Below are 55,680 nucleotides of genomic sequence, written 5' to 3' on the forward strand. Positions count from 1 at the left end.
GTCCTGGCCGACCACACGCTTGTGCAGCTCGTCTTCCATCTTCAGCAGGCGCGAGGACTCCTCCTCGGTCAGCTTGAAGACCGGGATGCCGGTGGAATTCGCCAGCACCTCGGCGATGAGATCCTCATCAACCTCGGAGATGTCGTCCATGCCGCCGGTCTTCCACTGGCGTTCCTTCTCGGCGCGTTCGGCAATGAGCTTCTGCTCCTTGTCACGCAGCGACGCGGCACCTTCGAAGTCTTGCGCGTCAATCGCGGATTCCTTCTCCAGCTTCATGGCGGCGATCTTCTCGTCCATGACCTTGAGCTCCGGCGGAGCGGTCATGCGGCGGATGCGCAGCCGCGCACCGGCCTCGTCGATCAGGTCGATCGCCTTGTCCGGCAGGAAGCGGTCCGAGATGTAGCGCTCGGACAGGGCCGCGGCCGAGGCGAGGGCGCCGTCGGTAATGGTGACGCGGTGGTGCGCCTCGTACCGGTCGCGGAGGCCCTTGAGGATCTCGATCGCGTGTGCAACGGAGGGTTCCTTGACCTGGATCGGCTGGAAGCGGCGCTCCAGCGCTGCATCCTTTTCGATGTGCTTGCGGTATTCGTCCAGCGTGGTGGCACCGATGGTCTGGAGCTCGCCGCGGGCCAGCATGGGCTTCAGGATCGAGGCCGCGTCGATGGCGCCTTCGGCGGCACCGGCACCCACCAGGGTGTGGATCTCATCGATGAACAGGATGATGTCGCCGCGGGTGCGGATCTCCTTGAGAACCTTCTTGAGGCGCTCTTCGAAGTCACCGCGGTAGCGGGAGCCGGCCACGAGGGACCCGAGGTCCAGGGTGTACAGCTGCTTGTCCTTGATGGTCTCCGGGACATCGCCACGGACGATGGCCTGGGCGAGGCCTTCGACGACGGCGGTCTTGCCGACGCCGGGTTCGCCGATCAGCACCGGGTTGTTCTTGGTGCGGCGGGAAAGGACCTGCATGACGCGTTCCATTTCCTGCTCGCGGCCGATCACCGGGTCCAGCTTGTTCTCGCGCGCCGCCTGGGTCAGGTTGCGGCCGAACTGGTCCAGGACGACGGAGCCCGCGGGGGTGCCCTCGGCCTGGCTGGAACCGACACCGGCTCCGGTGGACTCCTTGCCCTGGTAGCCGGACAGCAGCTGGATGACCTGCTGGCGGACCCGGTTGAGGTCGGCGCCGAGCTTGACGAGCACCTGGGCGGCCACACCTTCACCCTCGCGGATGAGGCCGAGGAGGATGTGCTCGGTTCCGATGTAGTTATGGCCCAGCTGCAGGGCCTCGCGCAGCGAGAGCTCCAGGACCTTCTTGGCGCGCGGGGTGAAGGGGATGTGTCCGGACGGGGCCTGCTGGCCCTGGCCGATGATCTCCTGCACCTGCTCGCGGACACCGTCGAGCGAAATGCTCAAGGATTCAAGGGCTTTGGCAGCAACACCTTCACCCTCATGGATCAGACCCAAGAGGATGTGTTCGGTACCAATGTAATTGTGGTTCAGCATGCGTGCCTCTTCTTGGGCAAGCACAACTACGCGACGGGCACGGTCCGTAAATCGCTCAAACATTTCGCCACACTCCTAGCTACGACGTACTTTGATGCTACGTGCCCGGGTTCCAGATTTGGGGCTTGTTCGCCACAGGGGAAACCGAAGGGTTGCGCTCCCGGGCGCGGACGCTGTCCGGATGCCGCACGGATCCCGCCTGCGGCCGGCCGGGGGAGCGCAGACGCGGGCCCCTGGGGACGGTCCGGCGGCACCCCCGCAGCGGCGTCGTCGGCGCCGGCCGCCCCGCCGGGAGTGCCCGGGCCGCCGTTCCGCACATACCGCCGTCGGCATAGCAATGCCCCCGTCAGATAACGGGGGCATTAGCATTTGATGCGCAGACTTGATAGGGCCATTGATACTGGCCCTGACGCGGGGGTCCGGACTAGGAATTAGCCTTTTGGTAGGCTTCCTGAATTTCAGCCTGGATACGTCCGCGGCTGTTTACCGCATAGCCGTTGTCCCGTGCCCACTGACGGATCTGGGCAGAGTCCTGATTCCGCCCGCTTGAAATTTTGGTGCGCGTGGCGCGGCCGCTTGATGTCTTGCGTGCGTGCCCCACAAACCGCTCCAACGCGGAACGCAGGTCTGACGCATTGCCGGACGACAGGTCTATTTCATAGCTCACGCCGTCCAGGCCAAACCGGACAGTTTCGTCCGCGGATCCCCCATCCAGATCATCAACGAGGATGATTTTCACTTTCTGTGCCATAAATGACTCTCTTTCCAAAAGGACGAGCGTTTAGAAAAGCAGGATGTATCTGTAAAAAGTATCCTCCGGGTTACAGCAGAGAGTCAAAGCGTATAACTCCGGTCAAAGGAAACCCGCTCACAGCAATAGGGGCTATTGCTCCATTCAGGGGAATTAGCCCCTGGCGGGCCCGGAATCCCGTCCCGGGTTTTGAGCTTCCGCTCGAGCGTCCGCTTCGGCCTGAGCGCGGGCTTCTGCCTGGCGCTCCGATTTATCGGCATTGAATATGGATTTCATGGCAAACCAGAAAAGCAGGCCCACCACGATGGGGGGCACCAATACGGCGATGTAGTCCATGCTCAGTGTCCTTCAGGCTTCAACAGGGGGAAGAGGATGGTCTCGCGGATGCCGGCCCCGGTGAAGAGCATGACGAGGCGGTCGATGCCCAGGCCGATCCCGCCCATGGGCGGCGCGCCGTACTCGAGCGCGCGGAGGAAGTCTTCATCCAGCTGCATGGCCTCGACATCGCCCGCGGCGGAGCGGCGGGACTGTTCGGTGAGGCGTTCTCGCTGGATCACAGGGTCGATCAGTTCGGAGAAGGCCGTGCCGCGCTCCATGCCGCCGATGATGAGGTCCCAGGCCTCGATCAGGCGGCCGTCCTCGCGGTGGTGGCGGGCCAGAGGCTGGGCGGACGGCGGATAGTCGTAGACGAACGTGGGGTTGAGCAGAGTGGGCTCCACCAGCTCGCCGAAGAGCTCGACGACGAGTTTCTCGGCGTCCCAGGCGGCGTCGACCTTGACCTCGTGCTTGGCGGCCAGTTCCAGCAGTTCGGAGACCGTGGTGTCGGGGGTGATTTCCTGGCCGACGAATTCGGAGAGCCCCGGGTAAACCGCCATCCAGGCCCAGTCGCCGTCGAGGTTGATCTCCCCCGCCTCTGTCTGCAGGACCCGGCCCACGCCGGCGGCGTCGGCGGCGTCCAGGATGATCTCCTTGATCCGGTCCGCCATGACGAACTGGTCGGCCCAGGCCTCGTAGGACTCCAAGGTGGTGAACTCGGGGCTGTGGGTGGAGTCCACGCCCTCGTTGCGGAAGACCCGGCCCATGTCATAGACGCGGTCGATCCCGCCGACCACCGTGCGCTTGAGGTAGAGCTCGGTGGCGATGCGCAGGGTCATCTTCTGGTCAAAGGCGTTCATGTGCGTCTCGAAGGGACGGGCCGTGGCGCCGCCGTGAACCAGTTGCAGCATGGGGGTTTCCACCTCGACGTAGCCCTGGCGGTGCAGGGTTTCGCGGATGGAGCGGGTGATCGCGGCGCGGGTGTAAACCATCTCGCGGGCTTCGTCACGGACAATGAGGTCCACGTAGCGCTGGCGGACCCGGGTTTCCTCGTTCAGCCCGGCGTGCAGCACGGGCAGCGGGCGCAGCGCCTTCGAGGCCATGGTCCAGGAGTCCGCCATGACGGACAGCTCGCCGCGGCGTGAGGAGATGACCTCGCCGGTGATGAAGACGTGGTCGCCGAGGTCCACGAGGGACTTCCAGTCCGCGAGCGCCTCCTCGCCGATGTTGGCCAGGCTCAGCATGACCTGCAGCCGGACCGCCTTGCCGTCCAGGCCGCCCTCCTGGAGGGTGGCGAAGCAGAGCTTGCCCGTGTTGCGGACGAAGACAATGCGGCCGGTCACGCCGACGACGTCGCCGGTGGTTTCGTCGGCCTGCAGGTGGGCGTATTTCTCGCGGATTTCCGTGAGCGAGTGCGTACGCTCGACACCCACCGGATAAGCCTCGACGCCGCGTTCGATCAGCTTTGCGCGCTTCTCCATGCGGATGCGCGTCTGTTCGCTGGCATCGTGCGGCTCGGCGGCGTTGTGCGGGGCAGGGGTGTTTTGGGAAGTCACAATCCCCAAGTTTACCGTCGATTTCCGTCCGGTCAGGTCCCGGCCAGGTGCCGGCAGCTTCGGCCGGGCGGTGACTGCGCAGTCCGGGTGCGGGAATAGACTCAGGGCTGTGGAGACGTGGACCGTGAAGACCGACGACGGCGAGGGGCACCTCGAGCTGCATACGTTCCGTCCGGAGGCGCCCGGGCCAGGCGGATCGGCCGCCGCGGTCGCCGCACCCGGCGCTGGATCCGGCGTCGTCGTCGTGCACGGGACGCTGGTGACCGATGCGCTCTACCGGCCCTTTGCCCGAAAGCTCAGCCGGCTGCTGGGCCGGCCGGTGCACTGCTATAACCGGCGGGGGCGCGCCGGTTCCTCCCCCCAGCCGGCAGACTATTCGGCGGCCACGGAGGTGGCCGACCTGGCGGCGGTGCTGCGCGAGACCGGCGCCAGCGACGTCGTGGCCCACAGCTACGGCGGGTTTGTGGCCCTCCAGGCCGCCCGGAGCGTGCCGATCCGCAGGATGGTGACCTATGACGCGGCCGTCAGCCTTTCGGGGAACCTCAACCGGCGCTGGCGGCCCGAGCTTGAGCGGTCGGTGGCCGCCGGCAAGCTTGACGAGGCCTGGGCGCATTTGGTGCAGGGCCTGGAGACGGCCGGTCCGGTGTCCCGGCTGCCGCTGGGCGCGCTGCGCATGCTGAGCATCCTCTCGGCGAGGACCAGCCTGGGCGCCGAAATGCGGGAACTCCTGCCCACGGCCGTCGCCGAGATGCGGGCCGTGCTGGACGCCGACGCCGAGGTCGCCGATTTCACCTCCATCACCACCCCCACGCTGATGCTCAGCGGCGGCTGGAGCCCGGCGTACTTCGCCGAAACCGGCCGCCAACTCGCCGCCGCCGTCCCGGCGCTGACCTTCGCCGTCGTTCCCGGGCAACTCCACGAAGGCCCCATCCGGCCCGGCAACAGGCTGGCCCTGCGGGCAGCGCGGTTCCTCCTCGGCGGTCCCGGTGCTGCGCCCACGGCGACCGGCCGAGGGATGGGCAGCATTCCCGGAACAATGGCTGGCGGCATGCCCGGCATCTACGGGCGCATCCCCGGGCGGATCCCCGGCCGCACGCGGCGGCCCGGGCCGGGCCGCTGACGGGCCCCTAGCGCGGCCTGCCGTTAGAATCGGGGGCGACCCTTTCGAAAGGACCCCCTTGGCCAAGCTCTATTTCCGCTACGGAGCCATGAACTCCGGCAAATCCACGGGGCTGCTGCAGGCGGCGTTCAACTATGAAGAACGCGGGCAGCGGGTGCTTCTGGCCAAGCCGGACGTGGACACCAAGGGCGACGCCGACGTCGTGTCCCGCCTCGGCATGACCCGTTCGGTGGACTTCCTGATCCCCGCCGGAGCGTCAGCCCGCGAGCTCTTCACGGCCCAGGCCCATGGGGACGATCCCGATGCCCTGTTGCAGCACGTGGAGACCTCGCCCGTGGCCTGCCTGCTGGTGGACGAGGCGCAGTTCCTGGAACCCGCGCAGGTGGACGACCTCTTCCGCATTGCGGTCCTGGACAGTGTCCCCGTGCTGGCGTACGGCATCCGCACCGACTTCCGGACCCGGGCCTTCCCCGGTTCGCTGCGGCTGCTGGAAATTGCGCACACCCTCGAAGAGCTCAAGACCATCTGCCGCTGCGGACGGAAGGCCATCTTCAACACCCGCCGGATCGGGGATCATGTGGTTTTCGACGGTGACCAGGTGGCAATCGACGGCCAGGACGTCTGGTACGAGTCGCTCTGCGGCGCCTGCTACCTCGAGGTCTCCGGCGGCCGTCTGGGCAACTAGCACCGGGACTTAGTGCACCGTCTACTGCATGGCGGCGCGTGCTCGGCTAGGCTCGGAGCATGACCCGCGAGAACATCAGAACCCCCGACGGCGGAACGATCGAGCTTTTCAGCACGGGCGCCGAGCTCGCCTCGGCGGGCTCGGGCATCGTCGTCGTGCCGGCCTCGATGGTGACGGCCGCCGATTACACGCGTTTCGCGCAGAAGCTCAGCGCGTCGCTGGGCCGGCCGGTGCACACCTTCAACCGGCGCGGACGCGGCTCGTCCTCCCCGCAGCCGGAGGACTACACCCTGGACGTGGACATCCACGACCTCGACGCCGTCATGAAGCACACCTCCAGCACGGACGTCTTCGGCCACAGCTTCGGCGGCGCGGTGGCCCTGCACGCGGCCCGCACCCTGCCGGTGGAACGCCTGGCGGTCTACGACCCCGCCGTGTCGGTCAACCACAGCGTCACGGCGGACTGGACGCCCGAATACGAGCGGGCGACGGCGGCCGGCGACGACGACCGCGCCCTCGCCGTCCTGCTCAAGGGCCTGGAGACCGGGAGCGCCCTGTCCCGGATGCCGTTGTCTATGCTGACGCTGGCGAACAAGCTCTCGGCGGGCACCCCGATCGGCAAGCAGCTGCGCGACCTTATGCAGACCGGTGTGCGGGAGATCAAGGCGATCATCGCGGCGGACATGCCGGCGGAGCCGTTCCTGGAACTGCCGCTGGAGACGCTGATCATCGTGGGCGAAAAGAGCCCTGCCTACTTCGGCGTGGCCTGCGCCCAGATCCACGACGTCCTCTCCGGATCCAGCTACACGATCCTGCCGGGCATGGGCCACGACGGCGTCAACAAGGCACCGGACAAGCTCATCGCCGAACTCAGCGCGTTCTACGCCGGCTGATTCCCGGCCACCAACACCCACCAAGCAACGCGGGGATCCTTCGCGCCCGGCCCGGACGTCCGGACATGGCCGCGAGGTGACCCCGCGTTGCTTGTTAATTGCGGCTAGTGGGCGACGGGCTGTGCCGCGCCTGCGGTCTTGCGCATCATGGCGGACAGCACGACGGCGCCGAGCGCTATGACGGCCGCCGTCAGGAACGCCGCATGCATGCCGGCCACCATGCCCGAGGCTGCGGCCACGAACGCATAGATCGAGACCAGGAGCGCGGTGCCGGCGGCGCCGGCCACCTGCTGCAGGGTGCTCATGATGGCCGAGCCGTGAGAGTACAGGTGCGGGGGCAACGGGTTCAGTCCGGTCGTGAAGGCCGGGGTGAATACGAGCGCGAGGCCCAGGCTCAGGGTCACATGCAGGGCAATGATCCACCCCAGCGGTGACGCGGCGTCCAGCATGGAGAACTGCCACAGGGACAGCACCATCATGACCGAGCCCGTCACCGTCAGTGGCAGAGGGCCGACCTTGTCGAAAACGCGGCCGATGAAGGGCCCCAGCAGGCCCATGGCGAGGCCGCCCGGAAGGAGCACCAGGCCGGTCTCGAGTGACTTCAGGCCGCGGATTTCCTGCAGGTACAACGGCAGCAGGATTACCGCGCCGAACAACGCGACCATGGCCACGACCAGCAGGAGTACCGACACCGTGAACATCCGGAAGGTAAACGCGCGCAGGTCCAGCAGGGGCCGTTCGCTCTTCTGCAGCTTCAGCTGGCGCAGGACGAACGCCGCCAGGGCCAGCACTCCGACGGCCAGCGCCAGCACGGCGGGAGTGCGGGATCCGGCGTCGCCGCCGATCTGGCTGAGGCCGTACACGAGGCCGCCGAACGCCGGGACTGTCAGCACCACCGAGAGGGCATCAAGCCGGGTTTTCTCCGTCTCGCCGATGTTGGTCAGGTACCTGGCCCCGATGGCCAGTGCGGCGAGCGCGATCGGCAGCACGAAGACGAACATGAACCGCCAGGAAAAGTGCTGGAGGATCAGGCCGGAAACTGTGGGGCCGAGCGCCGGCGCCACCGAGATGGCGATGCTGACGTTGCCCATGACGGCGCCGCGGCGTTCCAGCGGCACGAGCGTGAGGATGGTGGTCATGAGCAGCGGCAGCATGATGGCCGTGCCGCCGGCCTGGACGATGCGGGCCAGCAACAGGACTTCGAAGCCCGGGGCGACGGCGGCCAGCAGTGTGCCACCAGAGAACAGCCCCATGGCCAGCAGGAACACGGCACGGGTGGACAGCCGCTGCAGGATGAACCCGGTGGTGGGAATCACGACCGCCATCGTGAGCATAAAACCGGTCGACAGCCACTGCACGGTGGGTGCGGTGACGCCGAGGTCCACCATCAGCCGCTGCAGCGCGACGTTCATGATGGTTTCGTTCAGGATGACCACGAAGGTGGCCACCAGCAACGTCACGATGATGGTGACGGACTCCCGCGACATCTTGGCCGGCCCGGGGGCTGAGGCGGGCGCGGCCGGCGTCGGTCCCGGGCTGGCGGGACCAGCGCCCGGCGCGGGGGCGCCGGCGGTGTTGGAAGAGACGTCTGTTGACATGGGAATTCCCTCAGGGAGTTGGGTGTGGGTCCGGCGAGCGTCGGCGCTGCTGCAGGTTGCAACAGTCTAAGCCCTGGGCGCATTCCCGTCACCGGGAGCAGAATTCCGCCGCCGGAAAAGCAACGCGGGGTCACATCCTGCCCATCGGCACGGACGTGTCTGACCCCACGTTGCTGTTTGCTGGTCCGGCTGGTGTCAGGCGTTCAGCGGCACGTTGTCGATCAGCCGCACCGGGCCGACCTTGGCCGCGAGGATTGCCAGCGCTTCGCCGCGGAACGGGGTTTCCCTGCAGTTCTCCGCGAGGGGTTCGAGGGTGCGCGGATCCACGACCTCGAAATAGTCCAGTTCCACGAGCGGCTGGGACCGGACCAGTGCCTGCGCGGACTCGACGTCGAGGGGCTGATGGGCGTTGGCGCGCTTCTCGATGAGCCGCAGCGCCCGGGAGAGGACGAGGGCGGCCCCGCGCTCGTCCTCGGTGAGGAAGCGGTTGCGGCTGGACAGCGCTAGCCCATCCGGTGACCGCACGATCGGCACGGGTACGATTTCCACCGGGAAATTCAGGTCCGCCACCATGCGCTGGACCAGGGCCAGCTGCTGGGCATCCTTCTGGCCAAAGTAGGCGCGGTAGGCCGGCTGGCCTCCGCCGGGAAGCCCGGCACCCGGCAGGCCGTAGTGGAGCAGTTTGGCGACGACGGTCAGGGCGCCGTCGAAGTGTCCGGGCCGGGACGCACCCTCCCACTTTTCGCCCAGGGGCCCCGCCGTGATCCGCACGAGGGGCTCCCCGCCGGGGTAGACCTCCTCCACGGCCGGCGCGAACGCCAGGTCAACGCCTTCGGCGTCAAGCAGGGCGAGGTCGGCCTCCAGCGTCCGGGGGTACCGGTCCAGGTCCGCGGCCTCGCCGAACTGCAGGGGGTTGACGAAGATGCTGGCCACGACGACGTCGTTCTGGACGACGGCGGTGCGGGCCAGCTGGGCATGCCCCTCGTGCAGGGCGCCCATCGTGGGCACCAGCCCCTGGGATGTGCCGCCCTTCTGCGCCAGCAGCCGGGCGCTTGCGGCGCGGAGCTGGGCAGCGGTGGTGACGAGTTGGATTGCCATGTCAGGGTCCTTCCGGGGCGCGCGTCCCGTTCTGGCCGGGGCCGCGGAGCGCCTGTTCGATGCCATCAAGTTGGTCCGGCTTCAAGAGCCCGCGGCTTCCTGCCCGGCGGGCTGTCGCCCGGGCCATGGCCAGGTACGCCTCCAGAATATCGCCGCCCGAGCCGCCGTCGTACTCGCGGAGGGCACCGGCGTGGGCGGCGACCGTGCCGGCGTCGCCGCGGGCCACGGGCCCGGTCAGGGCCGATTCGCCGGAGGCGAGCGCGTTCTCCAGCGTGGCGCGCAGCAGCGGGCCCAGCATCCGATCCGGGGCTTCGACGCCGACGTCGCGGAGCAGCTGCGAGGCCTGCGCCACGAGCGTGACCAGATGGTTCGAGCCATGCGCCAGGGCAGCGTGGTAGAGGACGCGGTCGGCTTCTGCAATAGCGACGGGTTCGGCACCCATTTCGACGACAAGTGCCTGGGCGATCGGCAGCATCGCGGCGTCGGCCGTGACGCCGAAGGTGCAGTCCAGGAGCCGGGTGAGGTCCAGGCTCATGCCCGTGAACGTCATGGCCGGGTGCAGGGCGAGCGGCACGGCGCCGGCGGCGCGGACCGGGTGCAGGATCCCGACGCCGAATCGCCCGGAGGTGTGCGCTACGAGCTGGCCGGGCTGCCAGGCGCCCAGCTTGGCAAGGCCGTCCACGAGGGGGCCGAGGGCGTCATCCGGCACGGCGAGCAGGACCAGTTCGGCGCGCTCCACGATGTCCTGCACTTCCAGGATGGGCACGCCCGGCAAGAGTGTTTCGGCGCGTTCGAGGCTGGCGTCCGACACGGCGGACACCCCAATGACGGCGTGCTCGGCTCCGCGCAGCGCCGCACCCAGGACGGCACCGACCTTCCCTGCGCCGATGATTCCGACGCCGAGGCGTCCTGGTTTAGCCATGATGCGGGCCTTCCTGAGTGTCTGGTGCGGGTGTTTGCGCGGGCTGCGTGGTTGGTTCCATCCAGTGTTCGCTCGTCTGGCGCTTGCGTGCGGCGCGGGCGCGGGCGGCCTGGGCATCCAGGAGGGCCCGGGCCTCGTCGAGGCCGGCCTGAATGAGCCGCGGGGCGACCGGGCCCGCGGTGGTGTGCAGGACCAGGTCCGCCACCCGGAACCTGCGGGCGAGCGGCCCCTGCTGCAGCGCCATCGACTGGGTGCGCTGGTGCGGCACCACAACGAGGTTCCGCCACCACCGCCCGGACCTCAGGAGCAGTGCGGTCTCCGTTGCGGTGAAGCCGTTCCGCCGCCAGCCCAGCGGTGCCAGAAGCCGGGCCCGGCGCGGCGTGGTGACGAAGCCGCCGTCGGCGTCCTGCCGGGCCCCCGCTTCCCGTGTTCCGGTGTCCGGCGTTCCGGCGTCCGGTGTTCCGGTCGGGCCCGCGAGTCCGTTGATCCCTGCCGTGAAGACGCCCGCCGGATCCGCGGTTCCGGGGTCCGGGAGCACCAGGGAGAGGACTTTCAGGACGTCGGTGAGGGATCCCACCGGCAGCAGGGTGGTCCGGTGGGATCCCTCCCGGGCGCTTCCGGCCAGGCCGTAGCCGGCCACATTGATCTGGATCCGGTACCAGCCGAATAACCGCCACAGCGGCGGCTGGGTGATCTTCAAGGCCTGGATCCTGCCCGGAGGCACGGTCTGCGCCTGGGTGTCCAGCAGGCCGTAGCGCAGCCGGATGCCGTCCGGGGAAACGGCGGCGGTGAAGTTGTAGCCCTTGTTGAACGAGGACCAGTAGGCGGCGGCGAGCCCGATCACTGCGGGGATCAGGAAGACCGTGAAGCTGCGGTTTTCGGTGACGGCGGACAGCACCACGGAGGCGACGCCGCCGGCCACGATGGCGAGGCCCTGTTCACTCAGAAGCACTGAGCCCATCAGGCGCGACGGCGGCACGGTCAGGACGGTCCGTTCCGGAGCCTCCACAGCGGCTGCCTCCCGTTGCCCCGCTTCCGCCGCCTCCGACAGCGACAGCGTCCCCCCGGAGGCACCGGAGGCCCCGGCGAGAATTGTCGCGCGGAGCTGGCGGGCCTCGTCCGCACGCAGGTAGGCCAGGTGCACAGCGGATTCTCCGGCGTCGGCGACTTCGAACCTGAGTTCCGCCAGACCGAAAATCCTGGCCAGCAGGGGCTGGACGACGTCGATTGCCTGCACCCGGTCCAGCCGGGCCTGGCGCTGCTGCCTGAACAGGAACCCGGTGTTGACCCGGACGTACCCGTCCGCCACCTGGTAGCGGGTGAAGTACCAGCTCAGGACGAAGCCGAGCACGGTCAGAAGCAGGAGCGTCCCGCCGCCAAGCAGCAACCATGGCGCGCGGCCGGCGAACCGCTCGTCAAAGACCGGGCCGCCCTGGAGCAGCCGTTCGAAGGAGTCCCGTCCGAAAAAGAAGAACAGCGCGGCCACTGCCACCCAGCCGCGGACGAACGGCGATCCCGGGTGGACGCGCAGCCAGCCGGCGTCGGCGGTACGGGTGTTTCCCGCACCGGGGCCGGTTCCACCGGCGGTACCGGTCTCTCCCGCACCGGGGCCGGTTCCCGGCTCCCGCGCCGCCGGGAGACCCTCCGGTGTCAGCGCCATGCCGTCATGGCCTTCCCGTCACAGCCCGGCCAGCCGGGCTTCGCCGCGGGCGGACAGCTGTTCGCGGAGCCGGGCTCCCTCGCCGGCGGGCAGGCCGGGGATCTCGGCGTTGGTCCCGGCGGACGCCGTGTGAAGCTTCAGGGTGCACAGGCCCAAGGGGCGTTCGACGGGTCCCACCGCGATGTCCACGTACTGCATCCGCCCGTAGGGGACCACGAGGGTGCGCTGGAAGAAGATCCCGCGGCGGATCAGAAGGTCATCGTCACGCTCGGCATAGCCGATCGAACGCACCTGCCGGGGAATCAGGACGAGCCGCCAGACGGCCAGCAGCAGCCAGACGGCGGGAACGGCAACGGCCAGCCAAAGCGGCGGCCACGTCCAGGCGCCGTTCAGCACCAGCACCAGGGGAAGCGACAGCAGGACCACTGCGATCAGGTTGCCCAGCGCCCACTCCGCGAGGCGCACGGTGACGTACTTCGGTGACACCCTGAGCCATTCGATGCCCGGCGGGTCAATCGCTTCGGTAGGCATATTCGCCTTCTGCAGAGGGCTTGCTGCGCTTTCCCTGCACCTCGCGCCCGGATTCGGTGTCGCCGTCCTCGGGCGGAATCCGGCAGAACCGCTCGACGACCAGTCCGACGACCACCATGATCAGCCCGCCGCCGGCCATCGCAAGGGCCTGCCAGGTGATGTCCTGGTTGCTGCGCAGGTTCCACAGCCGCAGCTGCTCGATCACGATTCCCGCGTGCCAGCCCAGCAGGACCGTGCCGGTGTAGGCGCAGGCCTGGGCCAGGACTAGGGTCCACGCCGCGAGGATGGGGTTGAGGATCTTCTTCTTCTTGCCGTTGCGCCACCGCAGGACGCGGATGCCCAGCACGAGGGTGAGCACCACGATCACGCCCATAGTCAGCAGCCCGGTGAGCGGCAGGACGGGGGTGGCCAGGCTGTAGCGGCCGGCCATCACGGTGGCGAACCAGCCCGCCACGGCCAGGACCACAGCAATTGCCAGCAGGAGCAGGGGGTTGGTCAGCTTCACGGCCGGTCCACCGTATCGGGGACGCCGGCGGCGTCCGCGCCTGTGACGTCCGCGGGGGCCGGGGGCCGGAAGCCGTCAAACGGTGCGAGGTCGGCGAAATCGTCGGCTTTGGCGGCGAGCTCGCCCACGCGTTGGCCGTTGAGCTCCGCCGCGGGATCGATCAGTGACCACGGGTAGAGCACGAACGCCCGTTTCGCGGCCCGGGGGTGCGGCAGGGTGAGTTCGGGGTCGGAACTCACCACGTCGCCGTAGGTGATGATGTCCACGTCCAGGGTCCGCGGTCCCCACCGGACCTCACGCACCCGCAGGTGCTTCTGTTCCACGTCGTGGCAGTGCCGCAGCAGTTCGCGCGGCGGCAGGGACGTCTCGACCGCAATCACCATGTTGAGGAAGTCGGGCTGGTCCGCCGGGCCGCCCACGGCCTTCGTCTGGACGATCGGCGAGATGGCCAGGAGGCGCACTTCCGGCGGGTCGACGAGATCGGCGACGGCGGCGGACAGCGTGTCGCTGCGCTCCCCCAGGTTGCTGCCGAGCGCGATCACCGCGCGGGTGTAGAGCGGGCTCATGTCCGTCTCCTATGCACGCTGACGGAGACATCGCCGAACTCTACCTCGATCGGGGCCTTCGGCTTGTGCACGGTGATATCCACGGCGGCCACGGGGAATTTCTGCAGGACATCGTCGGCAATCCGCACGGCCAGTGCCTCGATCAGGTTCAGCGGCTCTCCCGTGATCCAGTCCCGGATGCAGCCGGCGACTTCGCCGTAATGTGCGGTGTCCAGGACGTCGTCCGACGCTGCAGCCTTGCTGAAGTCAAGGTGCAGCACCGCGTCGACGACGAACGGCTGGCCGTCGCGGCGCTCGAAGTCGAACACTCCATGATGGCCGACGGCGGTGACGCCGCGCAGCGTGATCTGGTCCATGACGCCGGCCGGATCAGTTGGTGCCGGCGGCGGCCGGTGCCGGGGGTGCCATGCGGGCGGCGACCTTGACGGCGTCCAGGCTCGGGCCGACGTCGTGCACCCGCACCGCCCAGGCGCCGCGGAAGGCGCTGATGGCGGTCATGGCGGCGGTGGCGGCATCGCGTTCAACCGGCTGGGCGGCCTTGCCGGCCACGGTCAGGAGGCTGCCGAGGAAGCGCTTGCGGGAGCCGGCCACGAGGACCTTGTGGCCCATGGCCTGCAGGACGTCCAGGCGCTGCAGGAGTTCCCAGTTCTGGACGTCGTTCTTGGCGAAGCCCAGCCCCGGGTCCACGATGATCTGTTCCGGGCTGACGCCTGCGGCGTAGAGCTTGTCGCGGACGCCGGCGAGTTCGGCGACGACGTCCCGGGCGACGTCATCGTAGTCGGTGAGGTCATTCATGGTGCTGGCGTCGCCGCGGCGGTGCGTCAGGATATAGGGCGCCTTGGTCCGGGCGGCCAGTTCAGCCATTTCCGGTTCGATAGTCAGGCCGGAGACGTCGTTGATGATCGCGGCGCCGGCTTTCAGGGCGGCGGCCGCCGTCGCGGCGTGGGTGGTGTCGATGCTGACCAGGGCGCCGGCCTTGACCAGGGCCTCGATAACCGGCAGCACGCGGCGTTGTTCCTCGTCCACGCCGACCGCCGTGGCGCCCGGACGGGTTGATTCGCCGCCGACGTCGATGATGTCCGCCCCGGCGTAGAACATCCGCAGGCCCGCCGCGATCGCGGTGTCCGGCGTCGCGTAGTCGCCGCCGTCGCTGAAGGAATCGGGGGTGACGTTCAGGATTCCCATGACGAGTGTCCGGTCCGCGGGCAGGTCCTGGAACTTCGCTGCCGGGCGCGGTTTGCGCAGGATGGGCAGGGGCGAGGTTGCGGGGCCGGTCCCTGGGGCTGCAGCTAGGGAGTCCATAGTCTGTTTACTTACCTTCCGAGTATGAGGCTCATGGCTTCGGCGCGGGTGGCCGGGTCGTGCAGTTGCCCGCGCACTGCGCTGGTGACGGTCTTGGCGCCGGGCTTGCGGATGCCCCGCATGGACATGCACAGGTGCTCGCATTCGACGACGACGATCGCGCCGCGCGGTTTGAGGTGGGTGACGAGGGCTTCGACGATCTGGGTGGTCAGGCGTTCCTGGACCTGCGGGCGCCGGGCGAACATGTCCACCACGCGGGCCAGCTTGCTCAGTCCCGTGACCTTGCCGTCGTGCGAGGGGATGTAGCCCACATGCGCCACCCCGTGGAACGGCACCAGGTGGTGCTCGCAGGTGGAGTAGAACGGGATGTCCTTGACCAGTACGAGTTCCTCGTGGTCGAGGTCGAACGTGGTGGCCAGGATCTCCGCGGGGTCGTGGTGCAGGCCGGCGAACATTTCGGCATAGGCCTTGGCCACCCGCTTCGGGGTGTCCAGGAGTCCCCCGCGGTCCGGGTCCTCGCCGATGGCCAGCAGGATTTCCCGCACGGCCGCCTCGATCCGGGGGCGGTCCACTTGGGTGCTTGGATGCTGGGCTTCCCCGTCCCCCGCCGAAGGGGCAGCGGGGGCGGGAACGTCGTCGTCGAAGTTAGAAGTCACAGAAGAAGCCTAGCTGGGAAGGCCGTCAGTCCCGATATCGGTAACGCCGCCGGCTCCTCCTTCGAAGGACTCCTGTCCGGGGACACCCTGGGCGTGCGGCGGCCGGGCGTCCAGCGGCTCTTCGAGCCGTGCCTGGGTCGCTTCCTCCTGCGCTTCGCGTTCGGCCTTCTCCCGGCGGGATTCCACCGGGCCGGCGGACAGGATCGGGCGGGTCTCCTTGGAGAGCCAGACCTCGCGGAAATCACGCTTGCGGATGTTGGTGAAGACCTGGGCGATTTCGGCCTGGTTCAAGGTTTCGCGTTCCAGCAGTTCCAGCGCCAGCTGGTCCAGGACGTCCCGGTTTTCGGTCAGGATGGCGTAGGCCTCGTCATGGGCGCCCTCGATGAGGCGCCGGACCTCCTCGTCGACGATGTAGGCGATCTGGTCGGAGTAGTTGCGCTCGTGGCCGGCGTCGCGGCCCAGGAAGGGCTCGCCGCCGCCCTGGCCGAGGCGCACCGCGCCGACGCGTTCGCTCATGCCGAACTCGGTGACCATCTTGCGGGCGATCCCGGTGGCCTTCTCGATGTCGTTGGACGCGCCGGTGGACGGGTCGTGGAAGACGAGTTCCTCGGCCACCCGGCCGCCCATGGCGTAGGCCATCTGGTCGAGCAGCTCATTGCGGGTGATGGAATACTTGTCGTTTTCCGGGACCACCATGGTGTAGCCCAGGGCCCGGCCGCGGGGCAGGATGGTGATCTTGGTGACCGGGGCGGAGTTCCGCAGGGCCGCCGCGACGAGGGCGTGGCCGCCTTCGTGGTAGGCGGTGACTTTGCGCTCGTGTTCCTTCATGACCCGGCTGCGCTTCTGCGGGCCTGCCATGACGCGGTCGATCGCCTCGTCCAGCGCGCGGTCATCGATCAGGTTGGCGTTGGAGCGCGCCGTCAGCAGCGCGGCCTCGTTCAGGACGTTGGCGAGGTCCGCGCCCGTGTAACCCGGGGTCTTCTTGGCGACGGCCTTGAGGTCGACGCCGGGCGCCATCGGCTTGCCCTTGGCGTGCACCTGCAGGATCTGGTCGCGGCCGATCAGGTCGGGGGCCTCGACGGAGATCTGCCGGTCGAAGCGGCCCGGCCGCAGCAGGGCGGGGTCCAGGACGTCGGGCCGGTTGGTGGCGGCAATCAGGATGACGTTGGTCTTGACGTCGAAGCCGTCCATTTCAACCAGCAGTTGGTTGAGGGTCTGCTCGCGCTCGTCGTTGCCGCCGCCGATTCCGGCACCGCGGTGCCGGCCGACGGCGTCGATCTCATCGACGAAGATGATGGCCGGTGCGTTGGACTTGGCCTGTTCGAACAGGTCGCGGACACGGGAGGCGCCCACACCGACGAACATTTCCACGAAATCGGACCCGGAGATGGAGAAGAAGGGCACGCCGGCCTCGCCGGCGACGGCGCGGGCCAGGAGGGTCTTGCCGGTGCCCGGAGGGCCGTAGAGCAGCACGCCCTTGGGGATCTTGGCGCCCACGGCCTGGAACTTGGCCGGCTCCTGCAGGAATTCCTTGATCTCCTCAAGTTCCTCGACTGCCTCATCGGCGCCGGCGACATCGCTGAAGGTCACCTGGGGCATGTCCTTGTTGACGAGCTTCGCCTTGGACTTGCCGAACTGCATGACCTTGGACCCGCCGCCCTGCATCCGGGAAAGCAGGAACCAGAACAGGACACCAAGGAGCAGCACGGGCACCAGCAGGGAGAAGAGCCCCGAGAACCAGTTGTTCTCGATCGGCTGGTCCGTGAAACCGCCCGACGGCTTGGCATCCGTGACCGCCTTGACGACGTCCTGGGCACGGGCGTTGACGAAGTAGAACTGGACGTTCTTGCCCTTGTCCTGCCCGTCGACCTGCAGGTTGTCCTTCAGGACCAGGTCCACGCGGTTCTCGGCGTCGAAAATCTTGGCCTGTTCAACCTTGCCGGCGGAATTCAGCAGTTCAAGGCCTTTGTCGGTGTCAATCCGGCTTGCGCCGCCCGGCGCCAGAGTGGCGAAGGCAAGCAGCAGCATGGCCACCACGACGACAATCCAGATGCCCGGGCCCTTGAAGAAACTCTTAGCTTTCATCTGTTCGGGGCTGGCCCCGTCCCTCCTGGTAGTGCTGCACGGCGACCGTTCTGCGCGCGTGTGGTGCTGCATCAGGTTCTAGCTATACACCGTCGCACTAACTCACGCACGGTGAAGTGCAAAAGTTCCCTGTGGGCGTAGCGGGACGCGGCGCCCCGCCGCCCGGTCCCGGGCGGGGGCGTCTCCGCGTGAACGATCTATTCGTATACGTGCGGCGCCAGGGTGCCGACGAAGTCCAGATTGCGGTACTTCTCGGCGTAGTCCAGGCCGTAGCCGACGACGAACTCGTTGGGAATGTCATAGCCGACGTACTTGACGTCGATCTTGACCTTCGCGGCCGTCGGCTTGCGGAACGCGGTGCAGATTTCCACCGAAGCGGTGCCGCGGGATTCCAGGTTGGTCTTGAGCCAGGAGAGCGTGAGGCCGGAGTCGATGATGTCCTCGACAATCAGGACGTCTTTGCCCATGAGGTCGGTGTCGAGGTCCTTCAGGATGCGGACCACACCGGAGGACTGGGTGCCGGAGCCGTACGAGGACACGGCCATCCAGTCCATGGAGACGTGGCTGTGCAGTGCGCGGGCGAGGTCTGCCATGACCATCACGGCGCCCTTGAGCACGCCGACGATCAGCAGATCGCGGCCCTCGTAGTCCTTGTCGATCTGCGCCGCGAGTTCGGTGATCCGTTGCTGGATCTGTTCCTTGGTGTAGAGAACGTGCTTGAGGTCTGCCTGGACGTCGTTTGAATCCACCAATGGCTCCTGTGTAGATGCGGGGTGCGACTATTTTCGGGGCGGCTGTTGAGGCCGGAATACAAGCTTCCCACAGCGGGCGGGTTCCCGGGGAACGCCGCCGGCGGCGGACGGCTGCTCCGCCAGGAGCTGCGAGAGCGAGAGCCGATAGACGCTGACCGAGCCGGGAAGCTCCACCGGGCCGGCCGATCCCCGCCGGCGCAGCAGCGCTTCGGCGGCAAGCAGGCGCTGGTAGCTGGGCTGTTGACCGCCGACGGCGGCGGCGGCCTTGGCGATCACCCGGAACCTCACGGCCGGGGCCAGGTCCCGCAGCGCCGCCTCCGGAAGGCTGATTTCCTCCCCGTCCTGCTCCTGCAGCCGGTCAAAGGTGTCGTTTGCCACGTCCTCCAGGTAGTCGGCGTCGAGCTGCAGGATCGCGGCCGTGCGGGCGAGGGATTCGGCGACGCCGGGGCCGAGCTTGTCTTCCAGCAGGGGCAGCACCTCAACCCGGGTCCGGGAGCGGGCGTAGGCGGGATCCGTGTTGGACGGGTCGTGCCAGGGTTCCAAGCCCTCCGCCTGGCAGATCTCCAGGGTGTCCGCGCGCCGCAGGCCCAGGAAGGGGCGCAGGAGCCGGCCCCGGGAGGGCCGCATCCCGGCGAGGGACCGGGTGCCGGAGCCCCGCGCCAGGCCAAGCAGCACTTGCTCGGCTTGGTCATCGAGGGTGTGGCCGAGCAGGATCACGCCGGCGCCGGCCTCGTCCGCGGCGGCGTCGAGGGCCGCGTGGCGGGCGTCCCGGGCGGCCGCCTCCGGGCCCATGCCGGTGGCGGAGACGTCGACTGTGCGGATCTGCACGGGAGAGAGCCCGAGGTCCTCGAGGGTCCGGGCGGTGGTTGCGGCGACCGCGGCCGAGCCGGGCTGGAGCTGGTGGTCCACCACGACGGCGCCCACGGACACGGGGTGGCCGTCGACATGGCCCCGGCGGCCGAAGTGGGCGGCGACGGCCGCGAGGGCCAGCGAGTCAGGGCCTCCGCTGCAGGCGACCAGGACACGTTCCGGGTAGCCGGCGGCGCCAAGCGCGTCCTGCAGCATTTTCCGCGCGGTGCCGACCACGGGCGCCAGGCGGCGGGGCCGGCGTCGGCCGCTGGACACCGACGACGAACCGGCGGGGTTACGGGCTGTCATGGCCGCTAGAGGCCCATCCGGTCGAGCCAGAGCTTGGAGTCGTGGATCTCGGCTTCGGTGGGGAGCCGGTCAGCGGACTCCCAGACTTTGTTGAAACCTTCCATGCCGACGGCGTCCACTACTTCCCGGACGAATTTGGAGCCGTCACTGTACTGGCGCATCTTCGCGTCGAGGCCGAGCAGGCTGCGGACGAATTTTTCGATCATGCCGCGATCCTTGCCGCGGGCGTTGAAGCGCTGCCGGATGGTCTTCACCGAGGGAACGATGCTGGCGTCCACGGCGTCCATGACCACGTTGGCATGGCCCTCGAGCAGGCTCATGAGCGCGGTCAGGCGGGACAGGGCGGCCTGTTCCTCCGGGTTCTGGAGCAGGTCCAGGATGGCGCCCCTGCCGGGGGCGGCGCCGGGTGCGGCGCGGTCCTTCAATGACTTCGCGGCCGCGGAGGCCCGTTCCATCAGGGAATCGACGTTGCCGAGCAGCTGGCCGCTGAGGTTTTCGATCTCGTCCAGCATGTGGTGCCGGAGCCACGGGGCGGCGGCGAACTGCACCCGGTGGGTCTGTTCGTGGAGGCAGACCCAGAGCCGGAAGTCGGCAGGGGTGACGTTCAGTTCACGTTCCACGGAGATGATGTTCGGCGCCACGAGCAGCAGGCGGCCGGCAGCGGGGGCCGTGGAGTTCTCGGCGAGCGCGGAGAAGGGATCGTACTGGCCCAGGACCTTGCTGGAGAGAAACGCAAGGATGGCGCCGAGCTGGCTGCCGGTGATGGCACCGCTGACGCTCGCGGCTCCGGGGTTGAGGGTGCCGCGGCCCTCGAGCATCTTTTCCATGGCGGGCCCGAGCATGACGGCGAAGCTCTGCGTGTTGGCCTTGGCCCAGGAGGCGCGGTCCACCACCAGGACCTCGGAATCGCGCAGGTCCCGGGCGGCGTCGAGGCCGGTGATGTCGTGGACGTGCGGCACGGAAATGTCCGCCATGAGCCGCAGGTTCTCAACGGCGGCGCCGATCTCGGCAGCGCTCAGGACGGGACCGGCCGGTGTCAGGCGCGCGGCCGTCGAGGCGGCAAGCTCCCAGTTGATCAGATCCTGGGCCTGGACCGGCGTGCCGCCTGAGGTCGTGCCGTACGGCTTGCTGTCTGTCTTGCCTGTGTTTGTCTTGCCCGTGTTTGTCTTGCCTGAGTATGTCTTGCCTGATGTCTCGCTCGCAGAGGACTCCATGGGGTCCATCAGATCACAGGGCCCCGACAATCCGCCTTAATTTTCGCTGACCGGCGAACCGGCCGGCGAACCCGAGAGTTGAATCGGCCGGGCGCAGGTTCAGGGCGGCACTCCGCCGGTCAGCGGCAGCCGCAGCCGGCCAGGACGGAGGCGGAGCGGTCCGGGGCGGCCTTGTTCGCGGCGCCGGGGGTCAGCCCGTTGCCCACGAAGGAGAAGACCAGCAGCCGGCCGTCGGCGTCCACGACGTACCCGCTGAGCGCTATGACCGTGTTCAACGTGCCTGTTTTGGCGCGCACCAGCCCCGCCCCGGCGGCCGTCGCGGCGTCCGTGTACCGGTCCCCCAGGGTGCCGGTGAGCCCGGCGACCGGGAAACCGGCGAGGGCGGCGCGCAGCCTGGTGTCCGAGCCGGAGGTCATGGCCCGGACCACGTCCGTGAGTTGCCGGGCCGAGACCTGGTCGGCCGGGGCCAGGCCGGAGACATCCGCGGCCCGGAGGGCATCCGTGGAAACGCCCAGGTCCTTGACCTGCTGCAGCACAGCGGCGATGGCGTCGTCGCCGCTGCCGGGCCGGCCGGCGCCGAGGGCGGTCATCCGTCCCATCACCTCGGCGAGGTAGTTATCCGAAGTCTGCAGCATGAGGTCCACCTGCTGCCCCACCGTGGCGGACTGGACCTCGGCCAGGACTTTCGCGTGGGCACTGTCCGGCGTGGCACCGGCCTGAACGCGGGCGACGCCCGGTGCCACGGTCAGCCCCGCGGACGCGGCAGCCGCCGTGAGCCGGGCGGCGAAGGCCTCGGCGGCGGTCATGGCGGCGTCCTGCGGGCGGGGTCCGGTGGTTTTGGCCGGATCGAACCGGGCCGAGTTCAGTGCCAGCGGATACACCGGGGCCATTTCGCCGGCGGCGACGTCCTCGGGACTCCAGGCCTGTCGGAGCGGCGGTCCGGTGAAGAGGGAGTCATCGAGCAGGACGCGCACGGTGCCCGTGGCTGCGCTGCCAGCGGCACCGTCCTGGAGTGCCCGGACGGTGGCCTGGGCGAGCGTGGCCAGCCCGGCACGGCCCAGGACCGCCCCGGGATCGGATTCGCCCGTACCCAGGAGCACGTCTCCGCCGCCGGTTAGCACCACCGACCCGGGCGTGGGTCCCGCCAAGACCCGCGTGCTGAAGCGGTGGTCGGGGCCCATGACGCGCAGGGCCGCGCCGGCTGTGAGGAGCTTCATATTCGACGCCGGAATGCGGGCCTCGTCGGCGGACCGGTCAAAGAGCACCTGCCCCGTGGTGGCGTCCTGGACGATCCCGGTGAAGGTGCCGCCGCCGTCGGTCTTCAGGGTCTCGTTGAGCCTGTCCGCGAGGGCGGCGCCGGCGGGAACGGGTGCGGTATCAGTGAGGGGACCGATCCCGTCTGATCCGTTGGGATCGCTCAGTGTGGCGGGAACCTGCTGCCAGGGCGGGGCTGCCCGGGATGCGCCCGGGGACCGGTCCGGGCCGAGGAAAGCCGGGGCGACGGCGATGCCGGCCGGCAGTGCCACGGCCGTTACCAGGAGGGTCTGGAGCAGCAGTACGAGGATCCCCCGACGCCTGCCGGGCACCGGCCTGGTGCCCTCGGGGCTGGTTCTCGGTTTCATGCTTCTGCTGGTCCTTATAGTCCTGAAATGTCCCCACTAGTTCCTGAAACCAGCGCCTCTCGCTATATCCTCAATAGTAGTCGGCGGCACCGACAGCCTTTATGCACGTGCCGCGCACCCCCTGAAGTCGTCAAGGAGCATTCCATGAAGCATGACGTGACTATCGAGATCCCCAAGGGATCGCGCGTCAAGTACGAAGTCGACCACGAGACCGGCCGCGTCCGCCTGGACCGCGTCCTTTTCACGTCGATGCAGTACCCCACCCACTACGGTTTCTTCGAGAACACCCTGGGCGAGGACGGAGATCCGCTGGATGCGCTGGTGCTCCTGCAGGACTTCGACCTCTACCCCGGCGTAATCGTCGAGTCCCGCCCGATCGGCGTCTTCAACATGACCGACGACGGCGGCGGCGACGCCAAGGTCCTCTGCGTGCCGACCGATGCGCGCTTTGACCACATCAAGGAAATCAGCGACGTCAGCGAGTTCCTGATCAGGGAAATCGAGCACTTCTTCACCCGCTACAAGGACCTGGAGCCGGGCAAGTGGGTCAAGGCCGAGGGCTGGGGCGACCGCGCCGCCGCCGAGGCCGAGCTCGAGGCCTCCATCAAGCGCTACGTTCCGGCTGCCGGACACTAGTCGTTTCCGCCCTGCAACGCGGGGTCACGTACTGCCGTTCCGGAGCTCCGGAACGGGCGGTGCGTGACCCCGCGTTCTTTCATGGCGTGCGGGCACACCGGTGAGGACCCTCGGCGTCGACCTCGCTGCGGCCGCGAAGAAGACGGCCGTGGCCGTCATCGAATGGGCCGACGGCGCGGCACACCTGGCGCATCTGTCCCTGGACGTCGGCGACGAAGAGATCGTCGGGCTCTTCGGCAGCAGCGATATGACCGGGATTGACTGCCCCCTGGGCTGGCCCGACGCCTTTCTTCCCTTCCTTGCGGGGCACCTGACTTTCGACGCCGGGCCGGTGCTCGGCTACGACGGGATCGAGGGCCGTCGTCTGCTCGCCTACCGGGACACCGACCGGTTCGTCACGGCCAGAACCGGTCTGATTCCGCTCAGCGTGTCCGCCGACCGATTGGCCCACCCGGCCATGCGGTGCGCCGTGATCCAGGCCAAGATCGCCCGGGACGCGGGGCCGCAGGCCCGGGACGGCTCCGGTCGCCTCGCCGAGGTTTACCCCGCGGCATCCCTGAAACTCTGGGGGATCCAGGCCCGCGGTTACAAGGGACGCGGGGCCCCGGAAGCGGAAAAGCTGTCCTCGGCGCTGGCGGACCTGGCCCTGAAAGCCCCGTGGCTGGACCTGGCGGGGTACAGGGATGACGTTGCCGCCTCCGATGACATGTTTGATGCCGTCATCGCCTCGCTGACGGCACGGGCCGTCAGCCTGGGGCAAACACTGCGCCCCGGGTCCGGCGATGCCGCGCCAGCCGTCAGCGAGGGGTGGATCCACCTGCCGTCCGGGCAGCTTTCCGGGCTCGCGGGCGGCTAGCCGCCTCCGTTACGGCCCCGGCACGGCGGCCCTGCCGCCAACTTGCCCCCGAACTGCCACCGGGTAGTGTGTGATCCAGAATGTTCACGCTGACCATCAATCAAACCGACAGCCGGCGCGACGGCGACCGCGTGCCGCAGCTCCTGAAGGACCTGCGGCACATCCCGGCGCGCCTTGATTTCGACCGCTCCGTGGAGGACGAGGTCCAGGGCATCGTGGACTGTCCGCATCAGGCGGTGGAGGCGGCCATGATCGCCCTGCGCAGCGGCAGCTGGTATGTGGGCATCGGGGTGGGCCCGGTGAACGAACCCCTGCCGAACCAGATCAAGGACGCCTCCGGCCACGGGCTGATCTATGCCCGGCGCGCCGTGGACCGCCTGCGGAACGGCAAGGACCGCATCCGGGTGGCCGTGGAGGGCCCGCTGGCGGACGTCGCAGCGGAGGCCGAAGCCGTGCTGCGCCTCCTGGGCCACATTGTGCACGACCGCAGCCACGCTGAATGGCGGGTCCTGGATCTGCTCACTCCCGGAGTCCGCGGCCAGCAGAAGGCCGTCGCCGAGGAACTCGGGATCACCACGCAGGCCGTCAGCAAGGCCGTGGCCCGGTCCCAGTGGAACGAAGAACACGCGGCACGTCCCGCGGCGGCCCGGCTCCTGGGCCTCATCCTCGACGTCCGCTAGCCCGACATCCGCAGGCCGGCACAGGCCGGGCTTCCGGACCGCCCGGCCGGGCGTCTAAAGGAGGCTGCGCAGCACGTGCGCGGCGCCGTCGTCGTAAACCGACTTCGTCACCTCATCGGCCGCGGCAATCACTTCCACCGGGGCCTGCCCCATGGCCACGCCGCGGCGCGCCCAGGTCAGCATCTCGATGTCGTTGCGGCCGTCGCCGACGGCGATTGTGCGGTGTGCTTCAATGCTGAGCCGGCCGCGGAGGTGCTCCAGCGCGCTGGCCTTCGTGACGCCGGCGGCGGCAATGTCCAGCCACGCCGTCCAGCCCACCGAATAGGTCACGCCCGCAAGCCCGATGTGGCGGATCGCGGCGTTGAACTCCTCCGGGGTGTTCTCCGAGCTGAAGACCACCACGCGGACGGCGGTTGCCTCCAGCATGGTCTGGAAGTCGACGCCGACCGCCTCGACGCCGAAGCTGGCATCCTGGAAGCGTTCGGTGGACAGGAAGTTGCCGGACTCGTCCTCAAGGGCGTACTTGGCCGAGGGCAGCCGCTTGCGCAGGGCGCGGAGGGCCGGACCGGGGTCGAAGGTTGCCTTGTGGATGACCTCGTAGCCGTCGGATAGTCCGGAGTCGACGCGCAGGATCACGCCGCCGTTGGAGCAGACCGCGTAACCGTCCTCGATCCCGATGTGCTCGATGACCGGCAGCGTGGCGTTGAGGGAGCGGCCCGTGGCGATCGTGACGTGGTGGCCTGCGGCCACGACGGCCTGGGCGGCCTCGCGGACCGGGACCGACATGTGGCCGTCGTGGTCCACCAGGGTGCCGTCGACGTCCAGGGCGACCATCATCTTGTCGCCGGGGCTCTTCGGGGCCGTGTTGTTCCGGGCCCCGGTGTTCTGCATGTTGTTCTCGTGTGTGGTGCGCCGGTCATCGTTGCCGGCGACTGAGGATTCAGTCATGGTTGTCATCTCATAAGTAGAGCAGAGACCCCCGACTGCCGCTAGGACTCAGGCCACAGCAGGGCGTGAATTTGCGGTAAACACCCACAGCCTGTCCACAGTGTGAATGTTTACCCGGCGGCGGGCGGGGGCCCGGCTGGTAGTTAGGGGTCGGTGGTTAGAGAACGGGGAAGACCGTCATGCCGCCGAGGTACTTCTGCAGGGCGGCGGGGACGTTGACGGAGCCGTCAGGGTTCTGGTGGTGTTCCAGGATGGCGACGATCCAGCGCGTGGTGGCCAGGGTTCCGTTGAGCGTGGCCACGGCCCGGGTGCCCTTGGGCGCACCGTCCTCGTTCAGGACACGCTCGCGGATATTCAGTCGGCGGGCCTGGAAGGTGGTGCAGTTGGACGTCGAGGTCAGTTCCCGGTACGCGCCCTGGGTGGGGACCCAGGCTTCGCAGTCGTACTTCCGCGCCGCGGAATTGCCCAGGTCCCCGGCAGCGGTGTCAATCACGCGGTACGGGAGCTCGCACTTGGCCAGCATTTCCTCTTCCCACGCCAGAAGGCGGGCGTGCTCGGCAGCGGCCTCTTCGACCGTGGTGTAGATGAACATTTCCACCTTGTTGAACTGGTGGACCCGGATAATGCCGCGGGTGTCTTTGCCGTGCGAGCCGGCCTCGCGGCGGTAGCAGGAGCTCTGGCCCGCGTACCGGATGGGACCGTCCGACAGGTCCAGGATCTCGTCGGCGTGGTAGCCGGCGAGGGCCACTTCGGAGGTGCCCACAAGGTAGAGGTCGTCTTCGGCGAGACGGTAGATCTCGGCGTCGTGCTTGACGTCAAAGCCGGTGCCCTGCATGGTTTCCGGGCGGACCAGGGTGGGCGTGATCATGGGGATGAACCCGGCCTCGATCGCCTGGTCCATGGCCATCTGGAGCAGCGCCATTTCAAGCCGGGCGCCGACGCCGCGCAGGAAGTAGAAGCGTGAACCGGACACCTTCGCCCCGCGCTCCATGTCGATGGCCCCGATCAGCTCGCCGATCTCCAGGTGGTCCCGGGGCTCGAAGTCGGGGAATTCGCGCGGCGTGCCGACGGTCTTGACAACGATGTAGTCGTCCTCGCCGCCGGCCGGGACGCCGTCCTCGATGAGGTTGGGGATGGTGCGGAGCAGTTCCTCCTGGGCGGCCTGGGCGACATCGGCCTCGGCCGATGCGGCCTTGACGGAGGCGGCAAGGACCTTGACCTCGGCGAGGAGGGCCTGCTTTTCCTCGCCCTTGGCCTGCGCAACCTTCTTGCCGAACACATTCTGTTCGGCCCGCAGGTTTTCGAACCGGATCAGCGCCGCGCGCCTGGCCGAATCCGCGGCGATGATCGCGTCCACCGCGGATTCGTCGGCGCCGCGGGCGCGCTGGCTGGCACGGAACTTGTCCGGGTTGTCGCTGAGGTCTTTTACGTCGATCACCAGACAAGAGTATCCAATCCGGTCGGCGTTACCGGGCAGGCAGGTCACGGGGCGCTGGCGGGATACTGTTGGATCACAATGCGCGACTGGCTGTTCTACCTCGTCATCGCTGGGGTCGTGGCGTTTGCCGCCTCCAGTTGGTGGGGGGTGCGTCGGCTGAGGGCCAAGCACACCCGCAGTGCCGTGTGGGAGCAAACCCACAGCCCGGACCTTGGGCGGCAGAAGGTTGCCGTGGTCCTGAATCCCATCAAGGCGAGGTCGGCAGAGGCGCGGGCACTCATTGAGGCGGCGTGCGCCGAGGCCGGCTGGGAGCCGCCCGGCATCTTTGAAACCACCGCCGAGGACCCTGGATTCTCGCAGGCCCGGGCGGCGGTGGCCAGCGGGGCCGACGTCGTCCTCGCCTGCGGCGGGGACGGGACCGTGCGCGTCGTGGCCGAGGTCCTTGCCGGGACAGACACCGCCATGGGCCTGATTCCGCTCGGCACCGGGAACCTCCTGGCCCGAAACGTGCATCTGGAGGTCAACGACCTCCAGGGCAACGTGGCGGCGGCCCTGTTCGGTCACCAGCGGTTCATCGATACGGCGCGGATGACCGTGGAGAATGTGCGGACCGGGGAGTCAGCGGAGCACACTTTCCTGGTGATCGCGGGCATGGGCATGGACGCCGAAGTGGTCAGTGATACCAATGACGGCTTGAAGAAGGCCGTGGGCTGGCTGGCGTATACGGAAGCCGGGGTGCGGCACCTCCCGGGGCGCCGCAAGAAGGTCTCGATTGCGCTGGATGACCAGCCTGAGCAGTCGCGGAAGATCCGCAGCGTGTTGTTCGCGAACTGCGGCCTGATTCCCGGGGGAATCGATTTTATCCCGCAGGCCATGATCGATGACGGGATGCTCGACGTCGTGGTGATGAGCCCGCGCAGTGCAATCGGCTGGCTGGCGATGTACACAAAGATCGTGCTGAAGCACAAGAAGGATCTGCCGGTCATGACGTATTACCGTTCCGGCAAGATCACCATCCGGTGCTCCGAACCCATGCCTACCCAGATCGACGGCGATCCTTCCGGCGAGGCCACGACGGTCACCGTCCAGGTGGCCCCCGGATCCCTGCTGGTCCGGGTCAAGGACGGGGCGGGAGGCGACTAGGCCCCCGCCGGTTAGTCTGACGGCGGCTACTCTGAGGGGGACTAGGCGCTGGCGGCCTTCTTGGCGTCTGCGGCTTTCTTCGCATCTGCTGCAGCTTTGGCGGCCCTGGCCTCGGACTGCTCGCGGATCATTGCCTGCTCCTCTTCAAAGCGCAGACGGTCCGCGCGGTCGGCGTCGTCGCCGTCCCAGTCCTGGTTGTCAGCTGTCGGCTTGGGATTAACAATCATTCCCTGGCCGTCATTGTCTGTGCTGGTTCCTGACATGACCCGCTCCCTCCGGTAGAGGACTTCCCCAATATGGATCAGGCAAGCATACGCACAGTTGGGAAGCGGTGGAAGTGCACCAGAAGGCATTTGCCTACGCTCTGGGCGAAGCCCCCGGCGTATATTCCGTCACGGCAGATGCGCCACTCAGTATGTCTCCGACCCACGCATGCGCGGCCCGGAATGCTTGATCCGAGGTATGCGGCGCCACGATGCTGCGGTGGCCGTCCGCACGCTGGTAGGAACCGAGGAAGCGAGTGGCCGGGCTGATGCGGTGGAGACCCGCGAGCGCGTCCGCTACCCGGGCATCGGCCACGTGGCCGTCGGCATCAATGCTGAAGAAGTAATGGCCCAGATACTGCCCGGTGGGGCGGGATTCGATCCGGCTCAGGTTGACACCGCGGGTGGCGAACTGGTCCAGGATCTCCATCAGCGCACCGGGCCGGTCCTCGGGCAGCGGGACCACCACCGTGGTCTTGTCCGCTCCGGTGCGGGCGGGCAGTTCGCCCGGGCGGCCCACCAGCACGAACCGGGTGACGGCGCCGGGGTTGTCGCCGATGTTTTCGGCAAGAACGGACAGGCCCGGCTGCTCGTGGGCCACGATCGGGGCGCAGATCGCGGCGTCGTAGTGGGCGCCGTCCGCGTCCAGCAGGCCCATGGCGGCCGCGGCGGTGGAAGAGCCGGGGATGTATTCCGCATTGGGAATATTGGCGTCCACCCAGAGCCGGCACTGGGCCCAGGCATGGCCGTGGGTGGAGACGCGCCGGATGTCCCCGATCTCCACGCCCGGCCTGGCCACGAGGACGAAGCTGATGGGCACCAGGGCCTCCCGGAGGATCCTGAGTTCCTTGCCGGTGGCGATGGCGTCGAGGGTCGCAGTGACGCCGCCCTCGACGGAGTTTTCGATCGGCACCATGGCCGCATCGGCAGAGCCATCCCGCACTTTGTCCAGCGCCGTGTTCACATTCGAGGACGGAATGCGGATGGCGTGCGCCGCGTCCGGAACCTGCATCAAGGCCGCCTCGGTGAAGGTGCCCTCGGGGCCGAGGAATGTGTACGTGACGGTTGGTGCGGGCATCGGCTTTTCCTTCTTCGGTTACAGGATGACTGGCTTGAGGCCGTTGTCGGACACGAGCGGCATGCCGGTCTCAACCCACTGGTCCATGCCACCGGCCACGTTCAGCGCGGAATACCCCATGCCGACGAGCCACTGGGCGGCCCGGTGGGAGCGGCCGCCCGTACGGCAAATGACATAGACGTCCTCGTCCGGGTCGAGCTCCTCGAGCCGGGCCGGCAGCTGGTCCAGGGGAATGTGCAGGGCGCCCTCGGCGTGGCCCGCGACCCATTCATAGTCCTCGCGGACATCAAGGATCTTGGCATCATCGGGGATGCCAGACACGCTGACGGTGTGGAAGTCGCTCATGTTCGCCCTTTCCGCAGATTTCAAGGTCCGTTCCCAGCGTATCCCCCGCCGCTGGAAGAGCGCCCCCGCAGGCGGCAGGTTACGCTTCTGGAGAGCGCAAAGGAGACCTCATGGCTGCCAAACACCCCGCGGAGCGGTCTGTCCGCGGTTCCCGCCGCGGGACATGCCCTCCCCTCGCTGCCAGGGTTGGGCATAATGCCACAGTGCCCGCCCGCAGTCCCCAGCAATGGACATGTCCTCCCCTCGCCATGACGGCGGGCCATGTTCCCAGTCCCGCCCTCCCCTTCCAATGGACATGTCCTCCCCTCACCGGGGCCTCCGCAGGGCACACCATGCCTGCCGAACGATTCCGGGACGGCCTGGAGCCCCGTTTCCTTGGCTGAAATCCACGAGCTCTCTGCTGTTCAACTCCGGGATGCACTCCGTTCCGGGGAACTCTCCGCCCGCCAGGCCACCGATCATTTCCTGGACCGAATCGAAGCCCAAAACGCGCGCCTCGGGGCTTTCATCACCGTCACCGCCGACCAGGCCCGGAAGGATGCCGCAGCCGCAGACCAGGTCCATGCCCTCCGAAGCCATGACCCGAGCGACGGCGGCCTGCCGCCGCTGCACGGCATGCCGCTCGCATTCAAGGACCTGACAGATGTGGCAGGGGTGATCACCACGCATGGGAGCGCCGCTCTGGAGCACAAACCGGCGCTGACGGACGGCGCCCTCCCCGCAGTGCTCAAGACCGCGGGGGTGGTGTCGCTGGGCAAGACGCAGGTCCCGGAATTCGGCCTGACAGCCTACAGCGAGAACCGGATCGCCCCGCCGTCGCGCAATCCGTATGCCCTCAGCCGCAGTTCAGGCGGATCCTCGGGCGGCAGCGCTGCCGCTGTGGCCGCGGGGCTGCTGCCGTTCGCCCCTGGATCCGACGGCGGCGGCTCAGTGCGGATTCCGGCCGCTGCCTGCGGACTCATCGGGTTGAAGCCCGGCCGCGGACTCGTGCCGGCCGGGGAAAGCTCAGGCGATCCGGCCCAGCTTGTGGTTGCCGGCCCGCTCGCCCGCTCCGCCGCCGACGCCGCCCTGATGCTCGATGCCCTTGTGCCCGGCCCGGCGGATGCCAGCTACCTCGAATTGACCGCCAGGGAGCCGGACCGGCTGCGGATCGGCGTCAGCCTGGACAGCCCGTGGCAGACGATTTTCCCTTTCACCCCGGACCGCGAGGCGCTCGATGCACTGGCCGACGGCGTCGCGCGGCTGGAGGCGTCCGGCCACGAGACCTCGGAGGCGGCGATCCGCTATGACAACCGCTACCCGGATGCCTTCACCACTGCCTGGACCGCCGGCGTCGGCAGCGCGCGAATAGCACCCCAGCGCGAGGCGCTCCTGACCCCACTCACCAGGACGTTCCGGCGGCGCGCGCAGCAGCGCAGTACGTCCAAGCTCAATGAATCCCTAGGGTTCCTGCGGCAGTTCCAGCGGGACACGATCGCCCAGTATGCCCCCTGGGACCTCATCGTGACCCCGGCCCTGGCGCAGACGCCCCGGCCGGTGGGCTGGTTCACCGGCGCGGCCCACGGCGTCGGCTACTGGCCGGCCGCTGAATGGGCGGGCGACGCCGACGGCGACTACCGCAAGCAATGCGAATACGCGCCGTGGTCCTCCATGGTGAACGTCTGCGGCCTGCCGGCCATCACGATCCCGGTGCACTGGACCGGCGGCGCCCCGGGTTCAGGCCTGCCGATGGGCATTCAGCTGATCGGGCCGATGGGCTCCGAGGGGCTGCTCCTGCAGGTGGCCGCCCAGCTGGGATTCTAGGCCGGGGTTATTCGTGTCCGTGCGAGGACGCTGACCGCGCCAGATCCCCGCCGTCGTGTACTGACCCGGTGGTGGTCCGGATCGCGATGCCGTCCAGGTTCGGCAGAGCGTGGCCGAGGCGGTGCCTGGCATCCGCGGCGATCTGTTCGGCTGCGGAGACCGGCATGTCTGCGACCTGGATGCTGGCGTTGCCCTGGAGGCGGTGGCCGATCCAACGCAGCTGCAGGGCCGGGACGGCGTCCACGCCGGGGGTGGAGGCTAGGGCCGACCGTGCCCGGTCAAGAAGGTCCGGTTCGATGCCGTCCATCAGGCGCCGGCCGATGCTGCGGACCGTTCCCCACAACAGGATGACGATGGCGGCCGCGATCAGCAGCCCCACGATCGGGTCGGCCAGCGGGAACCCGGCCCACACCCCGATCACGCCCAGCACCACGGCAAGTGATGTGAATCCGTCCATCCGGGCGTGGACACCGTCGGCCACCAGTGCGGCGGAGCCGATCTTCCGGCCGATCCGGATCCGGTAGATGGCCACGGCTTCGTTGCCGGCAAAGCCCACCAGGCCCGCTGCCGCAACCCACCACAGGTTCTGCAGCGGCTGGGGATTCAACAGCCGGTCGATCGACTGCCATCCGGCCACGACGGCGGAGAGCGCGACGACCACGACGATGAAGAGTCCGGCCAGGTCCTCGGCCCGCCCGAAGCCGTAGGTATAACGGCGCGTCGCGGGCCGGCGGGCCAGCAGGAACGCGATCCACAGCGGCACAGCCGTCATGGCGTCGGAGAAGTTATGGATCGTGTCAGCGAGCAGTGCCACCGAACCGCTCATCAGCACCACGACGAATTGAAGGACAGTGGTGCCAAGAAGCATGAAGAGGCTGATCTTCACCGCCCTGACCCCCTGTTCACTCGCCTCAAGGGCGTCGTCGACAGAGTCCGCGGCGTCGTGGGTGTGCGGGACGAACAATCCGTACAGGAAGCCCTTGATCCCCGTCGGATGCTCATGGGAATGGCCGTGGTCGTGGTCATGGCCGTCGTGCCCGTGGCCATGGTGGCCGTGCCCGTGGCCATGGTGGCCGTGATCGTGGTCATGATCATCGTGGCCATGGCCGTGGTCCTCGGACCCGTGATCATGACTGCCAGCGTCCGGGTGTGCGTGCACGGGCTCTGTCGCCCCGGGACGGTGGAGATCTTGGGGTTCGGTCACGATAGGTCCGCGCTTTCGGGGTGGTGGTGGCGGGGGGTTCCCCCCAATGAGTGTTCGGCCTGGAAGATGGCGTCGGTCACGAGCTGGCGGGCGTGCTCATTCTCCAGGCGGTAGAAGACGCGTGTTCCGTCTTGCCTGGTGGTCACCAGGCGCGCGAGGCGCATCTTTGCCAGATGCTGGGAAACGGCCGCCGGAGATTTGTGGACGATCTCCGCCAGCTGGTTGACCGGCAGTTCGCCCTCGCGCAGGGCAAGAATAATCCGGACACGCGTGGCGTCGGCGAGCATGGCAAAAATCTCAACGGCCAGTTCGACATACTGGCTGTCCGGCTCGCGCCCGCATATCTGCTTATCTGCATCCATACGCAGATTATTTCACACTTGTTGCCCCCGGGCAGCGACCAGCCGGGCCCTGGTCGATGGGCCTGAGGAGTTCGCCGGCAGCACACGGGCAGCACGGCGGCGTCCGGCACTTCTCCAGGCGCCCATGGACATGTCCGGCCGTGGTGAGGGGCGCTGGATCTGTCCCGGTGCCGGCCCGGGGACATGCTCCTCGTTCACGCCACGCGTTGGACATGTCCGGCGCCTGCCCGGGGACATGCTCCTCCATCGCGGCGAGACTTGGGCACAATGCCATCATGTCCACGCGCCGGTGCCAGGAATGGGCATGTCCCCCCGCGGGCCGCTCAACAGATCCGCGGTTCTCCAAATGGACGCTGGCTCCGGCCGGCGGCTATCGTTCACTCAAAACCGACGAGGCCGCGAAAGAGGATCGATGAAGATCACCGGTGCAGTACTTGAGGAAATCGGCCGCCCGCGCCCGTTCGCGGAATCCAGGCCGATCAGCATCTGCGAGCTGGATCTGGCCGCTCCCGGGCCCACCGAGATCCTCGTACGGCTGGAGGCCGCCGGGATTTGCCACTCGGACCTGAGCGTTGTCGACGGCAACCGGGTCCGTCCGGTGCCCATGCTGCTGGGCCACGAGGCGGCGGGCCGGATCGTCGAGGTGGGGTCCGGCGTCGGAGATCTGCAGCCCGGACAGCGCGTGGTCATGTCCTTCCTGCCCCGGTGCGAGAGCTGCGCGAATTGTGCCGAGGACGGCCGGCTGCCCTGCACGGCCGGCTCGAAGAGCAACAACGACGGAACCCTGCTGCACGGGTCCCGGCACTTGAGCCGTGGCGGGGAGCCCGTCCACCACCACCTGGGGGTCTCGGGATTCGCCACACACGCCGTGGTGGACCGCGCCTCGGCCGTGCCGGTGGACGACGACATCCCGGCAGACATTGCGGCGGTTCTGGGCTGCGCCGTGCTGACCGGCGGCGGCGCCGTGCTCAACGCGGCCCGGCCCCGGCCGGAGGACAGCATCATGATCGTCGGCCTGGGCGGGGTGGGCATGGCGGCCCTCATCACCGCCGTCTCGCAAGGAATCTCCCGGATCATCGCCGTGGACACGCTGGAGCAGAAACTCGACCACGCCCGCCGCCTCGGCGCCCACGAAACGTACACGCCGCAGCAGGTCCTCGACGGCGGGGTCAGAGCCAGGTTCGTGATCGAGTGCGCCGGCAATCCGCGCGCCTTCGAAACCGCCTTCGCGGCCACCTCCCCCGGCGGCACCACCGTGACGGCCGGGCTGCCCTCCCCCGACGCCCGCGCCCAGCTGCCGCCTCTGACAATCACCGCAGAGGCAAGGACGATCGTGGGCAGCTACCTTGGCTCCGCCGTCCCGTCGCGGGACATCCCGAAATATGCGCAGCTGTGGCGGGACGGGAAGCTGCCGGTCGAGGAACTGATCTCGGACCGCATCGCCCTGGCCGATATCAACCGGGCCATGGACCAGCTGGCAGACGGGCACGCCATCCGGCAGATCATCATGTTCGACGCCGGCGGTCCCGCCTGACGGCCGGCTTCCGGGACAAGCCGGAATCCCTGACCGGAAGAGGGTTTTCGGGGCGGCGGCCACACGACCGAACCGCGGGAAAATAGGGGCGAAACACCGTCGGGGTTACTTGCCCCCGGGCGCTGCGAATGTGACAATCGCGCGTCATAATGTCAGCATTAAGTAAATGAGCACAACTCATTTAGAAACTCGCCCCGCTACAACGCCCGGCGATACCTCCTTTTTTGGCCACCCAAAGATGCTGGCCAGCCTCTTCTCCGTAGAAATGTGGGAGCGCTTTTCCTTCTACGGCATGCAGGGAATCCTGCTCTACTACATGTACTTCTCGGTCGAGAAGGGCGGCCTCGGGATTGAGCAGGGCCTGGCCGCCAGCCTCGTCGGCGCGTACGGCGGCGGCGTCTACCTCTCCACGATCCTGGGCGCATGGCTCGCTGACCGGCTGTTCGGCTCCGAGAAGGTGTTGTTCGGCGCGGCCATCATGATCATGGGCGGCCACATCGCGCTGGCCCTCGTGCCCGGCGTCCCCGGGCTGATCGCCGGCCTGGTGCTGGTGGGCGTCGGTTCCGGCGGCCTTAAGGCCAACGCCACCGCCCTTGTCGGCAGCCTGTACGGCGAGAAGGACGAACGCCGCGATGCCGGGTTCTCCATCTTCTACATGGGCATCAACGCCGGCGCGCTGATCGGCCCCCTCGTCACCGGCTGGCTGCAGGAAAGCCAAGGCTTCCACTGGGGCTTCGGCGCTGCCGCCGTCGGTATGGCTGTAGGCCTGACCGTCTACGCGCTGGGACGCAACAAGCTCCCCGCGCAGACCCAGCGGGTCGTGCATCCCCTGCCGGCTGCGCAGCGCAAAAATTACGGACTGATCTTCGTCGGCCTGGCCGCGGTCATCGCCGCGCTGTTCATCTCGGGCACCGTGAATGCCGAGAACCTGGCCTCGTCCATGGCCTACGCCGCCATCGGCGCGTCGGTGGTCTATTTCACCCTGATCTTCCGGAGCAAGAAGGTCACCGCCACCGAACGCGGACGGGTGGCAGCGTTCATCCCGCTGTACATCGCCTCGGCCGCGTTCTGGGCCCTGTTCCAGCAGCAGTTCACCTTCATCGCCGTGTACTCGGAGGAGAAGCTGGACCGCAACTTCTTCGGCTGGGAAATGCCTGCCGCCTGGGTCCAGTCCATCAACCCGGTGTTCATCATCATCTTCGCCGGCGTCATGGCGGCCCTGTGGACACGGCTCGGCCGCAAGCAGCCGGGGTCGGCGCTGAAGTTCTCCATCGGCCTGTTCGTGATGGGCCTGGCCTTCCTGGCCTTCATTCCGCTCTCCGGCGACGGCAAGACTCCGCTGCTGGCTCTGGCGGGAATCCTGCTGCTGTTCACGCTGGCGGAATTGTTCCTGTCCCCCATCGGGCTGTCCGTCACCACCAAGCTGGCGCCAAAGGCCTTCCACACCCAGATGGTGGCGCTGTTCTTCCTGTCCGTGTCCCTGGGCACCACGCTGGCCGGCATCCTGTCCGGCCTGTACAACCCGAATGACGAGCTGCCGTACTTCATCGGTGTGGGCGGGACCGCCATCCTGCTGGCCGTCGGCATGGCAGCTGCCTCGCCGGCCATCAAGAAGCTCATGGGCGGCGTACGCTGACCCGATGAGCTCCGCACATCGCGTCCCGGTTGCAGCGCGCGTCTACATCCCCGCCCCAGGCGAGGCGTCCGACGTCGAACTCATGCCGGCGGGCGATGTCACCGACGGTGTGGTGCGGGTTGGCGGAACCATCCGCCGCCCGCACCAGCCACAGTCCCTGGCCGTGGCCGGGTACCTCGACTGGCTGGAAGACGCCGGCTTTGAGGGCTCTCCCCGGTTCCTGGGCCGAGACGATCAGGGCCGGGACGTCCTGACCTTCGTGCCCGGACAATGCGCCGGGGCCCTGCCGGAAGCCTGGGCACAGTCTGCCGACCTTCTGGCCTCGGTGGGCCGCCTGGTGCGGCGGCTCCACACGGCGTCGGCGGGCTACGTGCCGCGGGACCATCCGTTTCCGCGCAGTCCGTTTCCGCGCAGTCCGGTCCGGCCGGACCCCACTGACGCTTCCGGGCTCATCTGCCATCTGGACGTGACGCCGCAGAACGTGGTGGTCCGGGACGGCGTGGCCGCCGGTTTGGTGGATTTCGACCTCGCCGGACCGTCCACCGCCTTCCACGATTCGCTCAACACCGCCATGCACTGGGTGCCGCTCCGCGACCCGTCCGACGCCTGGCCGGGCTGGGAGGACCAGGATCCGTTCCGCCGGCTGCGCGTCTTCGCCGACGCCTACGGCTGGTCCGAGGAGGAACGACGCCGGGTGCCAGGTGCCGGGATCGACGCCGCGGAGCTGAGCTACGACCGGATGCGGCACAACGCCGCGACGCTGGGCGGCGGCTGGGCCCGGATGTGGCAGGAGGGCGTGGGCGGGCTCATCAATCGGCGGCGGGGCTGGCTTGAGGCCAATGCCCGGCCGCTGGTGGCCGCGCTGACACGCTGAGCCTCCGGCGGCAGCCAGCCGCGGCCGCCGGCCCGGGCACGGGCAACCGGCGCGGGACGCCGTCCCTAGACTCCGTAGCCGCGACTGCGCGCACTGCCGATGACCAGTCCGAAGATCACCATCACCAGCACCGTGACGGCGATCGCCACGTACCCCATCACGAGACCGGCGATCGCCATGCCCCGGCCCGCCGGTTCTCGCCGCAGGGCCAGGTGTCCCAGGATGACCGCAGCCAGCTGCGGGAGCAGGAAGAACCCGAATCCCACCAGCGCGGCGATGCCGCAGCACATGCTGGCGATGCTCAGGCCTTTCGGCGCTGCCGGCACGTTGTAGTAGGCGGGCTGGCCGTAGGGGTTCGTGCTGCCCGGCTGGGCGTATGGCGACTGTTGGTCGTACTGCCGCGCGGGCTGACCGTAAGCCGGCTGGCCGGGCGCGTACGGCGTCGTGCCGGACTGGCCGTAGATCGGCGGGTACGGGCTGGAGAACTGGCCTTGATCCTGTGCGGGCTGGCCGTAGTGCTCCTGCCCGGGCTGCCGGGCTGCGGAGGGCTCTTGCGGGTAGGCCGGCTGTTGCGGCGGCTCGGGCTGCGTGAACTGGTGCGTCGCCGGTTGGCCGGGTTCCTGGCTGCCGGAGTCCTGGCTGACGGGGGCTAACTGTTGCGGCGGGACGCCCGGCTGGTGCTCCGGAAGACGCAGCGTGGGCTGGTAGCCCTCGGGCATCCCGTCTTTGCTCTCGTTTTTGCTCTCGTCTTTTCCAGGTTGTGGCTGTTCAGTCATCGAATGTCCCCTCCGAGAAGTCTCTTGATCCAGCGTACCGCCGCACCCTTGCATCGGGGCGGCCCCCTTCGCCGGCCTTTTGTTGCGTCACAGGGGCGGCTGTGACGCGAAACCGTGTTGCACCCCGCCGTCGTCTGGCATGCTGGTGCCATGGCTAGCCGCGCGGGCACAGTTGCCCAACCCCAAGACCTTGTTGACCTCACTGCGCTTCTGGATGCGTACTACGACGTTTCGCCGGATCTCACGGACCCGGGCCAACGGGTGGCCTTCGGCACCTCCGGGCACCGTGGTTCGAGCCTGAAGGCGTCCTTCAACGAACCCCATATCCTCGCCATCACGCAGGCGATCGTGGAATACCGGGCGGGCCAGGGCATTACCGGGCCCCTCTACATGGCGAAGGACACCCACGGCCTGAGCGAACCGGCCCAAAACTCCGCCCTCGAGGTGCTGGCCGCCAACGGCGTGCACGTCCTCATCGACGCCCGCCACGGCTACACACCCACCCCTGCCCTAAGCCACGCCATCCTCACGCACAACCGCAATGCCGGCCCGGGCGCACCGCAGGCCGACGGGATTGTGGTGACGCCCAGCCACAACCCTCCCGGCGACGGCGGATTCAAGTACAACCCCCCGCACGGCGGCCCCGCGGACACCGATGCCACCGGCTGGATCGCCAACCGCGCCAACGAGCTCCTGGAAAACGGCCTGCGGGGCGTCAAGCGGATCCCCGTGGCCGACGCCCTTGCCGCCGGGACCACCGGAAAGTTCGACTTCCTCAGCAGCTACGTGGATGACCTCCCCTCCGTCCTGGACCTCAACGCCATCCGTGACGCCGGCGTCCGGATCGGCGCGGACCCCATGGGCGGGGCGTCGGTGGACTACTGGGGCGAGATCGCCGAGCGCCACCATCTGAACCTCACGGTGGTGAACCCGACCGTTGACCCGCAGTGGGCCTTCATGACCCTGGACTGGGACGAGAAGATCCGGATGGACTGCTCCTCCCCGTTCGCGATGGCGTCGCTGATCGGCCGGATGTCCGACGGGGCGAAGTTCGACGTCGCCACCGGCAACGACGCCGACGCCGACCGCCACGGCATCGTCACACCGTTTGTTGACGGACAGGGCGGCCTGATGAACCCGAACCACTACCTCGCCGTCGCCATCGACTATTTGTACCGGCACCGCACCGGCTGGAACCCGCAGTCCGTGATCGGCAAGACCCTCGTGTCCTCCTCGATGATCGACCGCGTGGCCGCGAGCCTGGGCCGCAAGCTCGTGGAGGTTCCCGTGGGCTTCAAGTGGTTCGTTCCGGGCCTGTTGTCCGGCGAAGGAGCCTTCGGCGGCGAGGAATCCGCGGGCGCGTCCTTCAATAAGATGGACGGCAGTGTTTGGACCACCGACAAGGACGGGATCCTGCTGGCCCTGCTGGCCTCGGAGATCACGGCCGTCACCGGCAAGTCGCCGTCGCAGCTCTACAAGGGCCTCACGGACCAGTTCGGCGACCCCGTCTATGCCCGGATCGATGCCGCCGCCACGCGCGAACAGAAGGCCGCACTGGGCAAGCTGTCGTCGTCGGACGTCACCGCCACCGAGCTCGCCGGCGAAACGATCACCGCCAAACTGACCGAGGCGCCGGGCAACGGCGCGGCGATCGGTGGCCTGAAGGTGGTCACCGAAAACGCCTGGTTCGCGGCGCGACCCTCCGGTACGGAGGACGTGTACAAGATCTACGCCGAGTCCTTCAAGGGCGCCGAGCACCTCAAGCAGGTCCAGGCCGAGGCGAAGGCCCTGGTGGACGGGGTTATTTCGTAGTTCCGCCGACCGCGGCCACCACGGCGCGGTCCCTGCCAAGCGTCTTCGCCTGGTAGAGGGCCGCGTCGGCCGAGGCCACTACAGCGTCGAGGCCGGCTGGTCCGGCGTCGGTGGATGCAATTCCGTAGCTCACTGTCGGCAGCCGGGGAATGACTTCCGAGCCGGATTCCTGAAGCCGGAGGCTGATGTCGGAGGTGATTTCCTGGGCCTGTTCCGGCGTGACGCCCGGGAGCAGGAGGATGAATTCCTCGCCGCCGTAGCGGCCTACGAGATCGGTGGAACGGACGGTGCCGGTGCAGGCTCCGGCGAACGCCTGCAGGGCGGAGTCCCCGGCCGAGTGGCCGAACTGGTCGTTGATCCCTTTGAAGTGGTCCAGGTCAGCGAGGATCAGCGACGCCGTGGTTCCGGTGCGGCGCAACCGGCGCAGTTCGTTGCCCGCGAGGTCCAGGAACGCTGAGCGGTTCAGCAGGCCGGTGAGGCCGTCCACTGTGGCGCGTGCCCGGAGGTCGCGGGTCTGTTGTTCGTAGCTCAGCTCGGCCATCGTGAATGAGGCCACCACCAGCGTGACCGTCGAGAACACCGTCATGGGCGCTGAACCGAAGAACGATGTGAAAACCGCCCCGCCCGGCCCGTCCGTCAAAAAGGCGATGAGGCGGCCCACGTAGAAGATGGCCAGGATCCCAGCGCCCACGGCGAGGGGCCGGTGCACGCGCGAGTAGTCACGCTCAAGCAGGAACAGCTCCCGGGATCCCATGCCGATCAGCACGGCCATCAAGGCCAGGTACACCGGGCCACCCGCCCAGATGTTGGTGGCCGGGTGGTCGAGCACCGACACGACGCCGACGACGCCGGGGCCGGCCGCGAGCCGCCAGGTCCGGGGTGAGGGGGCCCGCAGCGAGCGGGCGCCGGCCCAGATGCTGGCCGCGCCGGCGACCAGCAGGACGTTGCCGGCGGGGTTGGACCAGGCCTGGTACACCGTCCCGTCCAGCAGGTACGCGGCGTTGCCAACCAGGAACAGCAGGAGGGCCATGCACCACCAGCCGCTGTAGGCGGAGCGGGTGCGCCGGAAGGTAATGAAGTAGAAGAGCATGAGCAACGTGAGGTCGACCAGCGCCAAGGCAACCCGCAGGGTGGCGGTGTCAAGCATCATCTAGTGGCCCCCCGGTCCGCTGTAATTTGCCCGCAATGCGTCACTTCACCGTCGAATAACCGCCGAAGTTGACCCAAGTATGGCACCCGGCGACGGGAAAGCCTCGTGGTGGCCACGATGTGACGTGCGGATTCTTGTTGCCGCTGCCGTTCCGGGTCCTAGGCCAGGCTTTCGGTCCACAGCGTGAGAATCCGCCGGGTGGAGTGGCCGCCGCCCGGCGCCATGTCCACGAGCGCTATCCGGTCCAGTGCGACGGCGTCGCCCTCGCGGAGCCGTTTGTCGCCGTGGTGGGAGACATGCGGGCGGTACCCTGCCAGGGTGTAGGCGGGTGTAGGGATCCTGCCGGGCAGCTGCTCCACGATCCCGACCAGGGCATTGTGCAGGGCTTGCAGGTGCTCGTTGGGTTCAATCAGGTTGACCGGGATGGACCCTGCCCGCCCGAACCGCGCTTCCCCGCCCACCCTCACCCGGCAGCCCAGGGCTGCGGCCACGGGGTCCGCCATGAGCGCGGAGATCTTCGCGGCGAGCGGATCGCCGGAGCCGGGTGGCGTCTCGATTTGTGCGCCGGCCGCTGCCTGGGGTTCGACGACATCGAACTTCACCAAGGTGATGTGCAGCGGCCAGTCGTCACGGGGAAACTCGAGTCCCTCGACGACCGGTTCCACGAAGACCACCGCGATCAGGTTCCGCATGGGAAAAGTGTGCCACGCCCGGCAGCCGGAGCGGCGCCCGAGTCCTGACCGGGGTCGGCGGACGTCGCGAAGGCCCCGTGCCGGAGGCTGCGGTGCGGACTAAAATGGGAAGTGGCCCCGGATGCAGGCCGTGCGCTGAACCGCAGAAATGCGTCCCGTGTGCCTCCGGCCTGTCCCCCATGGTGCCGGAGGCACCTCCGCGGGAGAATGGTGCCGGAGGCACCTCCGCGGAACAGTGCCGGAGGCACCTCCGCGGAAAACAGCGCCGGAGGTGCTTAGACAGTCCTTAGACGGTGCGGACGACGTCCTCGTAGGCGAACTTCGGCTTGGCCGCACCCCAGGCGTCTACACCGGGCTGGCCGATGTTGACCACCAGGAAGCTCTTCTGGCTGCCGTCGGGGAAGAAGGCGGCGTCGATGGCGGTGAAATCCGCGCCCGTCATGGGTCCGGCGGCCAGGCCCAGGGAGCGGACCGCGAGGATGAAGTAGCCGGCCTGCAGGTGGGCGTTGTTGTTGCCCGTGGCCGCGGCCAGGTCAGGTGCGGCGTCGTACATGGCTTTGGGAGCGTTGTAGCCGGGGAGGAAGTTGTCCCACTGGTCCTGCCAGGCGGTGTCGTAGCTCAGGACTGCGACGAGGGGCGCGGATGCCGTCTTGGCGCGGTTTCCGGCGGAAAGTGCGTCCACAAGCGTGGCCCGGGCTTCATCCGAGCGCACGTACGTGACGCGCAGCGGCTGTGAATTGAAGGCAGTGGGGCCGAACTTCGTCAGTTCGTAGATGGCACGGGCCTGATCATCGGTAACGTCGCCGGTGAAGGCGTTCGCCGTGCGGGCCTCGGCAAAGATGGCGTCCACCGCTGCGGCGTCGATTACTGCTTCTTCATGGGCGATCGTCATTCGCGTCCCTTTCGCTGGGCCGGCGCACCGTCCGGCGGCTTGCGTCTACTGCTGTCCATAGTTGCAACTTCAACTAGCAGCGCCTGCTTCCCGCTGCGTCCTGTGATGTCCGGCACAGCAGTGCAGGGTACGCGGCCCGTGGATGCGGCCCGGGCGCATCGACTTCGGCCACGCGGCCCGAGAACACACGCGGCGACACCGGGCGCCCACGGGAACGGCGTCAAGACCCTGCGCGGTAAAGTTGCCTCGAAGATTCCTTCCGCTCCGGCCCCACATTCTCTGAAAGGCTCCTGGCAATGAGCATGCTCGGCACCAAATGGAAGCTCCACGGCACCGGCAAGTCCGTCCGCCCCGGTGAGGTCGTCAGGCCGGATGAGCGGCTCACCTGGCCGCTGACCATCGGGATCGGGATGCAGCACGTCGTTGCCATGTTCGGCGCCACCTTCCTGGTCCCGATCATCACGGGCATGCCGCCGGCCACTACCTTGTTCTTCTCGGGCATCGGCACCCTGCTGTTCCTGGTCATCACCCAGGGACGTGTTCCGAGCTATCTCGGGTCCAGCTTCGCGTTCATCGCACCGATCCTGGCCTCGCAGCAGCAGTTCGGCATCCCCGGGGCGCTGGGCGGCGTCGTGCTGGCCGGCGCAGCCCTCGCCGTCGTCGGCGCCGTGGTGCAGAAGTTCGGCGCCGGCTGGATCAACCGGCTCATGCCGCCGATCGTGACCGGCGCGATCGTCGCCCTGATCGGCCTGAACCTGGCGCCCGCCGCGAAGAGCAACTTCGACAAAGCCCCCGTCACCGCCTTCATCACGCTGGCCGTCATCATTGTGGTCAGCGTGCTGTTCCGCGGCATCCTGGGCCGGCTGAGCATCCTGGTGGGCGTCGTGGTGGGCTACCTCGTCGCGATGATCCGGGGCGAAGTGGACTTCGCCAAGGTGGACGGCGCCACGTGGGTTGGCCTGCCGCACTTCCAGACCCCGGAATTCCACCTCGGCGTCGTGGGCCTCTTCGTGCCTGTCGTGCTGGTGCTGGTGGCGGAGAACATCGGCCATGTGAAGTCCGTGTCCGCCATGACGGGCCAGAATCTCGACGGCGTGTCCGGCCGGGCGCTGCTGGCCGACGGGGCCGCCACCATGCTGGCCGGGTTTGGCGGCGGGTCCGGAACCACCACCTATGCCGAGAATATCGGCGTCATGGCTGCCACCAAGGTGTACTCCACCGCAGCGTACTGGGTGGCGGGCATCTTCGCGGTGGTGCTGAGCTTCTCCCCGAAGTTTGGCGAACTCATCGCTACTGTCCCCGCCGGCGTCCTGGGCGGCGCGGCCACGATGCTGTACGGCATGATCGGCGTGCTGGGCGTCAAGATCTGGGTCCAGAACAAGGTGAACTTCTCCAACTCGATCAACCTGACCACGGCCGCCGTGGCGCTGATCATCGGCATCGCGAACTACACGTGGACCGTCGGCGACCTGACGTTCAACGGCATCGCGCTCGGCTCGGCCGCCGCGCTGGTGATCTACCACGGTATGAAGGCGATCGCGAAGGCGCGCGGCACAGTGGCGGAGCCCGAAACGGAGGATCCGGCGTCCGTTGCAACGGCGGCGGTGAAGGCCGCTGCGAAGCGCGCACCGAAGAAGCGCCGCTAGCGGCATCCCCCGTTACCGCCCCGCACCGCCAAAGCCAAGACGCCGGGGCCGGGCCACCGTGTGGTGGCCCGGCCCCGGCCCGGCTGGTTGTGGCGGCAGCCGGATTAGCCGGCGTCGAACGGTTCCTCGTCGTCGCTGCCCTTCTCCGGCGACTTCTCCTTCGGCAGGTCTGTGCCGGAACCGTCGGGCAGCCCGGCCGCATCCTGGCCGGACTCCGAGGAGAAGGGCCGCCCGGCGTCGGGCTTTTCGGTGTTCGATGCATCCATCTCGGCGTCAGCCGAGGGGACCGCGGCGTCGCCGCTCCTGGCACCGGATCCGGGCTCGGTAGTGGTGTTTTCTGAACTCATGTGTTCCTCCGCTCCCCCGGTGCGTCCTGCTCCGGGCTCTCTTGCACTTGTCTTGGTCTTCTGCGCCGAACCGGCTCAGGCCCGGCGCTCCGGCCGGATGCGTCCCGCCGTCGGGGTTCAGCTCAGAGGCCCTTGCCCCCGGTGACGGGCAGCACCGCGCCGGAAATGTAGGAGCCGTGGTCCGAGGCGAGCAGCACATAGGCCGGCGCGAGCTCCGCGGGCTGGCCTGCGCGCTGCAGGGGCGTGTCCTGGCCGAAGGACGGGAGCTTGTCCGGCCACGCGGTCGCAGGGATGAGCGGAGTCCAGATGGGACCCGGGGCCACGGCGTTGACCCTGATCCCCTTCGGCCCGAGTTCCTGCGCCAGCGCCTTGGTGAAGGCGACCTGGGCGGCCTTGGTCATGGCGTAGTCGATGAGTTCGGGCGAAGGCTTGAATGCCTGGATGGAGGCCGTCGTGATGATCGAGGCGCCGGCGTTGAGGTGTGGGACGGCGGCGCGGGCCGTCCAGATCAGCGAGTACAGATTGGTCTTGAAGACGCGGTCGAACTCCTCCGTGGGCAGCGACTCGAAGCTGTCCCGATTCTTCTGGTAGGCCGCGTTCAGCACCAGCACGTCCAGCCGGCCGAACTCGGCCAGCGTGTCGTTCACGATCCTCGCCGCGAAGTCCTCGCTGCGGCCGTCGCCGGGCAGCAGCACGGCCTTCCGGCCGGCCTTCCGGATCCACGCGGCGGTGTCCTGCGCGTCTTCTTCCTCTTCCGGCAGGTAGGAGATGGCGACGTCGGCGCCTTCCCGGGCGAAGGCGATCGCCACTGCCTTGCCGATCCCGGAGTCGCCGCCCGTGATCAGGGCAGCCTTGCCGCTGAGCGCATCGCTGCCGCGGTAGCTTTCCTCGCCGTGGTCCGGCTTCGGCTCCATGGGCGCGGTGAGGCCCGGCTGTCCCTGCACCTGCTCCGGGAAGGACCCGGAGTAGTAGCCGGTGCGGGGGTCCTTCGGCTGATCCTGCTGTTTCTGTGCGGCGCTGCTTGAGTCACTCATAGTCCACCTACCCAACGTGTCGGTTTTCCAGGGATGCTCCTCGGACCGGCGCTGACCGGCCCCTATGAAACTATCCCGGCGAAGTACGCAGTTTCTACCCTAACCGCAAAGTAGTCAGCAAACTTACTACCGACTTGTTTTTGGCAACTCTCAAGCCTAGGTTGAGGGTGGGGCGCACACCGCGCCCGGTTCACAGGGATTTCCGTCTTCATGGGGGTCCGGGGATTTCAGTTTGCGCGGAGGAGCAGTCATGACAGGCCCGGCGGCGCCGCAGGATGACGGCAGGGACGAATCGCGGGCTGAGCGGATGGACCGCAATTGGGTGGAACTGCTGCAGGAACTGCGGGTACTCCAGACCGGGGTCCAGATTCTGGCCGGCTTCCTCCTGACACTGCCGTTCCAGGCCCGCTTCGAGACGCTGGACGGCTACCAGACCGGGCTGTACCTCGCCAACGTCATCGTGGCGGCGCTCACGACGGCCTCGATCCTGTTGCCGGTGAGCCTGCACCGCCGGCTCTTCCGGCAAGGGCTGAAGGCTACCCTCGTGGCCGGCGCCGACACCATCGCGAAGGTGTCATTGGGCGGCGTCATGCTGCTGAGTGTGGGCACCACGTCCCTCATTTTCGATGTCACGTTGGGCCGGACGGCCGGCGTGATGGCCGGCGTCGGCCTGCTGGCTGTCCTAGTGCTGCTGATGGTCTTTGTCCCTGCCGCACTCCGCCGGAAGGGCCTGGAGGAGAAGCCACAATGACAGACGTTTCACAGGAGCGGCGCGCCGCAGGCACGGGAGGAACCATGGGCAAGTGGGTCAAGGAACGCGGGCTGCTGCTGGCCAACGCAGCGCTATTCATCGCCTTCTTCGGCGGCATGGTCCTCAGCGGGGCAGCCAGTTACAGCGAGGACCAACTGGCCCACGGCCAGCCGGCGGTGAGCGTCCTGCAGTACCTGGGCACGGGGGCCTTCGTGGAGGCAACGTTTGAGAACTGGGAGTCGGAGTTCCTGCAGATGGGCATGTATGTCCTGCTGACGGTCTTCCTGTTCCAGAAAGGGTCCTCTGAGTCCAAGCCCATGGGCCGCGCCGCCCCGCAGGACGAGGATCCCCGGCAGGCCAAGCTCAGGGCCTCCACGCCCTGGCCCGTCCGGCGCGGCGGGTGGGTCCTGAAACTTTACGAACACTCCCTGTCGATCATGTTCCTGCTGCTCTTCCTGATGTCGTTTGTTCTGCACGCAGTCGGCGGCAGCGCCGATTACAACGACGATCAGCAAGCCCACGGCCAGCCGACGGTCACGGTGCTTGGCTACCTGGCGACGAGCCGTTTCTGGTTTGAGTCGTTCCAGAACTGGCAGAGCGAATTCCTGGCGGTCGCCGTACTGGTGGGCGCGTCGGTCTATCTGCGGGAGAAGGGATCCCCCGAGTCCAAGCCGGTGGCGGAACCGCACTACGAGACGGGCACCTGATCCCCGCGACCATCGGTTAGCGGGTCGCGGCCCCGGCGTTCGGCACTTTCGGCGTTCCTGCTATCGGAGCCGCCGTCAGGCCCCTTCGAGGACCTGACTGGTGGCCCACGCAAGGTACTTTGCGGCGTTGGCGACGGCATCGTCGGGGCTCGCGGCGACATCCAGCAGCTGGGCCGCGGCCACCACGCCGTGCCGGGCAAGGTCCTCCGGGGTGACGAGGATCCGGCCAGCCACCACGATCACCGGTATCCCGCGGGCGTGGGCGGCATCGGCCAGCGCGATGGGCGCTTTGCCGGTCAGCGACTGGCTGTCCATGGAGCCTTCCCCGGTGATGACCAGATCGGCCACCGCGAGTTTTTCGGCCAGCCCGGTGAGGCCGGCCACGAGCTCGAAACCGCCCTCCAGGACGGCGTTGCTGAAGGCCAGGAACGACGCCGGGAAGCCGCCGGCCGCACCGGCTCCGGGGACGTTGACGTCCCGGCCGGTGGACTCGCGCAGGACCGAGGCCCAGTTGCGCAGGCCGGCGTCGAGCAACTCCACAGCATCCGCGTCGGCGCCCTTTTGCGGGCCGAACACCTGCGCGGCGCCGTCGCTGCCGAACAGCGGGTTCCGCACGTCGACGGCGATCCTGAACTTCACGGCGGACAGCCGCGGATCCAGCCCGCTGGCATCCACCGTCACGACGTCGGCGAGCGACCCGCCGCCGAGGGGCACCACGTTGCCGGCGGCGTCCAGCGGCTTGAGGCCGAGCGCCCTGAGTGCGCCGCTGCCGCCGTCGCTCATGGCCGAACCGCCCACGCCCAGCACGATTTCCGTGGCCCCCGCGTCCAGGGCGGCGGCGATCAGCTGGCCGCAGCCGTAGCTGTGGGCCCGCAGGGCGTTGGCAGGTGTCGGTTCCATGTGCGCCAGGCCGGATGCCTGCGCCGTTTCAATCACCGCAGTGGCCCCGCCGAAGGCGTCGTTGCGGATAGCCCACGCGGCACCGACCGGGGCCAGGATCGGACCCACGACGGCGTTGAGCCTTTCCTCGTAGCCTGCCGCGACGGCCGCCTCCAAGGTCCCTTCGCCGCCGTCGGCCACCGGAAACTGGATGGCTTCGGCGTCCGGATAGACGCGCAGGGCGCCTTCAGCGATGGCGGAGGCGGCTTGGGCGGCGGTCAGGGAGCCCTTGAACTTGTCCGGGGCGATGAGGATACGCATGGCACTATCCTGCCAGTCCGGAGGGCCCGGGACGCTGACAAGACGCGGTGTTTAGGCCCAGGTCCCGCGCTCCGTGAGGACCGTCTTGAGCAGGTCGGCGCGGTCCGTGACGATCCCGTCGACGCCAAGATCGAGCAAACGGTGCATTTCCGCCGGTTCGTTGACGGTCCAGACGTGCACCTGCAGGCCGTGCCGGTGCGCCCGCCGGACAAAGCCGGGCGTCACCACGGTCACCGCGCCGTAGCGGACCGGCACCTGGAGCGCATGGACCCCCTGCAAGGCCCGACGCGCCACGAAGCCCATCAGCGTCGCCGGCAGTACCGGGCCCAGCAGGACGAACACGGCGTTGGAGACGGTGCCGGCCGAGCCCGCGGCCGGTCGGCTCAACTGCCGAAGCACGGCGCGGCGCCGCCGGTCCGAGAAGCTGGCGACCAGCACGCGGTCGTGCAGTGCGTGGCGTTCGATTGCCGAGGCCAGGGCGTCGACGGAATTCCAGTCCTTGACGTCGATGTTGAACCGGACGTCGGGGAAGGCCGCGATGAGTTCCTCGAACAGCGGGATCGGTTCAGTCCCGCCGATCCTGGCCCGGGCTACGGCCGCGGCGGGCAGGTCGGCGATCCGGCCGCGTTCCTGGGTGACCCGGTCCAGGGTCTTGTCGTGGAAAAGCACCAGCACGCCGTCGGCGGTGGTGTGGACGTCGGTCTCCAGGTGCCGGAATCCGAGGTCGACGGCGGCGCGGAACGCGGCCATCGAGTTCTCCAGCCCGTCCAGGGAGAAGCCGCGGTGGGCCATCGCGAGGGGTGCCCGGGCCGTGCCCTGGTCCCCCGGCACGACGTGCTCCGGGCCACCGCCGCGGGTGCCGTCAGGGTTCCCGCCGGGGTTCCCACCAGGAGCAAAGTAGGGGTGCGGGTCCGTCACTCCTGAAGCGTACCCGAGCCCCGATCCGCGCGGGACCCCGATCCGGAGCGGGCTGAGCGGAACGCGGCATGGGCGACCCGGGGTTAGCGGAAGCTGGCGTCAGGAATCGTGCGGCCAGATTTCGACGCCGTCGCCGCAGTGCAGGAGCGTCCGGCCGCGGCCGCCGTCGAGGTCCACCCAGACAACGCTGTGGTCGGCCGTCACGGCGTCCACCAGGCCGCCGGTCTCGAAACCCGGGGCCAGCCGGACGCTGACGCGGTCGCCCCGGCGCAACTGCCGCCAGTGCCGGTCCGGCTCCGCGGGATGCAGAGGTTGGTCGTCCGTTTTGTTGACGCGGTACTTGGCCATGATTTCCCCACTATCGGTCAAACGATCTGTCGCGAGCCTTCAGCCTAGGAGGCCAAGGTGAACGCCAGTTGACCAGCCGCTGGGAATCCGGTGACCGGGACGGCACCGCGGGGAGTGTTGTTCGGGAGTGGAGCTCAGGGAAGCCGGAGGCCGAGTTCGGCGAGCTTGGCCTCGAGGATCTGGGCGACGCCGTCGTCGTCGAAGTGCGGCGCCTGCTGGCCGGCGGCGCGGATGGCCTCGGGGTGGCCGCTGGCCATGGCGTAACCGTCCCCGGCCCAGCGGAGCATTTCGATGTCGTTGGGCATGTCACCGAACGCCACCACGTCTGCGGGGCCGATGCCGAGCGACGCCGCGTATTCGGCGAGGGTCACGGCCTTGTTGACGCCGGGCAGGGACAGTTCCAGCAGGGCCATGTTCGGCGCCGAGTGCGTCGCGGCAGCCAAATGGGCGACGGCGGGCGTCACCTCGGCCAGGAATTCGTCGGCGGTGCCCTCGCGAACGATGGCCATGAACTTCACCACGGAGTCGTCGGCCGTGAGGGTGCTGTGCAGTGGGGCGGGCGTGAATTCGGCCAGCAGTGGGCTTGTGCCGGAGTTGAGGAAGCCCGGTTCCAGGTGGAAGCCGGTCAGGGTTTCGGCGGCAAACAGTGCCGTCGGGCGCAGCCGCCGGATGATGCGGCGGGCCTCGAACACTGCGTCCAGCTCCAGCGCACGGGCTGAGAGCATGCGGTCCGCCTCGAGGTCCCAGACCACGGCGCCGTTGGAGCAGATGACGGTGCCGGCATGCCCCAACTGGTCCTGCAGGGGGTGGAGCCAGCGCGGCGGGCGGCCCGTGACGAAGACGAGTTCCACTCCTGCGTCGCGGCAGGCGTGGAACGCGCGGACGGTCCGGTCGCTGATTTTTCCGTCATGACTGAGGATCGTTCCGTCGATGTCGCTTGCTACGAGCCGCATACAGCCAGTCTACGTTGGCCGCCGCGGTCCCGATCCCGCCTGCCGGACGTGCAACTGCGCGGGCCCCTGCGCCGGGGTCGCCGGAAAGTGTCGAGTTCGCCGGAACGTTCCGGCGAACTGGAGAGTGCCCGGCGACTTCGACGGCGGCGCGGTCCTCTAGTGCTGTTCGTAGTGCCCGGTCAGCCTGGCCCGGCCTAGGGTGTGGCTGAACAGGGCAAAGCCGAGGCTGGCAGGGCTGCCGTGCCCGCCGACGTCGAGCTTGTCGACGTCCACGGCATGGACCACGATCAGGTAGCGGTGCGGGCCGTGTCCCTTGGGCGGGGCGGCGCCGACGTAGCCGGCGAATCCGGCGTCGTTCTTTAGCTGGAGCGCGCCGGGCGGAAGGGCCGCGCCGTCGCGGGAACCGGCGCCCGCGGGCAGCGACGTGACATCGGCCGGGATGTTGAGCACGGCCCAGTGCCAGAATCCGCTGGCCGTGGGAGCGTCCGGGTCGAAGACCGTCACCGCGTAGCTCTTGGTGCCGGCCGGGGCGCCGCTCCAGCTCAGCTGCGGTGACTCGTCCTTGCCGCCGGCGCCCATGACACCGCTGCGCTGCGCGGGGGGAAGCGTGTCGCCGTCGTGGAAGGATGCGCTGCTGACGTCGAAAGCGGGGACGTCGGGCAGCGGCGCGTAAGGATCGTGGGCTGTCATGGCTGCCTTTCCTGAACTGGTTGCTGTTCGGTACTGCCTGCTGTTCGGTACTGCCTGCTATGCGTTGCCGGTCCCCACGCTACCAAGCTCCATCCGGGCCAGCTCCGCGCGCGTGGGCGGGTTGGCGCCGGCTCGGGACACGGTGACGGCGGCGGCGCAGGAGGCATGGGCCAGGAGATTGCGGAGGCTTTCGGCGGAGAGTTCGCGCAGCGCCTTGCGGTTCTGTGCCCCGTCCAGGCCCAGGTCCACCACCCCGGACAGCAACGCGGCCATGAACGAATCGCCGGCACCGACGGTGTCCGCGACCAGCACTGCGGGGGCGGCGAACTGCGCAACACCGGCGGCGTTGATGCCCCAGGGGCCCTTGCCGCCGCGGGTCACCACCACCATGGCCGGCCCCTCCGAGCCGCCCAGCGCCAGCCAGCGGCGGGCCGAGTCCAGCGGGTCCGTTCCGGGGTAGAGCCATTCAAGGTCCTCGTCGGAGGCCTTCACCACGTCTGCGAGGGCCACAAACTTTTCGACCTGCCCGCGGGCGTAGTCCACGTCCGGGATGATGCTGGGGCGGCAATTGGGGTCAAAGCTGATCGTGGCGGACGGGTGGGCATGCTCGACGGCGGCAAGCACGTCGGCCGCGCCGGGCGCCAGCATGGTGGCGATGGAGCCGGTGTGCAGGAGCGTGGTTCCCTGCAGGAGGAATGGCAGGCGCGCCGCGACGCCGGGGAGCTCCCAGGCGAGGTCGAAGGTGTAGGTGGCGGCGCCGGCGTCGTCAATCAGTGCGGCGGCCACGCTGGTGGGAAGCTCGTCGGGTGCCAGCGGCAGCAGCACGGAACTCGACTTCAGGTGCGCCGCCAGGGCTTCGCCGTAGGCATCCCGGCCGTAGCGGCCAATGAACTGGACCGGATGGTCCAGCCTCGCCAGCCCGACCGCCACGTTGAGGGGGCTGCCGCCGACATGGGCCTGGACGCCGGAGGATCGCTGGACAACATCAACCAGCCCCTCGCCAATAACTGTGAGCATGGTCATACTCTGCCAGAGATTCGGGTCCGGTGCCGTGTGTTGCTGCACCTGTTCGCAGCTCCCCGCGTGTCCGGGGCGGGGCTGCGCAGCCCGGCACGCCGGGCCGCCCCGGCCGCTGAGGCTCAGGCGGCGGCGGTGTCCACGGCGATCCCGGCGGGACCGGCGTCGGCGAACCTGGCGTCGATGTGGACCACGTCCCGGCCGGCGCGCTGGAGGAGGCTCGCGGCGACCCCGGCGCGGTACCCGGACGTGCAGTGCACCCAGAGCTTCCCGGCGGGGACGTCCTCAAGGTGCAGCAGCAGTTCGTGCAGTGGGATGTTGACCGCGCCCACCACCCGGGACGCGGCGAATTCGTCGGCCCGGCGCACGTCCAGGACGGCGTCCCCGGCGGCCCGGCCGGTCAGCACGCCGCCCCAGTCCACGCGGGGGTACGAAGCGAGGGCAGCCTGCGGCGCAAGGGCATGCGGGTCGGTTCCGACGGCGGCGTCCGGGGATTCGATGCCGATCCGGGAGAGGTCACGGATGGCGTTCTCGATATCTTCCTGCGAGCCCACGAGGGTCAGCGGTTCACCCCACGGCAACACCCAGCCCAGGTAGGTGGTGAAACTGGAACCCGTGCCGTATTCGAAGCTTACGCTGCCCTTGAGGTGGCTGCTGGCGAAGGCCACACGTTGCCGCAGGTCCACCACCCACTCGCCGCCATCCAGTCGCCGGGCGAGCTCGGCGGCGTCGAGCGATTCGGGGACGGCCAGATCGGCGGGGCCCGGTCCGCGGACGTTGGCCGGGCTCATGTGGGCGTAGTACGAGGGGTGGTCCGTGAGGTTGGCGATGAGCTGGCGGACGAAGTGGTCCTCGTCGGGGTCCGTCAGGGCATGGTTGGCGGCTAGCTGCTCGCCGATCGTGGAAGACCGGGCACCGGAGGCCGGCCCGGAGGAGCAGAACGAGCCGAACCCGTGGGTCGGGAACAGCGCGGCGTCGTGCCCGGACTCCGCGACGAGGCGCCGGACCGAAGCGTACTGATCGTGGGTCAGGCCGACGGTGTCCGCCGCGGCAACCAGGTCCGTGCGGCCCACCGAGCCGTAGAGCAGGCTCCCGCCCGAGAAGACGGCCTGCTTCTGGCCGTCGTCCACGATGTACGACATATGGGTGTGGGTGTGGCCCGGGGTGGCGACCGCCTTGACGGTAAGAGCGCCCACCCGGACTGTCTGGCCGTCGGTGACGGGCGTGCGCTCGAACGCCACGGGATCGGCGGCGTTCACCAGGTAGTCGGCGCCGTGCGCGCGGGCCAGGATGAGGCCGCCGGTGATGTAGTCATTGTGCAGGTGGGTCTCGGCCACGTGGGTGATGGTGACCCCGGCGTCGCGGGCGGCCGCTTCGATGCGGTCCGTGTCACGCTGCGGGTCGATCGCCAGGGCCACCGAGCCGTCGTGGATCAGGTAGCTGCGGTCCCCGAGCTGCGGGGTCTCGATGACAATGACTTCCATGGCCCCTCCCGGGCTGTCAGCCCCGGTTGACGGGGTGTCCCTCATCCTGCCACTGCATGATTCCGCCGGTGACGTTGACGGCGTCGTACCCCTGGTCTTCCAGGTACGTGGTGGCCTGGGCGCTGCGGCCCCCGGCGGCGCACATGACGTAGATGGTGCCGCTGGCCGGAACCTCGTCGAGGGACTGCACAAACCGCGAGAGCGGGATGCTCCTGGCGCCGGGGACGCGGACCGCCGCGAATTCGTCGTCCTCGCGGACATCGACGATTTCAGTGGCTTCGCCCAGGGCGGCCAGGTCCTTGACGGAAATGCTCTTCATGCCTGTTCCTTTCGAGGGCGCCGGTGGCCCGGCGCGCTTATTCCAGCTCAATAATGATACCCCTTGGGGTATCATACTTGCTCCGGACGTCGCCTCTGGCCCTACCGCCAAATCTACTCCCCCGGGCTAGCCTGCCGGATGGCCCTGCTGATAGACGTCCGGGATGCCGTCGTGATCCGAGTCGATCCTTTCTTCCTCTTCCTCGCGGCGGTAGTGCGTGTTGCGGGTCCGGAGTACCGCGCTGGCGAGCAGCGCGGCGAGCAGCGAGGCCGCGAGGATTCCGACCTTTGCGTGGTCGTCATGGACAGTACCCTGCCCGAAGCTCAGCTCGGCCACCAGCAGAGACACCGTGAAACCTATACCGGCCAGGATCGACAGGCCGAAGACGTCAATCCATTTGAAGGAGCCGTCCAGCCGGGCGCGGGTGGCTTTGGTGATGAGCCACGTCGTGCCCAGGATTCCGGCAGGTTTTCCGAGCACGAGGGCCAGGATAATGCCGACCGCCACGGGATCGGTCAGGGCGGCGCCGAGGCCCTGCAGGCCGCCGATGGCCACCCCGGCGGAAAAGAATGCGAAGACCGGGACGGCGACGCCGGCCGAGATCGGGCGGAACCGGTGTTCGAAGATCTCCGCAAGGCCGGGTCCTGCTTCGGGACCGCCGCTGGCCCGGGAGCGGATCACGGGGACGGCAAAGCCGAGCAGGACACCGGCCACGGTGGCGTGGATGCCGGACGCATGGACCAGCGCCCACGTTGCGGCGCCGAGCGGCAGCAGGATCACCCAGGCGGCCAGCCCGTGAGTGCCGAAGAACCGCCGGTATTTCTGCACCAGGAATGTGTAGAGGCCAAGCGGAAGAAGAGCCAGCAGAAGCGGGAGCGGGTGGAGTTCGCTCGTGTAGAACACCGCGATGATGGTGATGGCGAGAAGGTCGTCCACGACGGCCAGGGTCAGCAGAAAGATGCGCAACGCGCTGGGAAGGTGCGAACCGATGAGCGCCAGCACGGCGACCGCGAACGCGATGTCCGTGGCGGTGGGGATCGCCCAGCCCCGCAGGGTCTCGGCGTCCGCGACGTTGACGGCCGCGTAGATGAGCGCGGGAACCGCCACACCGCCCACGGCCGCAGCCACCGGCACCACGGATTTGCTCAGTTGCCGCAGGTCTCCCGCGACGAACTCCCGTTTGAGTTCGAGCCCGACCAGGAAGAAGAAGACCGCCAGCAGCCCGTCGGCGGCCCAGGCCCCCAGGCTCAGGTCCAGGTGCCAGGGCTCGTAGCCGATAGTGAAGTCGCGCAGCGCGAAGTAGCTTTCCGACGCCGGCGAGTTGGCCCAGATCAGGGCCGCCACCGCCGCGGCGACCAGCAGCGCGCCGCCGACGGTTTCCTTGCGGAGGATTTCGCCGATGCGCAGCGCTTCCGCGTAGCTTCCGCGGGCGAAAACGGTGAGGCGAGGAGGTGTGGGAGAAGGGGGCAGGGCGCTCATGGGGTCCTCACAGTGGGGTCGACGAAACTATGCCGACCAGACTTCCCGGCGCACCTGGGGTCCAGTCTATGCGCTTTCCGCCCCCTAGATGAGTGAGTCCGTATTCGTTTAGTGGTCGTAGGCGATGAGTGAGCGTTTGCGGGGCGCGTCGATGTGCCAGTTGTGCCAGATACCGG

General features: G+C 68.4%; 56 protein-coding genes. 15 read left to right on the plus strand and 41 right to left on the minus strand.

Going from position 1 to position 55,680, the window contains the following annotated elements; genetic code table 11:
* The 4 genes from BLR03_RS18525 to lysS form a co-directional block, all read right to left on the minus strand.
* On the minus strand, positions 1–1,563 hold a 1,563-nt coding region (locus tag BLR03_RS18525; RefSeq protein ID WP_139184599.1), incomplete at its 3' end, for a Clp protease N-terminal domain-containing protein.
* 361 nt (positions 1,564–1,924) lie between these two features.
* A complete protein-coding gene (locus tag BLR03_RS18530; protein ID WP_091255487.1) occupies positions 1,925–2,251 on the minus strand; it encodes a histone-like nucleoid-structuring protein Lsr2 in 327 nt (108 codons plus the stop codon).
* A gap of 153 nt (positions 2,252–2,404) precedes the next feature.
* On the minus strand, positions 2,405–2,587 hold the full coding sequence (locus BLR03_RS18535) for a hypothetical protein (protein WP_091255488.1): 183 nt from the start codon (positions 2,585–2,587) through the stop codon (positions 2,405–2,407).
* Between the two features lie 2 nt (positions 2,588–2,589).
* Complete coding sequence (lysS, locus tag BLR03_RS18540; protein WP_091255490.1) at positions 2,590–4,122, minus strand: lysine--tRNA ligase; 1,533 nt, start codon at positions 4,120–4,122, stop codon at positions 2,590–2,592.
* 109 nt (positions 4,123–4,231) lie between these two features.
* On the opposite strand from lysS, the gene BLR03_RS18545 reads away from it, so the two are divergent.
* Genes BLR03_RS18545 through BLR03_RS18555 form a run of 3 tightly spaced genes read left to right on the plus strand, consistent with a single transcriptional unit; the run spans position 4,232 to position 6,820 of the window.
* Positions 4,232–5,242, plus strand: coding sequence for an alpha/beta fold hydrolase (locus tag BLR03_RS18545; protein WP_091255493.1), 1,011 nt, complete (start codon positions 4,232–4,234; stop codon positions 5,240–5,242).
* A gap of 58 nt (positions 5,243–5,300) precedes the next feature.
* On the plus strand, positions 5,301–5,927 hold the full coding sequence (locus BLR03_RS18550; RefSeq protein WP_091255494.1) for a thymidine kinase: 627 nt from the start codon (positions 5,301–5,303) through the stop codon (positions 5,925–5,927).
* Between the two features lie 59 nt (positions 5,928–5,986).
* Positions 5,987–6,820: an alpha/beta fold hydrolase gene (locus BLR03_RS18555; RefSeq protein WP_091255496.1), complete on the plus strand. Its 834-nt coding sequence runs from the start codon at positions 5,987–5,989 to the stop codon at positions 6,818–6,820.
* A gap of 104 nt (positions 6,821–6,924) precedes the next feature.
* On the opposite strand, the gene BLR03_RS18560 is transcribed toward BLR03_RS18555, so the two are convergent.
* The 15 genes from BLR03_RS18560 to dacB form a co-directional block, all read right to left on the minus strand.
* Positions 6,925–8,418 carry a DHA2 family efflux MFS transporter permease subunit gene (locus BLR03_RS18560; RefSeq protein WP_091255497.1) on the minus strand — a complete coding sequence of 498 codons (1,494 nt, stop codon included), beginning with the start codon at positions 8,416–8,418 and terminating at the stop codon, positions 6,925–6,927.
* A gap of 195 nt (positions 8,419–8,613) precedes the next feature.
* Positions 8,614–9,516, minus strand: coding sequence for a pantoate--beta-alanine ligase (panC, locus tag BLR03_RS18565; RefSeq protein WP_091255498.1), 903 nt, complete (start codon positions 9,514–9,516; stop codon positions 8,614–8,616).
* Position 9,517: 1 nt separating this feature from the next.
* Entirely contained in the window at positions 9,518–10,438 is a 921-nt protein-coding gene (locus BLR03_RS18570; protein ID WP_091255500.1) for a Rossmann-like and DUF2520 domain-containing protein, read from the minus strand.
* A complete protein-coding gene (locus tag BLR03_RS18575) occupies positions 10,431–12,098 on the minus strand; it encodes a PH domain-containing protein (protein ID WP_091255501.1) in 1,668 nt (555 codons plus the stop codon). Before BLR03_RS18575 ends, BLR03_RS18570 begins: the two co-directional genes overlap by 8 nt.
* 18 nt (positions 12,099–12,116) lie before the next feature.
* A complete protein-coding gene (locus BLR03_RS18580) occupies positions 12,117–12,629 on the minus strand; it encodes a PH domain-containing protein (RefSeq protein ID WP_091255502.1) in 513 nt (170 codons plus the stop codon).
* Entirely contained in the window at positions 12,610–13,134 is a 525-nt protein-coding gene (locus BLR03_RS18585) for a DUF3180 domain-containing protein (RefSeq protein ID WP_091255503.1), read from the minus strand. Before BLR03_RS18585 ends, BLR03_RS18580 begins: the two co-directional genes overlap by 20 nt.
* Complete coding sequence (gene folK / locus BLR03_RS18590) at positions 13,131–13,700, minus strand: 2-amino-4-hydroxy-6-hydroxymethyldihydropteridine diphosphokinase (RefSeq protein ID WP_091255504.1); 570 nt, start codon at positions 13,698–13,700, stop codon at positions 13,131–13,133. The genes BLR03_RS18585 and folK overlap by 4 nt, the downstream gene beginning before the upstream one ends.
* Positions 13,697–14,056, minus strand: coding sequence for a dihydroneopterin aldolase (folB, locus tag BLR03_RS18595; RefSeq protein WP_091255506.1), 360 nt, complete (start codon positions 14,054–14,056; stop codon positions 13,697–13,699). Before folB ends, folK begins: the two co-directional genes overlap by 4 nt.
* A 13-nt stretch (positions 14,057–14,069) precedes the next feature.
* Positions 14,070–15,002: a dihydropteroate synthase gene (gene folP, locus BLR03_RS18600; RefSeq protein ID WP_091255508.1), complete on the minus strand. Its 933-nt coding sequence runs from the start codon at positions 15,000–15,002 to the stop codon at positions 14,070–14,072.
* Positions 15,003–15,013: 11 nt separating this feature from the next.
* A complete protein-coding gene (gene folE, locus BLR03_RS18605; RefSeq protein WP_091255510.1) occupies positions 15,014–15,658 on the minus strand; it encodes a GTP cyclohydrolase I FolE in 645 nt (214 codons plus the stop codon).
* A gap of 9 nt (positions 15,659–15,667) precedes the next feature.
* Positions 15,668–17,743: an ATP-dependent zinc metalloprotease FtsH gene (ftsH, locus tag BLR03_RS18610; RefSeq protein ID WP_091255512.1), complete on the minus strand. Its 2,076-nt coding sequence runs from the start codon at positions 17,741–17,743 to the stop codon at positions 15,668–15,670.
* Between the two features lie 197 nt (positions 17,744–17,940).
* Positions 17,941–18,492 carry a hypoxanthine phosphoribosyltransferase gene (gene hpt / locus BLR03_RS18615; RefSeq protein ID WP_091255514.1) on the minus strand — a complete coding sequence of 184 codons (552 nt, stop codon included), beginning with the start codon at positions 18,490–18,492 and terminating at the stop codon, positions 17,941–17,943.
* A gap of 30 nt (positions 18,493–18,522) precedes the next feature.
* On the minus strand, positions 18,523–19,560 hold the full coding sequence (gene tilS / locus BLR03_RS18620; protein WP_175460615.1) for a tRNA lysidine(34) synthetase TilS: 1,038 nt from the start codon (positions 19,558–19,560) through the stop codon (positions 18,523–18,525).
* Between the two features lie 98 nt (positions 19,561–19,658).
* Positions 19,659–20,876 carry a zinc-dependent metalloprotease gene (locus BLR03_RS18625; protein ID WP_254788589.1) on the minus strand — a complete coding sequence of 406 codons (1,218 nt, stop codon included), beginning with the start codon at positions 20,874–20,876 and terminating at the stop codon, positions 19,659–19,661.
* Between the two features lie 110 nt (positions 20,877–20,986).
* On the minus strand, positions 20,987–22,489 hold the full coding sequence (gene dacB / locus BLR03_RS18630; RefSeq protein ID WP_091255516.1) for a D-alanyl-D-alanine carboxypeptidase/D-alanyl-D-alanine endopeptidase: 1,503 nt from the start codon (positions 22,487–22,489) through the stop codon (positions 20,987–20,989).
* Between the two features lie 144 nt (positions 22,490–22,633).
* On the opposite strand from dacB, the gene BLR03_RS18635 reads away from it, so the two are divergent.
* From BLR03_RS18635 to BLR03_RS18645, 3 genes are all read left to right on the plus strand, one after another.
* Positions 22,634–23,125 (plus strand): inorganic diphosphatase, encoded by a 492-nt coding sequence (locus tag BLR03_RS18635; RefSeq protein WP_091255519.1) that lies wholly within the window; start codon positions 22,634–22,636, stop codon positions 23,123–23,125.
* Positions 23,126–23,225: 100 nt separating this feature from the next.
* A complete protein-coding gene (locus BLR03_RS18640; protein ID WP_091255521.1) occupies positions 23,226–23,981 on the plus strand; it encodes a DUF429 domain-containing protein in 756 nt (251 codons plus the stop codon).
* Between the two features lie 80 nt (positions 23,982–24,061).
* Positions 24,062–24,661 carry a MarR family transcriptional regulator gene (locus tag BLR03_RS18645; protein ID WP_091255523.1) on the plus strand — a complete coding sequence of 200 codons (600 nt, stop codon included), beginning with the start codon at positions 24,062–24,064 and terminating at the stop codon, positions 24,659–24,661.
* A 54-nt stretch (positions 24,662–24,715) separates the two neighbouring features.
* Here BLR03_RS18645 and BLR03_RS18650 read toward each other — a convergent pair whose 3' ends face one another.
* Together BLR03_RS18650 and serS are read right to left on the minus strand one after the other, a co-directional pair.
* Positions 24,716–25,618 carry an HAD family hydrolase gene (locus tag BLR03_RS18650; protein WP_175460613.1) on the minus strand — a complete coding sequence of 301 codons (903 nt, stop codon included), beginning with the start codon at positions 25,616–25,618 and terminating at the stop codon, positions 24,716–24,718.
* Positions 25,619–25,766: 148 nt separating this feature from the next.
* The gene (gene serS, locus BLR03_RS18655) at positions 25,767–27,047 is read right to left on the minus strand and encodes a serine--tRNA ligase (protein ID WP_091255525.1); all 1,281 of its coding nucleotides are present in this window, start codon (positions 27,045–27,047) and stop codon (positions 25,767–25,769) included.
* A gap of 78 nt (positions 27,048–27,125) precedes the next feature.
* Between serS and BLR03_RS18660 the strand changes: the two genes are divergently transcribed.
* Positions 27,126–28,190 carry a diacylglycerol/lipid kinase family protein gene (locus BLR03_RS18660; RefSeq protein WP_091255527.1) on the plus strand — a complete coding sequence of 355 codons (1,065 nt, stop codon included), beginning with the start codon at positions 27,126–27,128 and terminating at the stop codon, positions 28,188–28,190.
* Between the two features lie 41 nt (positions 28,191–28,231).
* Here the strand turns inward: BLR03_RS18660 and BLR03_RS18665 are convergent, their stop codons facing one another.
* The 3 genes from BLR03_RS18665 to BLR03_RS18675 form a co-directional block, all read right to left on the minus strand.
* Positions 28,232–28,453 carry a hypothetical protein gene (locus tag BLR03_RS18665; protein WP_091255530.1) on the minus strand — a complete coding sequence of 74 codons (222 nt, stop codon included), beginning with the start codon at positions 28,451–28,453 and terminating at the stop codon, positions 28,232–28,234.
* Between the two features lie 94 nt (positions 28,454–28,547).
* The gene (pheA, locus tag BLR03_RS18670) at positions 28,548–29,531 is read right to left on the minus strand and encodes a prephenate dehydratase (protein ID WP_091255532.1); all 984 of its coding nucleotides are present in this window, start codon (positions 29,529–29,531) and stop codon (positions 28,548–28,550) included.
* An 18-nt stretch (positions 29,532–29,549) separates the two neighbouring features.
* A complete protein-coding gene (locus tag BLR03_RS18675; RefSeq protein ID WP_091255534.1) occupies positions 29,550–29,876 on the minus strand; it encodes a rhodanese-like domain-containing protein in 327 nt (108 codons plus the stop codon).
* A gap of 375 nt (positions 29,877–30,251) precedes the next feature.
* Between BLR03_RS18675 and BLR03_RS18680 the strand changes: the two genes are divergently transcribed.
* Positions 30,252–31,679: an amidase gene (locus BLR03_RS18680; RefSeq protein ID WP_091255536.1), complete on the plus strand. Its 1,428-nt coding sequence runs from the start codon at positions 30,252–30,254 to the stop codon at positions 31,677–31,679.
* A 7-nt stretch (positions 31,680–31,686) separates the two neighbouring features.
* Here the strand turns inward: BLR03_RS18680 and BLR03_RS18685 are convergent, their stop codons facing one another.
* Positions 31,687–32,838: a cation diffusion facilitator family transporter gene (locus tag BLR03_RS18685; protein ID WP_254788591.1), complete on the minus strand. Its 1,152-nt coding sequence runs from the start codon at positions 32,836–32,838 to the stop codon at positions 31,687–31,689.
* A 41-nt stretch (positions 32,839–32,879) separates the two neighbouring features.
* Entirely contained in the window at positions 32,880–33,245 is a 366-nt protein-coding gene (locus BLR03_RS18690) for an ArsR/SmtB family transcription factor (RefSeq protein WP_091255538.1), read from the minus strand.
* Positions 33,246–33,657: 412 nt separating this feature from the next.
* Between BLR03_RS18690 and BLR03_RS18695 the strand changes: the two genes are divergently transcribed.
* From BLR03_RS18695 to BLR03_RS18705, 3 genes are all read left to right on the plus strand, one after another.
* Complete coding sequence (locus BLR03_RS18695; RefSeq protein WP_091255540.1) at positions 33,658–34,779, plus strand: alcohol dehydrogenase catalytic domain-containing protein; 1,122 nt, start codon at positions 33,658–33,660, stop codon at positions 34,777–34,779.
* Between the two features lie 166 nt (positions 34,780–34,945).
* Positions 34,946–36,415: a peptide MFS transporter gene (locus BLR03_RS18700; protein WP_091255542.1), complete on the plus strand. Its 1,470-nt coding sequence runs from the start codon at positions 34,946–34,948 to the stop codon at positions 36,413–36,415.
* Between the two features lie 4 nt (positions 36,416–36,419).
* Complete coding sequence (locus BLR03_RS18705) at positions 36,420–37,289, plus strand: phosphotransferase (RefSeq protein ID WP_091255544.1); 870 nt, start codon at positions 36,420–36,422, stop codon at positions 37,287–37,289.
* Between the two features lie 65 nt (positions 37,290–37,354).
* On the opposite strand, the gene BLR03_RS18710 is transcribed toward BLR03_RS18705, so the two are convergent.
* A complete protein-coding gene (locus BLR03_RS18710) occupies positions 37,355–38,065 on the minus strand; it encodes a DUF4190 domain-containing protein (RefSeq protein ID WP_254788590.1) in 711 nt (236 codons plus the stop codon).
* A 150-nt stretch (positions 38,066–38,215) separates the two neighbouring features.
* Between BLR03_RS18710 and pgm the strand changes: the two genes are divergently transcribed.
* Complete coding sequence (pgm, locus tag BLR03_RS18715; protein ID WP_091255548.1) at positions 38,216–39,877, plus strand: phosphoglucomutase (alpha-D-glucose-1,6-bisphosphate-dependent); 1,662 nt, start codon at positions 38,216–38,218, stop codon at positions 39,875–39,877.
* Here pgm and BLR03_RS18720 read toward each other — a convergent pair.
* The 3 genes from BLR03_RS18720 to BLR03_RS18730 form a co-directional block, all read right to left on the minus strand.
* Entirely contained in the window at positions 39,867–41,027 is a 1,161-nt protein-coding gene (locus tag BLR03_RS18720; RefSeq protein ID WP_091255549.1) for a GGDEF domain-containing protein, read from the minus strand. The genes pgm and BLR03_RS18720 overlap by 11 nt on opposite strands.
* A gap of 158 nt (positions 41,028–41,185) precedes the next feature.
* The gene (locus tag BLR03_RS18725; protein WP_091255550.1) at positions 41,186–41,719 is read right to left on the minus strand and encodes a 2'-5' RNA ligase family protein; all 534 of its coding nucleotides are present in this window, start codon (positions 41,717–41,719) and stop codon (positions 41,186–41,188) included.
* Positions 41,720–42,005: 286 nt separating this feature from the next.
* A complete protein-coding gene (locus BLR03_RS18730; RefSeq protein WP_091255552.1) occupies positions 42,006–42,611 on the minus strand; it encodes a malonic semialdehyde reductase in 606 nt (201 codons plus the stop codon).
* Positions 42,612–42,907: 296 nt separating this feature from the next.
* On the opposite strand from BLR03_RS18730, the gene BLR03_RS18735 reads away from it, so the two are divergent.
* Entirely contained in the window at positions 42,908–44,257 is a 1,350-nt protein-coding gene (locus BLR03_RS18735) for a uracil-xanthine permease family protein (protein WP_091255553.1), read from the plus strand.
* Between the two features lie 104 nt (positions 44,258–44,361).
* On the opposite strand, the gene BLR03_RS18740 is transcribed toward BLR03_RS18735, so the two are convergent.
* Together BLR03_RS18740 and BLR03_RS18745 are read right to left on the minus strand one after the other, a co-directional pair.
* A complete protein-coding gene (locus tag BLR03_RS18740; RefSeq protein ID WP_175460614.1) occupies positions 44,362–44,604 on the minus strand; it encodes a hypothetical protein in 243 nt (80 codons plus the stop codon).
* Between the two features lie 122 nt (positions 44,605–44,726).
* On the minus strand, positions 44,727–45,638 hold the full coding sequence (locus BLR03_RS18745; RefSeq protein ID WP_091255555.1) for an SDR family oxidoreductase: 912 nt from the start codon (positions 45,636–45,638) through the stop codon (positions 44,727–44,729).
* Positions 45,639–45,888: 250 nt separating this feature from the next.
* On the opposite strand from BLR03_RS18745, the gene BLR03_RS18750 reads away from it, so the two are divergent.
* Complete coding sequence (locus BLR03_RS18750; protein WP_091255557.1) at positions 45,889–46,389, plus strand: DUF6328 family protein; 501 nt, start codon at positions 45,889–45,891, stop codon at positions 46,387–46,389.
* Positions 46,386–47,096 carry a DUF6766 family protein gene (locus tag BLR03_RS18755; RefSeq protein WP_368086983.1) on the plus strand — a complete coding sequence of 237 codons (711 nt, stop codon included), beginning with the start codon at positions 46,386–46,388 and terminating at the stop codon, positions 47,094–47,096. The genes BLR03_RS18750 and BLR03_RS18755 overlap by 4 nt, the downstream gene beginning before the upstream one ends.
* Positions 47,097–47,171: 75 nt before the next feature.
* On the opposite strand, the gene BLR03_RS18760 is transcribed toward BLR03_RS18755, so the two are convergent.
* The 9 genes from BLR03_RS18760 to nhaA all read right to left on the minus strand — a co-directional run bounded on the left by BLR03_RS18760 (position 47,172) and on the right by nhaA (position 55,504).
* Positions 47,172–48,296: a glycerate kinase gene (locus tag BLR03_RS18760; RefSeq protein ID WP_091255559.1), complete on the minus strand. Its 1,125-nt coding sequence runs from the start codon at positions 48,294–48,296 to the stop codon at positions 47,172–47,174.
* A 51-nt stretch (positions 48,297–48,347) separates the two neighbouring features.
* Positions 48,348–49,088 carry a glycerophosphodiester phosphodiesterase family protein gene (locus tag BLR03_RS18765; protein WP_091255579.1) on the minus strand — a complete coding sequence of 247 codons (741 nt, stop codon included), beginning with the start codon at positions 49,086–49,088 and terminating at the stop codon, positions 48,348–48,350.
* Positions 49,089–49,313: 225 nt separating this feature from the next.
* Positions 49,314–49,562 carry a hypothetical protein gene (locus tag BLR03_RS18770; RefSeq protein WP_091255560.1) on the minus strand — a complete coding sequence of 83 codons (249 nt, stop codon included), beginning with the start codon at positions 49,560–49,562 and terminating at the stop codon, positions 49,314–49,316.
* Positions 49,563–49,696: 134 nt separating this feature from the next.
* Positions 49,697–50,515, minus strand: coding sequence for an HAD family hydrolase (locus BLR03_RS18775; RefSeq protein WP_091255562.1), 819 nt, complete (start codon positions 50,513–50,515; stop codon positions 49,697–49,699).
* A gap of 156 nt (positions 50,516–50,671) precedes the next feature.
* Entirely contained in the window at positions 50,672–51,205 is a 534-nt protein-coding gene (locus tag BLR03_RS18780; protein WP_091255564.1) for a YbhB/YbcL family Raf kinase inhibitor-like protein, read from the minus strand.
* 57 nt (positions 51,206–51,262) lie between these two features.
* Entirely contained in the window at positions 51,263–52,222 is a 960-nt protein-coding gene (locus tag BLR03_RS18785) for a carbohydrate kinase family protein (RefSeq protein ID WP_091255581.1), read from the minus strand.
* A 122-nt stretch (positions 52,223–52,344) separates the two neighbouring features.
* A complete protein-coding gene (locus BLR03_RS18790) occupies positions 52,345–53,706 on the minus strand; it encodes an MBL fold metallo-hydrolase (protein WP_091255566.1) in 1,362 nt (453 codons plus the stop codon).
* Between the two features lie 16 nt (positions 53,707–53,722).
* On the minus strand, positions 53,723–54,025 hold the full coding sequence (locus BLR03_RS18795; protein WP_091255568.1) for a rhodanese-like domain-containing protein: 303 nt from the start codon (positions 54,023–54,025) through the stop codon (positions 53,723–53,725).
* Positions 54,026–54,151: 126 nt separating this feature from the next.
* The gene (gene nhaA / locus BLR03_RS18800) at positions 54,152–55,504 is read right to left on the minus strand and encodes a Na+/H+ antiporter NhaA (protein ID WP_091255570.1); all 1,353 of its coding nucleotides are present in this window, start codon (positions 55,502–55,504) and stop codon (positions 54,152–54,154) included.
* Positions 55,505–55,680: the final 176 nt, after the last annotated feature.

It is taken from the genome of Arthrobacter sp. ok909 (assembly GCF_900104405.1).
Lineage (GTDB): Bacteria > Actinomycetota > Actinomycetes > Actinomycetales > Micrococcaceae > Arthrobacter > Arthrobacter humicola.

Bases quoted from the DNA above. Each gene is read 5' to 3' on its own strand.
- tilS (WP_175460615.1), bottom strand. From the start codon at position 19,560: ATGCTGCAGGACGCGCTTGGCGCCGCCGGCTACCCGGAACGTGTCCTG.
- BLR03_RS18690 (WP_091255538.1), bottom strand. From the start codon at position 33,245: ATGGATGCAGATAAGCAGATATGCGGGCGCGAGCCGGACAGCCAGTAT.
- BLR03_RS18660 (WP_091255527.1), top strand. From the start codon at position 27,126: ATGCGCGACTGGCTGTTCTACCTCGTCATCGCTGGGGTCGTGGCGTTT.
- BLR03_RS18625 (WP_254788589.1), bottom strand. From the start codon at position 20,876: ATGGACCCCATGGAGTCCTCTGCGAGCGAGACATCAGGCAAGACATAC.
- BLR03_RS18650 (WP_175460613.1), bottom strand. From the start codon at position 25,618: ATGACAACCATGACTGAATCCTCAGTCGCCGGCAACGATGACCGGCGC.
- BLR03_RS18575 (WP_091255501.1), bottom strand. From the start codon at position 12,098: ATGGCGCTGACACCGGAGGGTCTCCCGGCGGCGCGGGAGCCGGGAACC.
- BLR03_RS18745 (WP_091255555.1), bottom strand. From the start codon at position 45,638: ATGAGTGACTCAAGCAGCGCCGCACAGAAACAGCAGGATCAGCCGAAG.
- BLR03_RS18560 (WP_091255497.1), bottom strand. From the start codon at position 8,418: ATGTCAACAGACGTCTCTTCCAACACCGCCGGCGCCCCCGCGCCGGGC.
- BLR03_RS18735 (WP_091255553.1), top strand. From the start codon at position 42,908: ATGAGCATGCTCGGCACCAAATGGAAGCTCCACGGCACCGGCAAGTCC.
- BLR03_RS18555 (WP_091255496.1), top strand. From the start codon at position 5,987: ATGACCCGCGAGAACATCAGAACCCCCGACGGCGGAACGATCGAGCTT.
- BLR03_RS18695 (WP_091255540.1), top strand. From the start codon at position 33,658: ATGAAGATCACCGGTGCAGTACTTGAGGAAATCGGCCGCCCGCGCCCG.
- BLR03_RS18785 (WP_091255581.1), bottom strand. From the start codon at position 52,222: ATGCTCACAGTTATTGGCGAGGGGCTGGTTGATGTTGTCCAGCGATCC.
- BLR03_RS18705 (WP_091255544.1), top strand. From the start codon at position 36,420: ATGAGCTCCGCACATCGCGTCCCGGTTGCAGCGCGCGTCTACATCCCC.
- folP (WP_091255508.1), bottom strand. From the start codon at position 15,002: ATGGACTCCCTAGCTGCAGCCCCAGGGACCGGCCCCGCAACCTCGCCC.
- nhaA (WP_091255570.1), bottom strand. From the start codon at position 55,504: ATGAGCGCCCTGCCCCCTTCTCCCACACCTCCTCGCCTCACCGTTTTC.
- BLR03_RS18730 (WP_091255552.1), bottom strand. From the start codon at position 42,611: ATGACGATCGCCCATGAAGAAGCAGTAATCGACGCCGCAGCGGTGGAC.
- BLR03_RS18760 (WP_091255559.1), bottom strand. From the start codon at position 48,296: ATGCGTATCCTCATCGCCCCGGACAAGTTCAAGGGCTCCCTGACCGCC.
- panC (WP_091255498.1), bottom strand. From the start codon at position 9,516: ATGGCAATCCAACTCGTCACCACCGCTGCCCAGCTCCGCGCCGCAAGC.
- ftsH (WP_091255512.1), bottom strand. From the start codon at position 17,743: ATGAAAGCTAAGAGTTTCTTCAAGGGCCCGGGCATCTGGATTGTCGTC.
- BLR03_RS18725 (WP_091255550.1), bottom strand. From the start codon at position 41,719: ATGCGGAACCTGATCGCGGTGGTCTTCGTGGAACCGGTCGTCGAGGGA.
- BLR03_RS18635 (WP_091255519.1), top strand. From the start codon at position 22,634: ATGAAGCATGACGTGACTATCGAGATCCCCAAGGGATCGCGCGTCAAG.
- pgm (WP_091255548.1), top strand. From the start codon at position 38,216: ATGGCTAGCCGCGCGGGCACAGTTGCCCAACCCCAAGACCTTGTTGAC.
- BLR03_RS18795 (WP_091255568.1), bottom strand. From the start codon at position 54,025: ATGAAGAGCATTTCCGTCAAGGACCTGGCCGCCCTGGGCGAAGCCACT.
- BLR03_RS18755 (WP_368086983.1), top strand. From the start codon at position 46,386: ATGACAGACGTTTCACAGGAGCGGCGCGCCGCAGGCACGGGAGGAACC.
- BLR03_RS18770 (WP_091255560.1), bottom strand. From the start codon at position 49,562: ATGGCCAAGTACCGCGTCAACAAAACGGACGACCAACCTCTGCATCCC.
- BLR03_RS18790 (WP_091255566.1), bottom strand. From the start codon at position 53,706: ATGGAAGTCATTGTCATCGAGACCCCGCAGCTCGGGGACCGCAGCTAC.
- BLR03_RS18570 (WP_091255500.1), bottom strand. From the start codon at position 10,438: ATGGCTAAACCAGGACGCCTCGGCGTCGGAATCATCGGCGCAGGGAAG.
- BLR03_RS18710 (WP_254788590.1), bottom strand. From the start codon at position 38,065: ATGACTGAACAGCCACAACCTGGAAAAGACGAGAGCAAAAACGAGAGC.
- BLR03_RS18675 (WP_091255534.1), bottom strand. From the start codon at position 29,876: ATGAGCGACTTCCACACCGTCAGCGTGTCTGGCATCCCCGATGATGCC.
- BLR03_RS18765 (WP_091255579.1), bottom strand. From the start codon at position 49,088: ATGGCCCACCGCGGCTTCTCCCTGGACGGGCTGGAGAACTCGATGGCC.
- folB (WP_091255506.1), bottom strand. From the start codon at position 14,056: ATGGACCAGATCACGCTGCGCGGCGTCACCGCCGTCGGCCATCATGGA.
- BLR03_RS18665 (WP_091255530.1), bottom strand. From the start codon at position 28,453: ATGTCAGGAACCAGCACAGACAATGACGGCCAGGGAATGATTGTTAAT.
- pheA (WP_091255532.1), bottom strand. From the start codon at position 29,531: ATGCCCGCACCAACCGTCACGTACACATTCCTCGGCCCCGAGGGCACC.
- folK (WP_091255504.1), bottom strand. From the start codon at position 13,700: ATGAGCCCGCTCTACACCCGCGCGGTGATCGCGCTCGGCAGCAACCTG.
- BLR03_RS18780 (WP_091255564.1), bottom strand. From the start codon at position 51,205: ATGACAGCCCACGATCCTTACGCGCCGCTGCCCGACGTCCCCGCTTTC.
- BLR03_RS18750 (WP_091255557.1), top strand. From the start codon at position 45,889: ATGACAGGCCCGGCGGCGCCGCAGGATGACGGCAGGGACGAATCGCGG.
- BLR03_RS18775 (WP_091255562.1), bottom strand. From the start codon at position 50,515: ATGCGGCTCGTAGCAAGCGACATCGACGGAACGATCCTCAGTCATGAC.
- BLR03_RS18740 (WP_175460614.1), bottom strand. From the start codon at position 44,604: ATGAGTTCAGAAAACACCACTACCGAGCCCGGATCCGGTGCCAGGAGC.
- BLR03_RS18645 (WP_091255523.1), top strand. From the start codon at position 24,062: ATGTTCACGCTGACCATCAATCAAACCGACAGCCGGCGCGACGGCGAC.
- BLR03_RS18535 (WP_091255488.1), bottom strand. From the start codon at position 2,587: ATGGACTACATCGCCGTATTGGTGCCCCCCATCGTGGTGGGCCTGCTT.
- BLR03_RS18580 (WP_091255502.1), bottom strand. From the start codon at position 12,629: ATGCCTACCGAAGCGATTGACCCGCCGGGCATCGAATGGCTCAGGGTG.
- BLR03_RS18530 (WP_091255487.1), bottom strand. From the start codon at position 2,251: ATGGCACAGAAAGTGAAAATCATCCTCGTTGATGATCTGGATGGGGGA.
- BLR03_RS18720 (WP_091255549.1), bottom strand. From the start codon at position 41,027: ATGATGCTTGACACCGCCACCCTGCGGGTTGCCTTGGCGCTGGTCGAC.
- dacB (WP_091255516.1), bottom strand. From the start codon at position 22,489: ATGAAACCGAGAACCAGCCCCGAGGGCACCAGGCCGGTGCCCGGCAGG.
- BLR03_RS18700 (WP_091255542.1), top strand. From the start codon at position 34,946: ATGAGCACAACTCATTTAGAAACTCGCCCCGCTACAACGCCCGGCGAT.